Here is a 56717-nt window from a genome sequence, read left to right on the forward strand (position 1 = left end):
AGCGGAAGCCGTCCTGGATCCGTGTGAAGGCACCGACCTCCAAGGGCTATCAGGAAACGCGCCGCTTGATGCGGGAAAACAACCTTTCCACGGTTTGTGAGGAAGCGGCCTGTCCCAATATTGGTGAGTGCTGGTCCAAGAAGCATGCAACCATGATGATCATGGGCGAGATCTGTACGCGGGCCTGCACCTTCTGTAACGTCGCAACCGGCAAGCCGGATGCGCTGAACCCGTTTGAGCCCTATTCTGTTGCCGCGGCTGTCTCCAAGCTGGGGTTGAACCACGTTGTCATCACTTCCGTTGACCGCGATGATCTGGCAGATGGTGGTGCGGACCACATCGCCAAGGTGATCGAGGCAACCCGCAAGGATGCGCCCAACACAACCATTGAAGTCCTGACACCTGACTTCCGTCACAAGGATGGTGCCCTTGAGGTTGTTGTCGAGGCCCGCCCGGATGTTTTCAATCACAACCTCGAAACAGTGCCGCGTCTTTATCAGTCTGTACGCCCGGGTGCGCGTTACTATCACTCCCTGCGCCTGCTGGACCGGGTGAAGGAACTGAACCCGACAATGTTCACGAAGTCCGGCCTGATGGTTGGTCTTGGCGAGAGCAAGGAAGAGGTGCTGCAGGTCATGGACGACATGCGTTCTGCCAACATTGACTTCCTGACCATCGGGCAGTACCTGCAGCCGACACCAAAGCACCATGTTGTCGACCGTTTTGTCGAGCCTGAAGAATTCGAATACTATTCACGGATGGCCTACAACAAGGGGTTCCTGCTGGTTTCCTCCTCTCCGTTGACACGCTCTTCCTATCATGCCGATGATGATTTCAAAAAGCTGCGGGAAGCGCGCGAGAAGAAGCTTGCGCAGTCTGGTCGATAGGTTTTTCTGGCCGGTAGGTTTTTCGCCGCTTGAGGTTTTTGAACCATAAAAGCAAAATATTAAGATCCTCAGTGGTAAAGGTGAGTTATGCCAACCCACTCTGAACAGAAAGTTCTCCGTTTTACGCCCCAGGAGCTCTACAGCATGGTTGCCGATGTAGAGCGTTATCCTGAATTCCTGCCGTGGTGCGAAGGTGCGAGGATCAAGCGCCGGCAGGAAAAACGCCTGATTGCGGATCTCATTATTGGCTTCAAGCTGATCCGTGAGCGCTTTACCAGCAAGGTGGATCTGAACCCCGAAGACCTGCGCATAGATGTTGAATACGTCGATGGCCCTTTTCGCTACCTGAAAAATCACTGGATCTTTGTGCCTCACGATGAAGGCTGCATGATTGATTTCCACGTGGATTTCGAATTCCGTTCCAGATTGTTGCAAACGATTATGGAGCCATTGTTTCACGAAGCTGTGAGAAGAATGGTCGGCGCTTTTGAAGAACGGGCGCGTAGTCTTTATGAAGAACAAAGTCAAAAAACTGTCTCGCAAATTTCAACTTAATAGTTCTTCCTATGCTCAAATAATTCGTGTAGGGTTTTAATACCCAATGGTTATTTGATATTAAGCCTTGGTGCCTCGTCCATTTGGAGGCTCTCCCGGGTTACGATAATGACCTTTGGTTGACTAGGGTTACGATTATCGACTAAGGAGTCTGCTTTAATGGCGACTGGTACAGTAAAATGGTTCAATGAAACCAAAGGCTATGGCTTTATTGAGCCTGATGCAGGGGGCGCTGACGCTTTCGTTCATATTACTGCACTTCAGCGTGCGGGCATCCGTTCTCTTGCAGACGGACAGAAGGTGGAATATGAAATGGAAGAAGGCCGTAACGGCAAGATGGCCGTATCATCGATTTCCATCATTTCCTGATATCATTCCTGCTACGAACGACTGATTTTTCTCCTGTTTACCGGAGACCTTTGGTCGTGCATAAATGACAAAAGGCGCAAGCATCTGCTGCGCCTTTTCCTTTGCCCTGACGAAAGGAGCATTTCAGGCAGGGGCACTCAGGATCAGCAGAACCGAGAGGCCATTGAAAATGGCATGCAGCACAATGGCAGGCCAGAGTGATTTTGCCTTCTGTCTCGCAAAGCCAAACCCCATCCCGGCAACAAAAAGGGCCGGAACAAGCAGAGGGGCCCCGTGGACGAGGGCAAAGGCAAGGCTGCTGACCATGAGGGCTTTGAGCCGGGACATCTTGAGTTCCAGCCAGCCGAGAAGGAGGCCCCGGAAAATGATTTCCTCCAGAACGGGCGCAATGATCAGTGTTCCAGTGATCAGGACGACAAGGGACGAAGGAGTGTGCCCCAGGGTTTCCACCACAGTGCTTTGAGGATTGTTGAAACTGTCTCCGAGCAAAAGGCTGATTGTATAGTTGATCAGCAGTGTGGTGAGAATGATCGGTGCAGCCATCGGCAGGGCTGTCCGGAGCCACTGATTGCTCCAGGGGCCCAGCTCGATATCCTTGAGTTTGATTTGACGTCTGTAAAAAAAGATAAACCAGGTCGTGATCAGCGCAATCAGACTGTGAAGCATGAGGCCCAGTGCCAGACGCGCTGCATTGACCGCATCGTCGCTCCAGGGGAGGGAGAGGAAAAAGCCGTCAAAGACGGGAAGCAGCAGGCGGGTGCCTCCGATTGAAATGATCAGCAGCAGCAGGAAATCGGAAAGGTTGGTTCTGTTCAGGGCCGATCGTTGTGGCACAAAAGATGAAGAGGGCATGAAGTCCTGAAGGTCGGGTCCTTTTGATGACATTTTCGTCTCCTCAGGCTTTTTCTGCTGCTTGCTTCAAAAGGCAAAGTGCCTTGATGACAGTTGACTGTCTGACCTGTGAGCGGTTGCCGGCAAAGACCTCATGGCAGGAATGAACCGTGATGTCTCCGGTGGCGTCCCGTCTGGCGGTGGCAAGATGAACAAGTCCGACGGGCTTTTCCTCTGACCCGCCACCGGGGCCGGCAATGCCTGTGACAGCAACCGACAGACTGGCTCGGGAGTGCTGCAGGGCACCCCGGGCCATTTGTTCGGCGACTTCGGTGCTGACAGCGCCCCTGGCTTCAATCAGGGACAACGGGACTGAGAGCATCTCGTTCTTGGCTTCATTGGAATAGGTAATAAAAGCGCGATCAACAACAGCTGAAGAGCCTGAGACCTCTGTCAGGGCGGAGGAAATCAACCCTCCGGTACAGGACTCGGCTGTTGCGATGACAAGTCTTCTGTCCTTGCAGAGAACAAGGAGTTCTCCTGCTTTTTCAAAGAGATCGTATTGAAAGAAACAGGAATGATCCTGTTCGTTTTTTCCCGACATATCCAGGCTCTTTGCTCTTTTGGTTGTTTAGAGCAGCATCAACAGGGCACCCAGGCAGATTGCTCCGTAAAGGCCGGCAACCATGTCATCACTCATGATGCCCAGGCCGCCCTTGAGGTTGCTGTCCATCCAGTTTGCAGGCCAAACCTTGACAATGTCAAAGAGTCGAAAGAGTGCAAAGCCTGCGGCATATCCCCACAGATCGCTGCCAAAGAGCTTCTGGCTCGTGAAGCCGAGTGGAACAAGGGTCAGCCATTGGCCGGCAACCTCATCAATGACCACAGGCCCCGGATCCGGACGACCAAGGGAATTGGCATAAAGCTGGCTGACCCTGATGCCGACCAGATAGACAACAAGTGAAGCGGCAGGCAAAAGCCAGTTTGGACCAAAGGACAACATCGCCCAGGCAAAGGGCAGGGCTGCAAGAGAGCCCCATGTGCCGGGAGCCTTGGGGAGATCACCGGAACCGAACCAGGTTGCAATCAGGCGAACGGGGTGAAAGCGCGGAAGTGTCATCGAGAAAAAGAGCCTGTTTTAAAACTGTGCTGTGAAAGTCAGTCTGTTGTATCTGTATCGGGATCAGGGCGTTCCAGTGTTGCGAGTGCCATGGCTGCGATGCCTTCCTCGCGCCCTGTGAAACCCAGACGTTCTGAGGTTGTGGCCTTGACACTGATCCGGTGCAGCGGAAGCGCGGTGATTTCGGCAATGCGTTCACGCATCAGATCACGATGGGGACCGATTTTCGGACGTTCACAGACAAGCGTGACATCCAGATGCAGAATGCGGGATGACTGCTCCAGCACCCGCGCGCAGGCATATTTGAGGAAGACAGCAGAGTCAGCGCCGGACCATTGAGGGTCGGATGGAGGAAAATGGCTGCCAATGTCTCCGTCGGCAAGGGCACCGAAAATGGCATCTGTAATGGCGTGCAGGCCAACATCTGCATCGGAATGTCCTTTAAGCTTTTTCGGATGCGGAATTGTAATGCCACACAGAATGACAGCGTCGCCTTCATCAAAAGCGTGAACGTCGTAACCTTGTCCTGTGCGGATTTCCATTCGTGCTGACATGGATTAACTCTTCTTTTCCTGTGAAGTCTGCTGCCGCTGCAGAATGTATTCTGCAAGAGCCAGGTCTTCTGGTGTGGTGATTTTGATGTTGTTGCCTGATGAAGGCACGATGCCGACGCTCAGACCGGCGGCTTCAGCAACAGCAGCATCGTCGGTCAGGTTGTCTCTGTCCTGAAGCTGTTCGTGGGCGTTCAGGATTGTGTCCAGGGCAAAGGCCTGGGGGGTTTGTGCGCGCCAGAGTTCTTCCCTGTTCAGGGTTTCCTGAATCTCGCCTCTTTCGTTGGTCCGCTTGATGGTATCGAAGACCGGTGCTGCTGCGATGACACAGTTGTCCTTTTCGGCTTCTGTGATCAACTGCGCAAGTGTCTCATGGGACACAAAGGGTCTGGCCGCATCATGGATCAGAACGGGAACCCGGCCTGAAGTCACGGAGCTGTTGTTCTGCAGACTGCGCAATCCGTTGCGGACAGAGGCCTGTCTGCTGTTGCCGCCATGGCAGGACTGAAGGAGGGAATCTTGCTCAAGGGGAGCAATGGCGTCGTTGTAGAGTTTCCTGTCGTCCGGGTGGATAACGGTCATCAGGGCAGAAAAGAGATTGCTGTTCAGCAGATTGCGCAGGGTGTGGGTCAGAATGCATTCACCCAGCAGCTTCCGGTATTGCTTTGGCTGTTCGCCGCCCATGCGGGACCCTCGTCCGGCTGCAACGATTACGGCAATTGCTTTTTCTGACGGCAAGGAGGCCCCCTGAAGCTGAAGAGTCTGTTGTGCACACAGTGGTTTTCGCAAGAGCAATAGCATGTGCTTTGCGCAAGGCAAAGTCTTCAAATGACTATTGGGATTGATGAAAGGACAGGCTTTGTGGCAAAACAGCGGGAGTGCCGGAATATTTGTGAGCTTTGTCCCCTTGTTGCTGCACTGTTAAACCATGCGAAAGAATAAAGATGTCTCCAGCTCTTTTGTCATATGTTCTTCTGCCTCTTTTGAGCACTCTGATGTTCGTTGTGGCATTTGCTGTCAGCAGAAACAGGGACCCCGGGGCAGGAATGCTTGTGACACTGGCTGCGTTGACCCTGATTCCGCTCAGTGTTCTGGGCTTGCGTCTGGAAGGCGGATGGGACAGGGGGCTGGGCACAATTCTGTGGGCGGTTCTCAGTGCAACGCTTCTTCTGTTCGGTTTTATGGGGCGTTTGCAAAAGGTGTCGGCTCTTTCTGCTGTTCAGTATCTGGATCGTCTGGTTCTTGGATTTGCGGCTCTTTTTTCCCTTGCAGCATTTCTGTCGGACTGGGTTGCCTTTCACATGGTTCCGCTTGAGCTGGAGCAGTATGCCCTGGCCATGAACTGGGCGCTTGTTCTGCATATTGTGTCTTCAATGATTGCTTATGCATGTGCTGCGCTTGCTGCCATCGCGGCTGTTGCTGTCATTCTGCGCTCACGTTCCCTGAAAAACCTGTCCGATCAGAAAAGGGATCAGGTCTTTACCGGACGTTTGCCGTCCCTGTTCGAGGCGGATGAAATTCTTGTTCTGATGTTGAAGGCCACAGCAGTGGTTCTGCTGATGGGGATTGCAACGGGTATTTATGACAACTGGTTGCAAACCGGCGAGTTGCTGGACTTTGATCACAAGACCATTCTGTCCCTTTTGTCCTTTGCCGTGATCGGATTGATGCTGATCGTTCACAGCAAGGTTGGTATCTACGGCAAGCGGGCAGTGCAGGGCGGTCTTCTGATGTTTATGCTGATCTCACTCGGGGTTCCCGGGGTGAAATTGATTTCGTGGCTTCTGAATGAATGATGAATAGCATTTCCATTTTCCGGAAACTGGTGTACAACACGAAATCTGCCTAAAAAAAAGGCAATTTGTATCATTCATGAGAAGTGCCGATGACCATCCAGGTTGGTGATATCGCAATTGAGGATCCGGTTTTTCTGGCCCCCATGTCGGGGGTGTCGGACAAGCCGTTTCGTCGTCTGGTCAAGCGTTTCGGTGCCGGGCTGGTTTTTTCCGAAATGATTGCCAGCCGGGCCATGCTGCAGGAGACACGGGAGTCTCTGAAGATGAGCAGCAACTGCGGGGAAGAGTTCCCCATGGCTGTTCAGCTGGCGGGCTGTGATCCTGAAATCATGGCAGAAGCGGCCAGAATGAATGTTGATCGTGGTGCCGCGATTATTGATATCAATTTCGGATGCCCGGTTAAGAAAATTGTCAACAAGCTTGCCGGTTCTGCCCTGATGAAGGATGAAGATCTGGCCGCCCGGATTGTCGAGAAAACCGTTCAGGCTGTTTCTGTTCCCGTGACGGTCAAAATGCGTCTGGGGTGGGATGAGCACTCACTCAATGCGCCGTCCATTGCCAGAAGGGCACAGGATCTGGGGGCAAGGATGATCACTGTTCACGGCCGGACCAGAAACCAGATGTACAAGGGAACGGCCAACTGGGACGCTGTTGCAGCGGTTCGTGATGTTCTGGATGTTCCGCTGATCGTCAACGGAGACATTGGTTCTGCAGAGGATGCGCGCAAGGCTATGGAAGCGTCCGGTGCAGACGGGGTTATGGTGGGACGTGCCTGCTATGGCAAGCCGTGGTTGCCGGGACAGATCATCGCTGAACTGAAAGGCGAGAGCTTTGATGCACTTCCGGATTTGGCGGCACTGAAAGACCTGATCCTCGAACACTACGAGAGCCTGCTGGATTACTATGGCGAACGACAGGGTACTGTGATTGCCCGCAAGCACCTGTCCTGGTATTGCGCAAGTCTGCCCGGCGCCGCCGATTTTCGCAGGGAAATCAATACGATCCGTGACTGTAATGAGGTCAGGGCGAGGCTCGGGGAATTTTTTGATCACCATCTCTCACTGGCGGATGCTGCCTGATGACTGCTCACCTGCCTGTAGAAAAAAAACAGATGGCATCCGAAACAGAAGAGAGTGATGCGTTCCCGGACGGCTGGCAAATTCTCAATTCCATGGCGGATATTGTCATTGTTCTGGATCGGGACAACCGCATTGTCTTTTTGAACGTTGCGGCCCAGAGCTTCCTGCAAAGCTCCCTGCCGCTTTTAAGCGGTGTCTCCTTTTCGGACTTTATCCCGAGGGATCATCCGCTCTTTCTGCTGATTGAGCAGAGCCGGGCCATGTCAGTTGTGGCTTCAGAGCACGAAATGACCCTTTATTCTCCCCGTTTGGGACGCCATGAGGTTTCTGCCTCCCTGGCACCGATTGTGGATCAGCAGGACCCGGCCAAAAACGGGCAGATTATTGTAACGCTGCAGGATCGCAGTATCGCAAAGCGTATTCATCACCAGGCTTCCCGACGCAATGCTGTGCGCTCCATGACAGCAATGGGGGCCATGCTGGCCCATGAAATCAAGAACCCGCTTTCCGGCATTCGCGGGGCGGCACAGCTTCTGGATATGAATGCCAGCAGGGAAGACCGGCAGCTGACCCGTCTGATCTGTGACGAGGCGGACCGCATTGTCGGGCTGGTTGACCGGATGGAAATCTTTGCGGACAACAGGCCGATTGAACGCGAGGCTGTGAACATTCACGAGGTTCTGGCACATGTCCGTCTGCTGGCACAATCCGGTTTTGCCCGGCATGTGGAATTCGAGGAAAGTTATGATCCGTCCCTGCCGGATGTCTGGGGGAGCAAGGATCTGCTTATTCAGGTCTTTATCAATCTGTTGAAAAATGCCGCTGAAGCCCTGCCGGAAGAAGGCGGGGTGGTTGCGCTTCATACGCGCTATGAGCAAGGCGTTAAGCTGGTGACGTCCGGTTCGGCAGAGCGTGTGGATCTGCCTCTTAAAATCTCGGTGATCGACAACGGACCCGGCATTCCGCAGGATCTGCTGCGGGATCTGTTCGATCCCTTTGTAACCACAAAATCCGGCGGCACCGGTCTGGGCCTCTCCCTTGTTGCCAAGGCTGTTGAGGCGCACTCCGGTGTGATTGAGGTTTCCTCTGCAACAGGGCGAACTTCCTTTGACCTGAACCTGCCGCGTGTCCCTGCTTCCCGCCGTTGACGGTGTGAGCCAAGAACAAAGAGAGAATGATGAATTCTTCACAGAGTATCGCGTTGGACCCGACAGACTATACCATTCTGGTTGCAGATGATGATCTCGCGATCAGAACTGTTCTGGGGCAGGCTCTGGGGCGTATTGGCTACAATGTGAAGATGGCCAGCAATGCAACCGATCTCTGGAAATGGGTTGAAAAGGGAGACGGCGATCTGGTGATCACGGATGTTGTGATGCCGGACGAGAACGGTCTGGATCTCGTTCCACGGATCAAAAGATATCGACCGGATTTGCGTGTCATTGTGATGTCTGCGCAGAATACCCTGCTGACAGCTGTCAAGGCCACCGAGCGCGGGGCCTTCGAGTATCTGTCAAAGCCATTTGATCTCAATAATTTGTCGGAAGTTATTGTGAAGGCACTTGAGGATTGTCGAACCGCCAGGGGCCAGGCTGTTGAGGACCTTGCGCTCAATCTGGGCGGGGACAATGCAGGAGACAGTTCCGGCTTGCCGCTTATTGGCCGTTCACAGGCCATGCAGGATATTTATCGTGTCATGGCGCGCCTGATGCTGACAGACCTGACGGTTATGGTCAGTGGTGAATCCGGGACGGGCAAGGAGCTGATTTCCCGCGCGCTTCATGATTATGGCAAGCGGAACAAGGGGCCTTTTGTGGCTGTGAACATGGCGGCCATCCCACGTGAGCTGATTGAAAGTGAACTTTTCGGTCATGAAAAGGGGGCCTTTACCGGTGCAACGGCGCGCTATGCGGGCAGGTTCGAGCAAGCCAGGGGAGGAACGCTTTTTCTGGATGAAATTGGTGACATGCCTCTGGAAGCCCAGACCCGGTTGTTGCGTGTTTTGCAGGAAAACGAGTTTACAACTGTTGGCGGGCGCGTGCCGATCAAGGCGGATGTCCGGATTATCACGGCGTCCCACCGCGATCTGAAAGCCATGGTCGACAGGGGGGAGTTCCGGGAGGATCTTTTCTATCGCCTCAGTGTCGTGCCCTTGCGATTGCCGCCGTTAAGAGAGCGTTCGGAGGATATTCCGGAACTGGTATCCCACTTTATGCGTCTGTGTGTTGACGAGGGACTGCAGGCCAAGGCTGTCGGACCCGAAGCCATGCAGATCCTGCAGCGTTACCCCTGGCCCGGCAATGTCAGGGAGCTTGAAAATCTGGTGCGCCGTCTGACTGTGCTTTACAGTGAGGATGTGATCACCAGCGAGGTTGTAACAGCTGAACTGAAGTCTGTCTTTGCCAGAGCAAAACAGCAGTCTGAAGCAGAGAGCAATCCCGCAGAGGATGGAAACACTGACAATCAGGCCGCCCTTCTGCATTCAACGCTTTTCAATGCCGAAAGCCTGATCGGTGGTAACCTGTCAGAGACGGTCGAGCTGCATCTGCAAAGTTATTTTGAAGCGCACGAACCCGCCTTGCCGGCCTCCGGTCTCTATGATCGCGTTCTGTGCGAGATTGAAAGACCGCTTATCGAACTGTGCCTGAAGGCCACCGGAGGCAACCAGATCAAGGCTTCAGCGCTGCTGGGGTTGAACAGGAACACCCTCAGGAAGAAAATCAAGGAATTGGGAATCCAGATTGTAAAATGACGGATTGCCGGCTTTAACCATTTGAAGAGAGGCCTCTGTGTCGCCAACTCATTCGGAAGAAAAATTCAAGAGCGCCCAGGGAACACTGCCGGAGAGGCTGGCAGTCTGGTTCCATCGTTATGGCGTGGAAAAAAAGCTGGCCTATACTCTGATCCTTCTGGCCATGGTCGGCGGGGTGACAACCTTCCTGGCTTTGACAGGCGATCTGGGATTTGCTGCTGATCCGAGCGGTATTCAGTTGCTCCTGTTGATGGACTTCATTCTGTTGCTGGGGATCATTGCGCTGATTGCGCGCCGTCTTGTTTCCCTGTGGATTGAACGCAAACGCGGAACAACGGGGGCGAGACTTCACTCCAGACTTGTTGGTCTCTTTACGATCGTTGCGCTGACTCCGACGATTGTGGTGGCCCTCTTTGCCGTGATCTTTTTCGAGTTCGGGCTGCAGACCTGGTTCCATGACAAGGTCAAAACCTCGGTCGGTGAATCCCTGGCGGTTGCCGAAGCCTATCTCTTTGAGCACAGACAGAGTATTACAACGGATGCTCTGGCGGCTTCGCTGGTGATCAGCAGGGAGCTGAACACGCTGATACAAAACCCGGATGTTTTTGATCGTTTCCTGACAACCATTGCCAATGAGCGCAATCTGACAGAGGTTGTTGTTTTTGATCAGACCGGGCAGGTTCAGGGGAAGGCGGAGTTTAGTTTTCTTCTTAATTTTAGCCCTGAAATACCTGATTTTGCGATACAATCTGCTATTAGTGGAGAGATTGTCATTCTCTCTGCTGACACGGAGGACCGTGTTCGGGCCCTGGTTTATCTGGGGGGCTTCGACAACTCGTTTCTGCTGGTCAGCCGTGTGCTGGATCCGAACATCCTGCGGCACATTGACGAGGCGACAGAAGCCGTTGATCTCTACTCCGAACTGGAAGGACGGCGTTCCAGTCTTCTGATCACCTTTGCGCTGATTTTCACCATGGTTTCCCTGATGCTGCTGTCCGGGGCTGTCTGGGTGGGCCTGACCTATGCGAACACCCTGTCCGATCCTCTGGTCAAACTGATCCAGGCTGCTGAACGGGTGCGCGCGGGTGACTGGTCGGCGAAGGCGCCGGATCTGGAACGGGATGATGAAATCCACTCTCTGGCCCGGGCTTTCAACCGGATGACGGGGGAACTGCACAGTCAGAAAAAGGAACTGATTTCGGCCAACCAGCAGCTGGATGAACGCAGCAGGTTTATCGAGGCTGTTCTGGGGGGTGTCAGTGCCGGTGTGATCGGTGTCGATCCCCGGGGGCAGATTACCCTGATCAACCGTTCTGCTGCCGACTTCATGGAAAAGCCGGATTACCAGCTTCGGGGCAGGAGTGTTATCGATATCTTCCCGGAGCTTTCCGAGATTCTGGACAAGGCTATCAAACGTCCGGGGCGTACTGCGGAACAGCAGGTCCCTTACGTACCGCTGTCTGTTTCCGGTGAACTGGTACAGGACAGGGGACAGAGAACGCTGCTCCTGAGGGCTGTTGTCGAAGTGGATGAGGACAGCCAGATTATTGGCTACGTTATCACCTTTGATGATATTACCGAGCTGGTGTCAGCCCAGCGAAAGGCGGCCTGGTCCGATATTGCGCGCCGCATTGCGCACGAGATCAAAAACCCGCTCACTCCGATCCAGCTTTCTGCCGAGCGTCTGAAACGCAAGTATCTTAAGGAAATCCAGAGTGATCCGGAAACCTTTGAACTCTGTGCGGACACCATTGTGCGGCATGTCGGGGATATTGGCCGGATGGTCAACGAGTTTTCCTCCTTCGCGCGCATGCCTGCTCCGGAGATGAAGGACAACAATCTGTCGCGTCTTTTGAGAGAGGCTGTCGAGCTGCAGAAGGTCAGCCAGCACGACATCAGATTCGATACAGAGATACCGGATGAGGATGTTTCCCTGTCCTGCGATGGCGAGCAGATTAACAGGGCTCTGACAAATCTGCTCCTGAATGCGGCCGAGGCTATTGAAGGAAAGCGGGAGGATGCCAAAGTAAATGGTTCTGCTGCAGAAGAGCTGGAGGCCCGCATTTCTGTTTCCCTGGAATTGCAGAAGGACAGCCTTACCATTGCGATTTCCGATACAGGCCGGGGATTGCCGCAGAACGAGCGACATCGTTTGACGGAGCCTTATGTGACGACCCGTGTAAAGGGAACAGGTCTGGGGCTGGCAATCGTCAAGAAAATTATGGAAGATCACGGCGGCCGTTTGGTGCTGGGGGACAACTTTGACGAAAACGGCAAGGTGAACGGTGCGCAGGCGCGTCTGGTCTTTGAAAAACAGGTAAAAGCCTGAAAAGCATGTAAAGAAGAGAATTCTAATGGCTCGTGAAATACTGATTGTTGATGATGAGGCCGACATACGGTTCGCTGTCAGTGGCATCCTTGAAGACGAGGGGTATGACGTCAGGGAAGCCTCAAACAGTCAAACGGCTCTGGAAGAGGTGCGCTTGCGCCTGCCAAGCCTTGTGATCCTTGATATCTGGCTGGAAAACTCGGAGATGGACGGAGTTGGTATCCTGAAAACCATCAAGGAAACCAATCCGGATCTGCCTGTTGTCATGATGTCGGGGCACGGGACCATTGAAACAGCGGTCAGTGCCATTCGTGATGGCGCTTTTGACTTTGTTGAAAAACCGTTCAAGACAGACCGACTCCTGCACATTGTCAGGCGTGCGATTGAAGATTCCGAACTGCGCAAGGAAAACCAGACGCTCAAGGAAAAGGTTTCCCTGCAATCCCGGCTGATTGGGCGTTCCCAGGCCATCACAGCCCTGAAAGGTGCAATTGAAAAGGTGGCGCCCACCGGAAGCAGGGTTCTGATCACCGGGCCGGCTGGTGCGGGAAAGGAAGTGGTGGCCCGTCAGTTGCATCTGCTTTCCGCGCGCAGTGACAGCCCCCTGACTGTTCTGAATTGCGCGACCATGCATCCCGAGCGGATGGAGGTTGAACTTTTCGGTGAGGAAAGCAAGGACGAAGAGGGCAAGATCCGGTTCAAAACGGGTGTTCTGGAACAGTCCCACGGCGGCACACTGTTGCTGGATGAAGTGGCGGACATGCCCCTTGAAACGCAAGGCAAGATTGTCCGTGTCCTGCAGGAGCAGTCTTTCCAGCGCGTCGGCGGCACGGAACCGGTGAAGGTCGATGTGCGGGTGATCGCTTCGACCAACAGGGATTTGCTCTCTCTCATTCGCGAAGGTCTTTTCAGGGAAGATCTTTTCTATCGCCTGAATGTTGTGCCTTTGAGTTTGCCGCACCTCAGGGATCGCAAAGATGATTTGCCCGATCTGGTGGAAGCCTTTATGAAGCTCTCTGCGCAGAACAACGGCTTGCCGCCGCGTCCGCTGGCTGCTGATGCGATGGTTTCCCTGCAGGCCTATGACTGGCCGGGGAATGTGAGACAGTTGCGCAATGTGATCGAATGGCTGTTGATCATGGCTCCGGGGGAGCAGGGAAGCCCGATTTTGGCATCCATGCTGCCGCCGGATATCAGTTCGATTTCCAGCGGTATTGTCCAGTCGGATCAGGCAGGTGAAGATCTGATCTCCCTGCCGTTGCGTTCTGCAAGGGAGGCTTTTGAGCGTCAGTATCTTGAGGCTCAAATTCTCAGATTTGACGGCAATGTCTCCAAAACAGCCGAGTTTGTCGGGATGGAGCGTTCAGCCTTGCACAGAAAGCTGAAGGCTTTGGGTATTACACCCGAGAAAGGGTAAGGGGTTGGTTCATGAGAGTGGTTATCTGCGGAGCGGGGCAGGTTGGTTACAATATTGCCCGTTACCTTGCTGCCGAGGATGCTGATATCACGGTTGTTGATCGGGATCCTGCACTGGTTGAGAAGATCTCTGATGCTCTGGATGTCAAGGGGGTGATTGGTTTTGCCTCCCACCCGGATGTTCTCGAGAAGGCCGGCGTTGCGAATGCCGATATGCTGATCGCTGTCACGCATGCGGATGAAGTGAACATGGTGGCCTGCCAGATTGCACACTCCATTTTTGATGTGCCGACGAAGATTGCGCGCATCAGGGATCAGAGCTACCTGAATCCCATGTGGTCGGATCTGTTCAGCCGCGAGAACATGCCGATTGATGTGATCATTTCACCCGAGCTTGAGGTGGCCGAGGCCATTGAACGTCGCCTGAACATTCCCGGTGCCTTTGATGTGGTTCCGCTGGCCGAGGGCAAGATTTCCCTGATCGGCATTCACTGTAGCGATGATACCCCCATCATCAATACACCGCTCAGACAGCTGACCGAGCTTTTCCCTAAACTGCATGTCCGCGTTGTCGGGATCAGTCGCGAGGGACGCGGGTTCGTTCCCACAGCGGATGACGAATTGAGGGCTGGTGATGATATCTATGTCGTCGTTGATCAGGAACACCTGCAGCGGACGATGGAAGTCTTTGGGCACTCCGAGAAGGAAGCGCGCAAGGTTATCATTGTCGGCGGGGGCAACATTGGTTTCAATCTGGCCAGACGTATTGAGGAAAGTCATCCCCATGTGCACCTGAAGCTGATCGAGGTTGACAAGAAGCAGGCTGAACGGGTTGCCCGTGCACTGGAACGGACTGTCGTGATCCACGGAGATGCCCTGGAAACGGAAATCCTCGAGGAATGCAATATCGACAATGCGGAAACGATTGTTGCCGTGTCCAATGACGACGAAGTCAACATTCTCTCCAGTCTGCTTGCCAAAAGGCATGGCTGCAGGCGGGCGACGGCTCTGATCAATACCGGCTCCTACAGCTCGATCATCAGCACGCTGGGGATCGACACGGTTGTGAATCCCCGCTCCATTACGGTCTCCCGGATTTTGCAGCACGTCCGTCGCGGACGCATCCGTTCCGTACACACCGTTGCGGATGGTCTGGGGGAGATTATCGAGGCAGAGGCTCTGGAAACATCAGGGCTTGTCGGTGTTCCCATTCGTGAGGTCAAGCTGCCTCCCGGCGTGATTGTCGGGGCGATCCTGCGCGGTGAGGAGGTGATCATTCCGCGCGGCGGGACGGTAATCAGGGCACACGATCTCGTGGTGATTTTCTCCTCAACGGAAGCTGTGAAGAAGGTGGAGAAATTCTTTGCGGTCAAGCTTGAGTTCTTTTGATTGAGGGACAGGACAGAGAATGCCTGACAATGCCGCTTTTTTAAGCACGAAGCCCAAAGCAGTCCTGTTTGACTGGGACAACACCCTGGTTGACAGCTGGCTGCCTATACACAAGGCTCTGGAAGAGACCTTTCTGGTGATGGGCAGAACACCCTGGACACTTGAGGAGACAAAGGAAAGGGTTCGCACCTCTGCACGCGAAGCCTTTCCTGTTTTGTTCCCCGGGCGCTCGGATGAAGCCATGAGCGCATTTTATGATGCCTACGAACGCTCGCATATCGAGGTTGTGACACCGCTGTACGGGGCGAGGGAACTTCTTGATGTCTTGCATCAGGCGGGATGCCTCCTCGGACTGGTGAGCAACAAAAAGGGGGATTTGCTCCGAAAGGAGGTCGAGGCTCTGGGATGGGAAGGGTTCTTCCATTCTGTTGTCGGGGCCAATGATGCGGCAAAGGACAAGCCGGCCCGTGATGTGCTTGAGCTTGCCCTGCAGGGAACGGCTCTTGAACCCGGTCAGGATGTCTGGTTTGTCGGAGATACCGATATCGATATGCTTTGCGCTTCCCTGCATGGCTGCCCCTCTGTTCTGATCCGGGAGAACGAACCCCGGGAGGGTGAATTCGCAAATTGCTGGCCGGATCAGTGGTTTTCTGACTGCCTGAGCTTCTCAAAAGGCTTGAAATTCTGAAAGAAAACACCTTTTTATTGATTTGTGTTTGTCTTTCCTGATGAAAATGCTAAAAAAATTTGTTGCTGACTGTAAAAGACGGCACCCCAACCAAAAAGTGATCCAATAATAAGATAGGGGAACGAACGCGATGGCCGCGGATAAATCACAAAACGTCCAAGATGTTTTTCTGAACACTATTCGGAAGAGCAAAGTTCCAGTCACGGTTTTTCTTGTAAACGGTGTTAAACTTCAGGGCATTGTTTCCTGGTTTGATAATTTTTCCGTTTTGCTGCGCCGGGATGCTCACGCACAGCTGGTTTACAAGCATGCTATTTCCACAATCATGCCTGCTACACCGGTTCAGCTCTTTGATCCGAGCAAGGAAAACGACGCAGAGTAACTCTCTGTCTGTTGTTTTCTTTCCGTTAAGTTTAATACAGATTTTGAGCCGCTCGGAGAAAGGGGTTTTTCCGAGCGGTATGGTGTGCTGAATGGGTAGTGAAAAAGGCAAGTCTGCACAGGGTGGCGTTGACAGAAGTGAACCGCCGGTTCGCGCTCTGGTGCTGCATCCTGATCTGAAGAAAAAACAGCAGTCAAGGACGGCTGATGCCCGGCTTGATGAGGCTGTCGGGCTGTCGCAGGCCATTAACCTTGAGCTGATCCATTACGAAGTGGTTCCGGTTGCCAGACCAAAACCTGCAACGCTGTTTGGACAGGGGGTTGTCGAGCGTTTTCACGACTTTGCGGAAACGCATGAAATTGATCTGGTTGTTGTCGATACTGCTCTGACACCTGTTCAGCAGCGGAATCTGGAACGGGAGTGGCACTGTAAGGTTATTGACCGGACGGGACTTATTCTCGAAATCTTTGGTGAGCGTGCCCGAACCAAGGAAGGGAAGCTCCAGGTTGATCTGGCCCAGCTGAACTATCAGCGTTCCAGACTGGTCAGATCCTGGACGCACCTTGAGCGTCAGCGTGGTGGTGCAGGTTTCATGGGTGGACCGGGCGAACGCCAGATTGAACTTGATCGCCGGATGATCGATGACAGGATTGTGCGACTTAAGAGCGATCTTGAACAGGTCAAGCGGACGCGTGAACTGCACCGTTCGGCCCGCAAGAAGGTGCCTTTCCCGATTGTTGCCCTGGTTGGTTATACCAATGCCGGAAAATCGACACTTTTCAATCGCCTGACCCAATCCGATGTTTTTGCACAGGATTTGCTGTTTGCCACGCTTGATCCGACCTTGCGGCGTGTTGCCCTTCCGTCAGGACGCGAGATCATTCTCTCGGATACTGTTGGCTTTATTTCGGATTTGCCGACAGATCTGATTGCGGCCTTTCGTGCAACGCTCGAGGAGGTTCTGGAGGCCGATATTCTCATCCACGTTCGGGATGTTTCACACGAGGACACAGAGGCCCAGAAGGAAGATGTCAGGGCTGTGCTGAGGGATTTGAAACTGGATGAGCAGATCCAGCAGGAAATGCTCGAAGCCTGGAACAAGCTTGATCTGGTCGGCGATGAAGAGCGCCCTGTTCTGGAAAGCCTTGCCGCCCGTGATGAACAGGTCATGATGTGTTCTGCTGTGACCGGGGAGGGCACGGATGCACTACTGGATCGCATTGAAACCATTCTGGATTCAAAGAACTTTCATGTTGAATATCTGGTTCCCTATGCGCAGGGGGCGGCTTTGTCGTGGCTGTATGAAAACGGCACTGTTCTTGAGCAGGAGCACAGGGAAGAAGGGGTTCTCATTTCCCTGAGCCTTCCGCAATCGGCCATAGACCGGTGTGAAACACGTTTTGCCCTGAAGCCTGTTGAATAGGATGAATTCGGGGTTCTGAAATCAAAAAAGCCACTTCGCAGAGGAAGTGGCTTTTTCTTTTCCTGTCAGGGAGAAGAAATCAGAATCAGGCGTCTGCTGTTTCTTCTTCGTCTTCTTCCAGCTGTACGGAGATTTTGCTCAGCGTCTTGGCCATTTCCAGAAGACGCTTTCTGACGACATCGTCTTCGATTTTGTAATAGGCGCGAACAAGTTCCAGGGTTTCCCTGCGGGCCATCGGATCCTTCTCGTACTGGATTTCGATGCCTTCTTCGGCCTGGCCGCGAATTTGACCGGGAGACAGATGGGCTGTTTCGTCTGTCATGTTGTCAAAGAAATAGCCGATGTCTGTGTCCAGAACCCTGGAAAGATCGTACAGACGACTTGCACCAATTCTGTTTGTGCCGCGTTCGTACTTCTGAACCTGCTGGAATGTCAGGCCAAGTATGTCACCAAGTTTCTCCTGGGATAATCCAAGCAGCGTTCTACGCAGGCGAAGTCTCTGACCAACATGAATGTCGATTGCATTGGGTACGCCGGTAATTCGCTTGGGAAGAGGTTTTCTTTTTGTCATCTTTTTCCTTCAGCGCAAAGAAAGGCTTTTGCTCTCAATTCGTCAGATCGTCTGGTGAATTGAAAATGGGGAGCAAGAGGCTCTTCCTTTTCTCTCTCGAATAGCATTGCTGTTGCTTAATATAAAAATAAGACTCTGCGGGTTAAAATGCAAGCATACGTTTGTGTGTGGCCTTCTGAAAAACGCTTTTGAGTTGTCTATGCAAAAAGGTTGATGCTCTTTATGATTTTCAGTTGAAAAGCTTTTTCAACCCTTTAAGATTTTCATCAAATGGATGTGTTGCACAAGCAGGACGTAAGGATTCGATATACGAATCGGGGGTTTTTGAGTTTCTTGTATAGGTTTCCTTATGAAGAAGCGTTTTCTTATTTCTGATCAGGGTGAGGTTCAATCCTGGGATTATAAAAATCCAATCAAGGCAGTAGTCGGCTTTGAAGGGATCTTTTCCAGTGGATTTGACCGACAGAATCTCATTGAAAAACTGGGGTGGATCGCTGTCGAGCGCGGTCTGGATCAGAATTCCTCTGTCCCCCGGGAGGTGTTGAATTTTACCTTTCACTCCTGTTTGCTGACCGAAGAGTCAATTACAGCCATGACGTCTGTTGTCATGCTGGCGACAGGTGCGGTTCGCCTGACCTACTATGACGGTCTCAAGTGGCGAATGGAAAACTATCATGAGTCAATTGGCGCAGTTGCCAGAATTCTTCCGCTTTACCGTGAAAGCATGGAAGCAATGGGACGTGAGCATTACATTGCGCTGGACAAGAATGCCCAGGAACTTCTGACAGACAGGGGGCCCTTGTCACTGGTGATGCAGCTGTGGGCCAACACGTCCGGTCTGCTTTCTGAAAGTGTGCTGGAATCTTTCAGGCGCATTGGCGTTTTGAACAGATCGGTCTTTATTCAGCCTGATGCCGGATACAGTGAGCCGAAATTTGTGCACATTGGTTCCGAAATCGGTGTTTATGGTCCGGAATGGCCACACATTGCAGTGGGGCATCCGGTGCATGAACAGCCGGATCCCGAGTACGGGACCTGGGTTCGGGAGGCTTACCGGCAGGTGATGGAAACGCGTCGTCCGCAATATCTCCACGTTGATGCCTGTATGACCATGAAAGACGGAAACCGTTGTCACAACCGGTATCGCTGTCTTCGCCTGCCATGGAAATCGGAAACAGGGGATCTGATCCTGATGGGGACTTCAGTGATCACTCCGAATGTCGATATTCCCTTTGTGACGCCCAAGAATTTCAAACTTTAATTCCTGCTGTTCCGGCAAGGGCCGGTCTTTCGGGCAGGGAAAGGTTCCTGTCTTATCCTTTTGATATAAAACAGGAAAAAAAATTACCTCTAAAAATGTATTTTTCTTTTTTCTCCGTATGCTTGACACCTCCGGCAGCGCTTTTTATATGGTTGTTAGCACTCGTCGAACGAGAGTGCTAAATATCACCTGTTTGTGATAGCCGGGCGCTGTTACAGGCTCGGTAAACGCTTTATGAAAACGGAGCTAATTCTATGAACTTCAAACCGCTGCACGATCGCGTCGTGGTTGAGCCACTGGAGCAGGAAGAAAAAACTGTTGGTGGCATCATCATTCCGGATACTGCCAAGGAAAAGCCGATGCAGGGCAAGGTTATTGCTGCTGGTTCCGGCACACGTGCTGACAATGGTCAGGTTATTGCGCTGGACGTCAAGGAAGGCGACACAGTGATCTATGGCAAATGGTCCGGCACCGAAGTCAAGATCGATGGCAAGACTCTGCTGATCATGCGTGAGTCCGACATCATGGGTATTTTGAACTGAGATCGCTCTAGCGTAAGGAGTAGAAAAAATGGCTGCTAAAGACGTAAAATTTGGCACAGACGCCCGCGAAAAGATGCTGCGTGGCGTGGACCTGCTTGCAAATGCTGTAAAGGTTACTCTGGGTCCGAAGGGCCGCAACGTTGTTCTGGACAAGGCCTTTGGTGCTCCACGCATCACCAAGGACGGTGTTTCTGTTGCGAAGGAAATCGAACTGGCTGACAAGTTCGAGAACATGGGCGCACAGATGGTTCGCGAAGTTGCGTCCAAAACAAATGATCTGGCTGGTGACGGCACAACGACTGCGACTGTTCTGACACAGGCGCTGATCCGTGAAGGTGCGAAGGCTGTTGCTGCCGGCATGAACCCGATGGATGTCAAGCGCGGTATCGACATGGCTGTTGAAGCTGCTGTTGAGCACCTCAAGGGCTCTGCAAAAACAATCTCCACAACCGGCGAAGTTGCGCAGGTTGGTACAATTTCTGCCAACGGCGAAGCTGAAATCGGCAACATGATCGCTGAAGCGATGGAAAAAGTTGGCAAGGAAGGCGTGATCACTGTTGAGGAAGCCAAGTCCCTGGCGACCGAGCTCGATGTTGTCGAGGGGATGCAGTTTGACCGCGGTTACCTGTCTCCATACTTCGTGACCAACACAGAGAAAATGGTTGCAGAGCTGGAAAACCCGTACATCCTGCTGCACGAAAAGAAACTGACTTCCCTGCAGCCAATGCTGCCGCTTCTGGAAGCTGCTGTTCAGTCCAGCCGTCCGCTGCTGATCATTGCTGAAGATGTTGAAGGTGAAGCACTGGCAACCCTGGTTGTGAACAAGCTGCGTGGTGGTCTGAAAATTGCTGCTGTCAAGGCTCCTGGCTTCGGTGATCGCCGCAAGGCCATGCTGGAAGACATCGCAATCCTGACTGGTGGTACTGTTGTTTCCGAAGACGTTGGTATCAAACTGGAAAGCGTGACACTGGACATGCTGGGTACTGCGAAGCGTGTTGCAATCACCAAGGAAGAAACAACCATCGTTGATGGTGCCGGTGAAGCAGACATGATCGAAGCGCGTTGCAACCAGATCCGTGCGCAGGCTGAAGAGACATCTTCCGACTACGACCGTGAAAAGCTGCAGGAGCGTCTGGCCAAGCTGGCTGGTGGTGTTGCTGTTCTGCGTGTTGGCGGTGCAACCGAAGTTGAAGTGAAAGAGCGCAAGGATCGCGTTGAGGATGCCATGAACGCAACCCGTGCTGCGGTTGAAGAAGGTATCGTTTCCGGCGGTGGTACAGCTCTGCTCGGCGCTGTGAAAGCCCTGGACGGCCTGGAAGGCGCGAACTCTGACCAGAGTGTTGGTGTTGGTGTTGTTCGTCGTGCTCTGGAAGCTCCGATCCGCCAGATCTCCGAAAATGCCGGTTACGAAGGTTCCATCGTTGTTGGCAAGGTTCGTGAAAGCAGCGAAGCCGGTTTCGGTTTCAACGCACAAACCGGTGAATACCTGAACCTCTTCGAAGCGGGTATCATCGATCCGGTCAAGGTTGTTCGTACTGCGCTGCAGGACGCCGGTTCCGTATCCGGTCTGATGATCACAACCGAAGCAATGGTTGCTGATGCACCGGAAGACAAAGCTGCAGCTGCTCCTGCAATGCCTGACATGGGCGGCATGGGCGGTATGGGTGGCATGGGCTTCTAATCGGGCCTGTTACCTGTCAAGACTGGAAAAGGGGAGGCCTCGTGCCTCCCTTTTTTGCTTTGTCACTGATCTCGTTCATAGATATAGCGCTATGAATGACTCTTCTTTCAGACTTTTCTTTACCCTTTGCTCAAGGGAATGTGATCGGTTATAAGATATCAACTGAATACACATTCCAGTGAAAATAACCTGCTGTGAAAAGATCTTTGAGGGAACGCCAAGGGGGAATGAATTGAGGTTTGACGATAAATCGCTTGGTAAAACATTGACGCGTTTCTGGGATCGTGCCTTTACCCCGCGAGAAATTCACTTCTCCAGCGAAAACAAGGTTGTTTTCCTTCGCTTCAGTCGGCGTTTCCAGCAGTTGATGTCTGCGTCCGCTCTCTGCCTTCTGGCGGGTGTGGGCTATGCCGGTGTTGTCTATCAGGATTTGAACGAGACCATTGCTGCCAAACAACAGTCCATTGCCGAGGAACGTCTCAAGTATTTCGAATTGCTGCAGCTTGTTGGCGAGTATCATACCCAGTTTTCCAAAATCACCGAGGATCTGCAGTACAATCAGGGCGAACTGCTCTCGCTGCTTGAGGCCGGGGAGGGAGACAATGCCCTTTCGGCTGACGAGGCTCTCAAGACCCTGAGAAAGTCCGAGGCGGAAAAACATCGCGTTCTTGCTGCCAGACAGGAAGTTGAAGACAGGTTGCGCGCCTTTGAGGGCGAGCTGGATTCAATCCCTGCGCAGGGTGATGATCTGGTGCAGCGTATTTCCGGCCTGAGAGAGAATCTTGGTCTGGGACTGGGAGAGGGTGATCTTCTGGATGACGCCGAGATCTCTCTGGGGCAGCTGGTGGCCAAGCAGGAGCGTCAGCTGATCTCGCTGAACACCCGGTTGCGGGACCAGAAACAGCTGGAACAGCAGATTGAAAAGCTGACGGCTGAGCTGAAAAGTGAACAGGACAAGGTCAGTTCCACCGGGAAGAGCCTGGTGCGGGCACTGGATGAAAAACGCGTGGCAGAAGCCCAGTTGGCCCAGGCCTTTTTCGAGAAGGATGATCTGGAAGTCGAACTGACGAGCTATGTCGATCGCTCCGGTGATCTGGATGACGAGCTGGAACGTCTGAAAACCTCAACTCTCGAGGCGGCAAATGCACAGCGTGAACTGCTTGTCCGTCTGATGGAGCGCTCCAAGGGCTCGATTGACATGATTGAGACCACTGTGGAGATGACAGGGCTTGATATGGACAAGCTTATGGGGGTTCAGGGTGATGATGCCCGGGCACAGGGTGGACCTTTCATTCCCGAGGAAGGGTATGAAGAGGAAAGACTGTGGCATGCTTCCATTATGGAGCTGGGGTCGTATCTTGATCGCTGGGATGCCTTGCAGGAAGTGGTTTCAAAGCTTCCGCTTGCAGCACCAATGGATCAGTATCGCGTTACGAGTTCCTTCGGAAAGCGCCGGGACCCTGTAACGGGACGCACGGCCCGCCACAACGGTATGGATCTGGCTGCGCCCATGCGCTCTTCCGTTTATGCGCCGGCTCCGGGCAAGGTTGTTTACGCTGGCTGGCGCGGTCGTTACGGACGCTTTGTCGAAATTGACCATGGCAACGGTATTCGCACGCGCTATGCTCACCTGAATAAAATTATGGTCGAGCGTGGACAAACGGTATCGCATCGTGAGAAAATCGCGCTTCTGGGTAATTCTGGTCGCAGCACCGGACCGCATGTTCACTATGAGGTTCTGTTTAACGGCCAGCACGTTGATCCGCGTAACTTTGTAAAGGCTGGAAAGCATGTTTTCAAAACCCAATAAGAATGGCAGCATGACCTCCATTTTCAGCAATGATCTTGTGATCGAGGGCGATGTTCACACCAAGGGTGACCTGCAGCTTGACGGGACCGTGGTCGGTGATCTGTCCGGTGAGCGCATTATTGTCGGTCAGGACGGACGCGTTCAGGGCGGGATCAAGGCCAGAAGTGTCAGGGTTCTGGGTTCCGTTTCCGGAAATATCAATGCCGAGAACGTCTACATCGCTGAAACCGCGCGAATTGACGGAGATATTGTCCACGAGGTTCTGTCCATCGAATCAGGTGCGCATGTTCATGGCCGCATGATCCGTGCGCAGGATGCGGATGCCAAGGAAGGGCAGACGCCTCTGCAGATCGCTGCTGCGCAGGCTGAAAAGGAACTGGAAGATGATTCTGCTGTTGTGCATTCGGCGGGATGGACCGGAGAAAACAAGGAAGCGTCCTGACGATTTTCCGGATCGGTGGTTTTGTCGAAAGGCCTGCTTTGAGCGGGCCTTTTCTGTTTTCTGCCTTTGGATTTTTTCGGGAATTGCAGATAAAAAAAGCCCGCTCAACCGGAGGATGGAGCGGGCCAGTGGATGCCTTGGTTTAGGGAGACAAGGCTATCAGATAAGGCTGGAGTTTCCTGCGCCGAATTCGGGGTAGGCTTCCAGGCCGAGTTCGCTTTTGTCCAGGCCCAGAATTTGTTCTTCCTCGCTGGCGCGAACGCCAACTGTGAGCTTGAGGACATGCCAGAGGATCAGGCTTGCTGTGAAGGCAAAGATGCCGATTGCAACAATCCCTATGGCTTGTGTTGAGAAGCTGGCGTCTGCGTTGGAGAGCGGAACGGCCAGAGTGCCCCAGATGCCGCAAACGAGGTGGACGGGAACGGCGCCGACGACGTCGTCAAGTTTGAAGCGATCCAGAAGCGGAACGGCAAAGACAACCAGCACGCCTCCAACAGCACCGATTGCAAGGGCCAGCATTGGAGAAGGCGCAAGGGGTTCGGCTGTGATTGAAACCAGTCCGGCCAGCGCGCCGTTGAGGGCCATGGTCAGATCGGGTTTCTTGTAGACGAGCTGGGTCACAATCATGGAGGAAATTACGCCAGCCAGAGCAGCTGCATTGGTGTTGATGTAGATGGTGCCGATATCGGTGATGTCGCCGATGGTGCCCATGGCAAGCTGTGAGCCGCCATTGAAGCCGAGCCAGCCGAGCCACAGGATAAAGGTGCCCAGTGTTGCCAGCGGCAGGTTGGCGCCGGGCATGGGTCTCTGGGTGCCATCCTTGCCGTAACGGCCTGTGCGGGCGCCGATGACAATCATGCCGGCAAGGGCAGCCCATCCCCCCACGGAGTGGACGATGGAGGAGCCGGCGAAATCGCTGAAGCCAAGTTCGGACAGCCAGCCGCCACCCCAGGTCCAGGATCCCTGAACCGGATAGATCAGGCCGGTGAGCACAACGACAAAGCCAAGGAAAGGCCAGAGTTTTGCACGCTCTGCCACGGCGCCTGAGACGATCGAGGCTGTGGCTGCGACAAAGACCATCTGGAAGAACCAGTCTGATCCGGCGCTGTAGCTGCCAGCTTCTGCTTCTTCGACGGATGGCGCGGGTGCTGCGGACCAGATTTCAAGAGAGCCGATAAAACCGGAGACATCCAGATACATCAGATTGTAGCCGACCAGGTAGAACATCAGGCCGGAGATGGAGTAGAGGCCAATGTTTTTCAGGCATTGCGTGGCTGTGTTCTTGGCGCGGACCAGGCCTGCTTCCAGCATGGCGAAACCTGCAGCCATAAACATGACAAGGAAGCCGTGCATCAGAAACGAAAGGCTGTTCAGGATGTAAGCTGTTTCTGTCGGGGTGCTTTGCGCCAGTGCGGGGGTCGGCAGTGTCGCCATGGCTGCGATGCTGACAAGACCCAGTGCTTTGCGGGATCTTTTGTGAGAGCGCATACCACAAAGAAGGCTTTTGCTCGGTTTGAGGATCGAAATAGACATGTAACCAGTCGCTCCCTTAACTTGCGTTTTGTCTTCTTTTTGAAGACGTTGGTGTTCATTGCGGGGACGAACCGGTATTTACAAGAGTTGTGCCAAAAGGCAGAAAAATTAAATAATGTTTTGTTTTCAATATTTTAAAGTTATTTTCTTCTTTTTGAATTTTTGAAAAAATAAGGAAGTGATTAAAAAATAGGCTGAAAATGCAAGCCTATTTTTTGTGCAATTCATTTGAGCGGGGAGCGGGATGCCACTTTTGTAGGCTGATTGGCCAGCGCATAGATGGTTTGCCCTTCCAGAACGCGCTGAACGTAATTCCGGGTTTCGGAAAAGGGAATTTGCTCGATCCAGTCCAGAAGATGAAACTGCTCTGCAAGCTCTTTCTGGCTGGCTTCAAACCGGGCCGATTTTGTGAGCTGGCTGTGGATCGTGCTGACATTTTCCCTGTTGCTGTAGGGCGAGCCAATGGACTGTGTCCATCGGTTCACTCTGTGAGGGCCGGCGTTGTAGCCTGCCAGTGCCAGAGCCTGTGTGCCATCAAAGCGATTGATCAGGGTTTTCAGATAGGCGCTTCCCAGCCTGACATTGTAGTCAGGGTCTTCGGTCAGCCTGTTTTTGCTGTAGGGCAGGTTCTCGTTTCTTGCGACATTTCTGGCGGTTGTGGGAATCAGCTGCATCAGTCCGCGTGCCCCGGCATGGCTGACGGCTTCCGGGTTCATTTCGCTTTCCTGTCTGATCAGGGCATAAACAAGCGCCTTGTTGTCCGGTTCAAAGTTCAGGCCCGGATCGGGATAGAGGTAATAGGGCAGCAGCTGGCCCTTGTGGCGTGCGGCCTTTGCTGTTCTGAGAGCCAGATTGGGGTGACCGGCCCGATGGGCCAGTTCGGTTGCAAAGACCAGTTCGTCTCGGCTGCTGGCGTCCAGTCTGAGCCGCGTGAGGAAGAGGGACTGCAGGTTTCGCACTTTATCCCAGTTCAGGAGCATGATGATGCTGGTGATTTCCCGCGCATTGAGTTCTGCCTTGTTTTCTGCAGAGAGTTCGGGTTTGTCGAACGTGAGCGAGGGTTGTTTGGACCCCAGAAGAAATGCGGCTTTCTGACCATAGAATGTCGTTGGATACTGCGAGGCCAGTTCGAGCCATCGTATGGCCCACTCCGTGTTGTTCAGTTCAAGGGCTGCGCGGGCGGCCCAATAGGCTGCACGGGCTTTGCTGATATTGGAGCTTACGCCTTCGTGCAGGGCGAAGAAGTGCTGGTAGGCTCGTTTGGGCTGGGAGAGTTTTCTGAGGGCAATCCAGCCTGCGAGAAATTCCCCCTCGGCGAAACCGATACCGGATTCAAGGCCGTGGCTTGAGGCGAGTTTGTAGGCTGCTGTTGTTTTGCCCTGGGCCAGCTGATTTCTGGCGGCCCAGTGGCGCAGGCGCCAGACAGGGTCGCCGATGGTGTAGTCATAATTGCCTGAGCCGGGCAATGAGATGAGCAGTTCGATTGCGGCTTCCGGACGATTTTTGTCAAAGCGCCATCTTGCCCGGTCATAAACAAGACCGGGGTCGTTTTTCAACTCTTTGGGGACGGCATTGATCAATCTGTCGACGCCGTTGCTTTTGCGGATAAGGGCGAGGCGGGCTTTGGCGAGTTTGACGTATTGGGCGGGGACCTTGTCATAGAGACGTTCGGCGCCTCTGTAGCGCTGGCGCCAGATTGAACTGTCCAGTCTGGCGATGTGGTCCTCCGGGGTCAGGGTGTTGCTGTGCTTTCTGAGGAATTCGATCTCGTCATCCGCTCCGGCCCCGTCTCCCTTTCTCCAGCTCGAATGAAGAACCTCTGCGGCCTTGCTGTTTTCTCCGCGTGTGTTCAGGGCGGCGTGCAGGCGGCTGGCACCCACAAGGGTTTCAGGGGCCTGTCCGTCAAACCATGCAACAATCCTGTCCGCACTCCAGTTTTCAGGCAGGAGCGGTTCCGCCAACCTCCGGAAATGGGAAAGGCGTGGCCATGTTTGAGGGGATGCAATGAAGCTGTCGTAGGTTTCAAAGTCTGCAACAGGCTCGGGCGAGCGGGAGAGAACGGCCCAAAGGGCAATGCGCTTCAGATTGTCGTTGCGGATTTTCTTTTGCAGGGACAGGGCTTCTTCGAACTGTCTTGCGGCCAGTTTTTTCTCGATGGCATTGAACTGTTTCTGTTCACTTTCGCTGAGTTGCCAGTCCTGTGTCTGAGCCTGAGCTGTCGCAGGGGAAAAGCCGATGTCATGTCTTGGAGCCGAGAGTTCAAAGGGGGACAGCAATGCCAGTGTGATGGCTGTGCCGACAAGGCTCTGTTTTACGGAACGGGATGCTGTTGTTTTCTTTGTCAGATGAAGAGCGGGGCATCTTTTTTGAAACATCTTTGTGTCCGTGAAATCAGGTTCTGTCTGTAGACTTGATAGTATAGGGAGTGTTCCGGGTTTTTACAGGCCTGAACCTGCCTTGAGCTTATGACAATCCTGTGACGGGACTGGTTTCAAAAGTGTTGATGTCGTGAAAAACTTCAAAAAAAGGCGTTTTCAGGCTTTGCGTTCGGATTTTCAGGCGCTATTCTCCGCCGGACTCTGAAATGACGTTCATTTTTGATGTTTGATTTCTGTAAACTTGAAATGCTGAATGGCGATACCGTGCTGTTCGGTTGATGATGAAGGATGCAATAGATGGCTGGCCCTCTTTTCAAAGGTTCTTTTCCTGCGCTTGCAACGCCCATGACACAGGATGGTTCTGTTGATAAGAAGGCGTTCGAGAAGTTTGTTGACTGGCAGATAAAACAGGGAAGTCATGCTGTTTGTCCTGTGGGGACAACCGGTGAATCTCCCACGCTCAATTATGAAGAGCACAAGCTGGTGACCGAGCTTTGCGTTGAGGTTGCAGACAAGCGCGTACCTGTTATCGCAGGGACTGGTTCCAATGCAACGCACGAAGCCATCGAGTTTACGCAGCACGCACAGGACTCCGGTGCGGATGCTGCCCTCGTTGTGACGCCCTATTACAACAAGCCTTCCCAGGAAGGGATGTATCAGCACTTCAAGGCTATTCATGACAACTCGGACATTCCGATCATTCTTTACAATGTGCCCGGGCGCTCCATCGTCAATCTGTCCGTGGAAACTGTTGCGCGTCTGGCTGAACTGCCCCGCATTGCCGGTATCAAGGATGCGACTGCTGACCTGACGCTTCCTGCGCTGACCCGCCTTGCGACGGATGACAGCTTTACCCTTCTGAGTGGTGAAGATGCGACGATCGTGCCTTTCCTGTCCCTGGGAGGACACGGCTGTATTTCGGTGACGGCCAACGTAGCTCCTGCACTCTGTGCCCAGCTCCATGAAGCGTGGTGGGTGCGTGATTTTGACAGGGTCTCGGAGATCAATGACAAGCTGACACCTTTGCATGCGGCTCTGTTCGTCGAGAGCAGTCCTGCACCTGTGAAGTATGCCATGAGCCTGCTGGGGCTGGCTGAGGATGCCTTGCGTCTTCCGCTGTTGCCGGTTTCTGATGAGACAAAAAAGACTGTTCACGCTGCAATGGTGAATGCAGGTTTGATTGATTGAGGCCCGGGAACGAATGGCTGCTGCGAAGAAAAAGAAGGATGCCCTCGAGAGCGGCACAGTCGCTCTCAACCGCCGGGCGCGTCACGATTACGAAATCGAGGACACGATTGAAGCCGGTGTGATGCTTCTGGGGACCGAGGTGAAGTCTCTGAGGACGGGGCGGGCATCCATTGCGGAATCCTATGCCTCTCTCGAGGCTGATGGTGATTTCTATCTGGTGAACGCCAATATTCCCGAATATGGCCCTGCCAACCGTTTCAATCATGAGCCGAAGCGTTTGCGCAAGCTGTTGCTTCACAGGCGCGAGATCGGCAAGCTGGGCGATCTCGTGCGGCGATCAGGCTATACCATGATCCCTCTGAGCCTTTATTTCAACAATCGCGGAATTGCCAAGATCAAGCTTGGTATTGCACGAGGCAAGAAAAACGTTGATAAGCGTCACAGCGAGAAAGAGCGGGACTGGAAGCGTCAGCAAGCCCGGATCCTGCGGGACAAGGGTTGAGCCGTCTTTCGCCTGCCGGAATGAAAAAAGCGCTCCCGTCAGGAGCGCTTTTTTGTGTTCGGAGAAGTTGTTTCAGTCTTCGTCGTAATAGTCGTCTTCGTAGTAGTCATCTTCCTGATAGGCCTGTGCAGGCTGCTGATTGTTGCTCTTGTTGCTGGATGACTGGTTGCTGTTGAAGGCGCGCCCGATCTTGTCCTTGATGGTGTTCAGGTCGACGAAGACATCTGCCTGTCGGCGCAGTTCGTCGGCAATCATGGACGGCTGGGAACGCACTGTGGAAACGACGGTAACGCGAACCCCCTTGCGCTGGACAGCCTCGACGAGGCGTCTGAAATCCCCGTCTCCGGAAAAGAGGACAATGTGCTCGAGCTTTTCGGCCATCTCCATGACGTCAATCGCCAGTTCAATGTCCATGTTGCCCTTGATCTTGCGACGTCCGGAGGCGTCTGTGAACTCCTTGGTCGGTTTGGTGACCATGGTGTAGCCGTTGTAGTCCAGCCAGTCCACAAGCGGACGGATCGGAGAATAATCCTGGTCTTCGAGAAGGGCTGTATAGTAAAAGGCCCTGATGAGCTGGCACTGGTCGGAGAAATAGGTCAGAAGGCTTTTGTAGTCGATGTCAAAATCGAGGGCGCGTGCTGTTGCGTAAAGGTTCGAACCGTCAATAAAAAGAGCGACGCGCTCCTGGGCGTAAAATTTCAAGACAATATCCTTCCAAAAAAATACAATTCTGAGCGGTCAAAAACGTCAGACCTGAAAATGATTTCTTTCTGTAAAACGCAACCACAAAAAAGAATTGAAAAACAGATGAGTAAACTCCTATACATCCATTTAAAAATTTATAGATTTTTTACAGGAGTTCAAGCACAAAGCGTTTCATCATTGTTAACGAAGGTGTGAAATTCATGATTTTTATCGCTCTTGGCGCAAATCTCGAGAGCCCTGAGTTTGGCTCTCCTCGACAAACCTGTGAGGCGGCTCTGGCCGAACTTCAGAAGCGGGGCGTAAAGGTCGTTCGGGTCTCTCGCTGGATGAAAACGGCACCGGTACCGCTGTCTGATCAACCTTGGTACACCAATGCTGTTGCCGAGGTTCGGACCGATCTGCCGGCACAGGAGATGCTGGATCTTCTGCATGAAGTGGAAAATGACTTCGGGCGTGTCAGGAAGGAGCGCTGGGGGGCGCGGGTGATTGATCTCGATCTGCTGGCTTATGGCGATCAGATCAGCAGACCGGACGAGCACATGCAGATTCCGCATCCGCGCATGCACGAACGACGCTTTGTTCTGCAGCCTCTTGTCGATCTTGAAGAGGGGTGGGTCCATCCGGTTCTTCGGAAAACAGCGGCCTCCTTGCTGGATGCCATTCCGCTGGATGAGCAGGAAACAGTGGCTTTTGAAGACAGTGAGTAGCGTCTTTGCTCCAAAACAAACAAGAGGGGTTGATTCCTCCCGGCTGCTTTTCTATAGTGCAGCCGACCTGTTCCCCGTTTGAGGGAACCCTTTGACGTGGCTGAAGGCTCTTTGATAGCTGAAGAAACCACGGACATATTTTTGCTTTGGAGTAACAGAATGGCTCGGGTCACAGTCGAGGATTGTGTAGATAAAGTTGAAAACCGTTTTGAGCTGGTGATGCTTGCTTCACAGCGTGCGCGTGACATCACGTCCGGTGCATCCGAAACCGTTGAGCGTGACAATGACAAGAACCCGGTCATCGCGCTGCGTGAAATCGCTGATGAAACGATTGAGCTGGAAGCTGTCAAGTCCACTCTGATTCAGGGGCTGCAAAAACAGCAGGCCTTCTCTGAAGTTGATGAAGATGCACCAGAGTTCGATGCGATCGGTCCGGAAGCTGCTCTGATTGGTGTTGAGGCTGTCAACGAAGCCGAAGCCAACGAAGCAGGCATTGATATTCAGGATGCTGCAACCGAGCTTCCTGGCGACAACGACGAATAATTTCTGTCTTTGAAAAAGTCCGATGGCTACCTGTGCAGTCTGCCCTGTGGTCGTCGGACTTTTTGCGTTTTGAAACCGCGACAAGCTTGGCGTCACGATCAAGCGGGGTTATGCTGTCTTCAGGAGGCGGGATTGTGGATTTAAATGTCTGTTATCCTTTAAAATCCTCGAGCATGAGATGAGTCTGATATTTTAGAAGGTTGGTTCCGCGAATGATCCGCCAGTTTGAGTTGGTTGAACGAGTAAAAGCATATGATCCTCTTGCGGATGAGGATGCTATTAACCGCGCCTATGTTTTCGCAACCAAATATCATGGCTCCCAGAAAAGAGCATCCGGAGATCCCTACTTTTCGCATCCCGTGGAAGTTGCAGGTATCCTGACAGACCTCAAGCTTGATCACACGGCCATTATCACAGCCCTTCTGCACGATACTGTGGAGGATACAGAGGCCACGCTTGAGGATATCGAGCGTCTGTTCGGCAAGAAGATTGCGCGGCTGGTTGATGGTGTGACAAAGCTGACCCGCCTTGAGCTGCAGTCCGAACAGAGCAAGCATGCCGAGAACTTTCGCAAGCTGCTGCTGGCCATGTCGGATGATATCCGCGTGCTCATGGTCAAGCTGGCAGATCGCCTGCACAACATGCGGACCATTCACTTCATAAAGAAGGAAGAGAAACGCCAGCGGATCGCCCGCGAGACAATGGAAATCTATGCGCCTCTGTCCGAGCGTATCGGGATGCAGCATTTCAAGGATGAGCTTGAAGACCTTTCCTTCGCCCAGCTTCATCCGGAAGCACGGGAATCCATCCTGACCCGTCTGGATTATCTCAAGGAGTCCGATGACGACAATCTCGCTGACAGGATCATCTCCAAACTGCGGGAGGACTGTGCGGGTCATGATATCGAGGCAGAGGTGTCGGGGCGACTGAAAGCGCCTTATTCCATTTTCCGGAAGATGCAGACCAAGGATGTCACCTTTGAGCAGCTTTCGGACATCATGGCCTTTCGCATTATCACAGACGACCTCAAAAGCTGCTATCAGGCTCTCGGGATGATCCACAGTGAATACCCCGTTGTTCCGGGGCGCTTCAAGGATTATATCTCGACCCCGAAACCCAATGGATACCAGTCAATCCACACTGCGGTCATCGGTCCCCAGAACCACAAGATCGAGATGCAGATCCGCACACGGGAAATGCACGAGGTCAATGAATACGGTGTTGCGGCACACTGGGCTTACAAGCAGGGCGATCACCAGCCGGCAGGCAAGCTCTATCGCTGGCTCCAGCAACTGATTGACATTCTGGAACACACGCACAATCCCGAAGAGTTTCTGGAACACACCAAGATGGAAATGTTCCAGGATCAGGTTTTCTGCTTTACGCCAAAGGGTGAACTGATCTCCCTGCCGCACGGGGCGACGCCGATTGACTTTGCCTATGCGGTGCACACCGAGGTTGGCAACCGCTGCGTGGGCGCGAAGGTCAACGGCAGAATGGTTCAGTTTCGCACACCGCTGAACAACGGGGATCAGGTTCAGATCCTGACCTCCAAGAACCAGACGCCGTCACCGGACTGGGAAAAGCTGGCTGTATCCGGCAAGGCCAAGGCCTGTATCCGGCGCTTTATCCGTCTGCAGGAGCGGGAACAGTATCTGAGACTGGGCCAGCAGATGCTGGAAAAGGTCTTCCGTCAGGAGAATGAGTCCCTGACAGAAAAAGCGCTGGAAGGTGTTCTGGGGGTCTTTCATGCAGAGACAACCAAGGATCTGACGGTGCTGATCGGGCAGGGGCATCTGACAGCCCGTGATGTGCTGCATGCCGTCTATCCGGAAGTGCGGGAGCGTCACAGCAGGCCGAAACCTGAAAGTGCACGGCAAAAGGCCAAGAAGGCGACGGATCGCGCCATGCCGATCAAGGGCTTGATTCCGGGCATGGCTGTGCACTACGCGAAGTGTTGCCACCCGCTGCCCGGAGACAGGATTGTCGGTATCGTTACAACGGGCAAGGGCGTGACCATTCACACGATTGACTGTGATACGCTTTCTTCCTTTCAGGAAACGCCGGAACGCTGGATTGATGTCTCCTGGGATGATGACGAGGTGGATCGTCCGTTCCAGACAGGTCGCCTGAAACTGATTGTTGCGAATGAACCGGGAACCTTTGGTGATCTCTTTACGGTCATTGGACGCAACAGCGGCAACGTCAGCAACATGAAGATTGTCCACAGAACGCTCGATTTCTTCGAGATGCTGGTGGATGTCGAGGTTCAGGACGTTCGCCATCTGGCAAACATCCAGGCTGCGCTGCGTGCAATGTCTGTGATCACCTCTGTCGAACGGGCGCGGAACTGATGATACTGGGAATTGGCACAGATCTGGTGGATATCAGGCGGATTGCCAAATCGCTTGAGCGGACAGGAGAGCGTTTTGTCGGGCGCATTTTTACGGACGAGGAACAAGCCCGTGCGTACGAAAGCAGGGACCCGGCTGCAAGCTACGCGAAACGCTTTGCAGCCAAGGAGGCCTGCGCCAAGGCAATCGGCTGTGGTCTCTGGCGGGATGGTGTGGCCTTTACGGACTTTTCCGTTGGCAATCACGCGAATGGTCAGCCCTATCTCTCCATTGACGGGCAGGGCTTGAACAAGCTCCGGGAGAAAACACCGGCCGGTATGAAACCGGTGGTGCATCTGTCACTTTCTGATGATTACCCCTTGGCACAGGCCTTTGTCGTAATATCTCTTGAACCGGAAGGTGCAGTGGTGCGATAAAGCCCCAAGTTTGTTGCCTGACTTTCAAGAAACGCCTTATTGAACCGGATGATTACACGATGACCGAAGATCAAACACCGACCGTTCAGGAAAAAAGCGGTTGGGTTGCCAGCCTGATTAGCAACGCGAAAACAATTGGCTGGGCGCTTGTTTTTGCTTTTGTCATTCGGACTCTGGTCTTTGAGCCCTTTAACATTCCATCCGGTTCCATGAAACCGACCCTGCTTGTGGGGGATTACCTTTTCGTCTCCAAAATGTCCTATGGTCTGGGAAAGTATTCCTTCCCGCTGCTGACCGGAACACTTGATTACGATGGCCGCATTCTCGGGGAAGAGCCTGAGCGTGGTGATGTCGTTGTCTTCCGCCTGCCGAGTGATCCGACTGTGGACTATATCAAACGGGTTGTTGCCTTGCCGGGTGAAACCGTTCAGGTTCGCGCCGGCGTGCTCTATATCAACGGCGAGCCGGTCAAGCGTGAAAGCCGGGGAGAACGACTGGTTGAAGACAGTCGCGGTTTCCCGCTGCGTGTTACAGAGTACCTGGAGACCCTTCCGGGGGGACGTGAGCATCTGATCTGGGAGGTGACGGACAGTGGTCCTCTGGACAACACTCCTGTCTTTACTGTTCCGGAGGGGCATTACTTCTTTATGGGCGACAACCGTGACAACTCACAGGACAGCCGCGTGACACGGAGTGTTGGACCGGTACCCTATGAAAACCTGATTGGTCGCGCGGATCGCCTTTTCTTCTCCGTTGGGGACGGAATGGATATTCGCTTCAGCCGAATTGGACAGGCCATTGAGTAAGCTGACGCTGAAAAAGGGAACGCAAGAGGTCGCGGGCAAGGGGCAGGGAACTGAACTGTCTCTTGAGGCGCGTCTCGATTATCGCTTTCACAATAGGGATTTGCTGAAACAGGCCCTGACACACCCGGGATTGACAGCCAACCGCAAGGGTGAAAATGGCGAGAGCTACGAACGCCTGGAGTTTCTGGGGGATCGCGTTCTCGGACTTGTGGTGTCTGCCATGCTCTTCAAGGTCTTTCCAAAGGAGAACGAAGGGGCACTGGCCAAGCGTTTCACGGCTCTGGTGCGTATGGAAACGCTGGCGATGGTGGCGTCCTCCCTTCAGATTGAAAAGGACATTCTGCTGTCCAGGGGGGATGAAGAAAGTGGCGAAAGGGCCAATCCCTCACTCCATGCCGATGTCTGCGAGGCCATTATTGCAGCGCTTTATCTGGATGGCGGTTTTGAAGCGGCTGAACGTTTCATCAAAAACAACTGGAAAAATCTGCTGACCCTTGATCTGAAACCGCCACAGGATGCAAAGAGTGCCTTGCAGGAATGGGCGCAGGCGCGTTCTCTGCCCTTGCCATCCTATCGTGAAGTCGAGCGCAAGGGGCCGGCTCACGCACCGGAATTCGTCATCGAGGTTTCCGTTCAAAACCATGGTGCCTGTCAGGCAGAGGGTGCTTCAAAACGCAAGGCGGAACAGCAGGCTGCAACCCTGTTGCTTGAGACGCTGAAACAGAACAAAAACGGATAGGACCGCTTGTTGGGCGGCGACTGGCAAGGATGGACTGTCATGAATGACACCCCGGATATGACACATGAAACGGATGCGCAGACCCGCTGTGGTTTTGTGGCTTTGATCGGCGCGCCGAATGCAGGCAAGTCAACCCTGATGAACCGGATGGTTGGCAGCAAGATTTCCATTGTAACGCACAAGGCCCAGACCACGCGTGCCCGTATTCGCGGAATTGCCCTCAGCGAGGACAGTCAGCTGATTTTTGTGGATACCCCGGGCATTTTCGAGCCTTCAAACCGGCTTGAGCGGGCCATGGTGGCCGCAGCCTGGCAGGGCGTTGCAGAGGCCGATGCCGTGGCTGTCATCTATGATGCAGCGCGCAAGAAAATCGACGGCAGTACGAAGCGCATTATCGAAGGCCTGAAAGAACAGAAAATCAAGGCGACGCTTGTGCTGAACAAGATCGACTGCATCAAGCGTGAAAAGCTGCTTGAAATGGCGGTCGAGTTTCAGGCCACAGGTGTTTTTGACGACATCTTCATGATTTCTGCCACAGAAGGTGATGGCGTTGATGACCTGTTGCGCCACCTCGGACAGCAACTGCCTAAGTCTGTCTGGCTCTACCCGGAGGACCAGCTGTCCGATCTCTCCATGCGGATGCTCGCGGCCGAGATCACCCGGGAAAAGCTGTTTTTGAACCTGCATGAAGAGTTGCCGTACAACCTGACAGTCGAGACAGATCGCTGGGAAGAGTTCAAGGACGGCTCTGTCAAGATTTCCCAGACAATCTATGTGCAGCGTGAGGCGCACAAGGCGATGTGTCTGGGTAAGGGCGGGCGGACCATCAAGCTGATCCGTTCCCAGGCGCAGGAGGAACTGCAGGCGGAACAGCAGCGTCAGGTTCACCTGTTCCTGTTTGTGAAGGTGCGCGAGAAGTGGGCGGATGATCCTGCGCGCTATCGCGAAATGGGGCTGGAGTTCGGGTCCTAGGCAAGAGGCTGCACAGGAATATCAGGGGTACATTCATGATTGTCTGGGAAGATCAGGCTATTGTCCTTTCTGTTCGCCCCTTTGGCGAAGACGGCCTGATCGCTTCTGTTCTGACGGCAGAACAGGGCAAGCGCGCAGGATTGATCCGCGCGGGACAAAGCCAGAAGCGCCGGGCGATTTTTGAGCCCGGAAACCGCCTGGATCTGCGCTGGTCCGGACGGCTGGACGAGCATCTGGGACATTTCGAAGGCGAAGTCAACCGGTCCTATCCGGCACTGGTCATGGATGAACCGGCACGTTTGTCTGCCTTGCTTTCTGCCCTTTCCATTTCCGATTTTGTGGTGCCGGACCGCGAGGGTCTGCCCGCTTTCTTTCAGGGGCTGGATGCCTTGCTGGAAGCCCTGAACGGTGATTTCTGGGCTGCAGTTTATGTCCGCTGGGAGCTTTCCCTGCTGGCGGCACTGGGCTTTGCACTTGATCTGGACAGTTGTGCCGGTGGTGGGGATGCAGACAAGCTGGCTTATGTCAGCCCCAAATCCGGCCGGGCAGTGTCAGAGGAGGCCGGTGAGCCCTACAGGGACAAGCTGCTTCCCCTGCCGGGATTCCTTGTTGGACGTCCGGAGCTGGACGATGAAGCGATTGGGCGGGGGCTGGATTTGAGCGCCCATTTTCTCAGAAAGCATCTTTTCCATCCACAGAACCGTGATTTGCCTGCTGTGCGGGACCGTCTGATGGAAAACTTTGTTACAGAGTTGTAACCTCCTGATTTTATAAAAGATAACCTGTTCGGGATTTGCGGCTGGAAAAGCACAGAAAGCTTGTTTTCATGCGGTTTGTCGCTACACTGTTCCCCGAATTCTGAACGGGGGACGTATGACGACCACAATTGATACTCCTGCATCTGGTGATGGTTCCGGCGGAGGCGATATTCGCAACATCCGTCTGGTGGATGCGTTGTCGGATCGCTATCTGAGCTACGCACTTTCGACCATTATGTCACGGTCCCTGCCGGATGTCCGGGATGGTCTGAAGCCTGTTCACCGCCGCCTGCTTTTTGCCATGCGCCAACTCCGCCTTGATCCGGGCAGCGGTTTCAAGAAGTCGGCCCGGGTTGTTGGTGATGTGATCGGTAAGTATCACCCGCACGGGGACCAGTCGATCTATGATGCCCTCGTGCGTCTGGCGCAGGACTTTTCCCTGCGCTATCCCCTGATTGATGGTCAGGGAAATTTCGGGAACGTCGATGGCGATAACGCAGCGGCAATGCGTTACACCGAGGCCCGCCTGACAGAGCTTGCCGGTGCCTTGCTGGATGGCATTGACGAAGACACCGTGGACATGCGTCCGACCTATGACGGAGAGGCCGAGGAGCCAACTGTTCTTCCGGCTGCCTTTCCGAACCTGCTGGCCAACGGGGCGCAGGGGATCGCGGTCGGTATGGCAACATCCATTCCGCCTCACAACGTGGGTGAACTCTGTGATGCCCTGCTTTATCTGATCAAGACGCCGAACGTCGGACTTGAAAAGCTTGTCGATCTCGTGCCGGGACCGGACTTCCCGACGGGGGGCGTTCTTGTCGAGGGCAAGGATGCCATCATGCAGGCCTACGACACCGGACGCGGTTCCTTCCGCATTCGGGCCAGGTGGGAAAAGGAAGAGCTGAAAGGCGGACAGTATCAGATCATTGTCACGGAAATTCCGTTCCAGGTTCAGAAATCCCGCCTGATCGAGAAAACAGCCGACCTGATGCTGGCGCGCAAGCTCTTCATGCTGGGCGATATTCGCGATGAGTCTGCCGAGGATGTCCGTATTGTTCTTGAACCGAAGAGCCGGAATGTCGATCCCGAACTCCTGATGGAATCGCTTTTCAAGCAGACCGATATGGAAGTGCGCTTCTCCCTGAACATGAACGTGCTGGATCGTGACCAGACACCACGTGTCATGTCCCTGAAGGAGGTGCTGCAGGCCTATCTGGATCACCGTCACGAAATTCTGGTTCGTGCCAGCAAGAACCGTCTGGGCAAGATTGCCAACAGGCTGGAAGTGCTTGAAGGCTATCTGGTGGCCTTTCTCAATCTGGATGAGGTTATCCGCATTATCCGAGAGGAAGATCATCCCAAGGCAGAGCTGATCAAGGCCTTCACGCTGAGCGAGGTTCAGGCGGATGCGATTTTGAACATGCGTTTGCGCTCCCTGCGCAAGCTCGAGGAAATGTCCATTCGTGACGAACATGCCAGGCTGACAGCCGAAAAAGCGGATCTGGAAGATATTCTGGCCAATGAAGACCGGCGCTGGTCCATTGTGGCCGATCAGATCAAGACCCTGAAAAAGAACTTCGGTCCCCGGACGGAACTGGGGCGCCGCCGGACAGAGGTCGGGGAGGAACCGGCCGAGATCGAGGTGCCTCTGGAGGCTGTGATCGAACGCGAGCCTGTCACCATTCTCTGCTCGGAGAAGGGCTGGGTGCGCGCGATGAAAGGTCATCACGAAGACACCAGCGATGCCAAGTTCAAGGAAGGGGATCAGGGACGGTTCTCTGTGATGTCTCATACCACGGATCGCCTGATCGTCTTTGCCAGCAATGGCCGGTGTTATACCCTTGGTGTTGACAAGCTGCCGGGCGGGCGCGGATTTGGCGAGCCACTTCGTCTGATGGTCGACATGCCAAACGAGGTCGATGTTGTTTGCCTGCATATCTACAGGCCGGGCCAGCGCATTCTGGTGGCGGCCAGTGACGGACGGGGTTTCCTTGTTGCCGAGGATGATGTTGTTGCCCAGACCCGAAGCGGAAAGCAGGTCCTCAATCTGGGAGACGGGGCAACGGCCCACAGTTTCCACCCTGTTGCGAAAGAGCACACCATGGTTGCCGTCATTGGTGAAAACCGCCGCCTGCTGGTCTTTGCCCTTGAGGAATTGCCGGAGATGGGACGTGGCCGCGGTGTCATGCTGCAGAAGTACAAGGATGGCGGTCTTTCTGATCTCAAGACCTTCAAACTCGGAGAGGAAAAGGGCGATGGTCTGACCTGGAAGGACAGCTCCGGACGGATTTGGACCCGTCAGGAAGTGATCGAATGGCAGGGGCGCCGCGCCAGCACAGGCAAGCTTCCGCCGCCGGGTTTCCCGCGCAGCAACAGATTTGAAGACAGCTAGTCAAAAGCCCCGCATCAGCAGTGCGGGGCTTTTTCTAGTGTGTTTCGTTAGATGCGATGGGCAGGCATTCGTTGCTGCTCTTTGACGTGCATTGACGCGTGCTGCAGCCGTTGCCCTGAAAGTTCCAGTCCGAGATCGCGCCTCTGGTTACCGTGAAGTTGGTCGAACAGCTGAACTCTGTCACTCTGGACTGCCCGGAGTGAACGCCATGGAAACCGTAGCGACGATAGGAGCCGTAGGTATAGCCAAAAGCCGGAGAAAAGCTGGTCGTTTCAACCACTTTTTTTGTGGTGTAGGTCAGGATTTTCTCATCTTCTGAAACTTCGTAGACACTTTGTGGAGGACCCCAGATCGCAATCAGTTCATCCTCGCTGTGTCCTTCCCAGGAGGAGACCGTTTTTCCATATTGTTCTCTGCTTGCACAGCCTGTCAGAGCCAGGGCGATCAGCAGGCCTGAGATTAACTTCATGAATTGACCTCAATTTGCTTGTGGGTGCTTCTCCTACATGCTTTTAGGATATGGTGATTTTTGTCGAATTTTGAAGGGTCTGTCCGATCTGGCGGAGAAAACATGGAAAAGCTTTTGATCAGGGCCTTGCGAAAAGAGGACAGTCGCTCTGCGGCAGTGGTCTTTTTCGAGGCTGTTCATCGCGGAGCTGCCGGGCATTATTCCCGGGAGCAACGGCTTGCCTGGGCTGGTCCCGAGCCTGATCCTGAACGGTGGGACAGGGTTTTTGACGGGCTTGAGGGCTTCGCAGCAGAAGTGGATGGAGAGTTCGCCGGATTTCTCTCTCTGGACGGTGAAGGCTATATCGACTTTGCCTTTGTTCATCCTGACCATGCCGGAACAGGTGTCGCCTGGCAGATCTATCAGAAGATTGAACAGGACGCCCGGGAGAGAGGCATTGGTAAACTGACGACAAATGCAAGCAGGGTCGCCAGGCCCTTCTTCGAGCGTCAGGGGTGGTCTGTCGAGCGGGAACAGCAGGTTGAGAGAAACGGAGCAACGCTGACAAACTTCAGGATGTCCAGACTGCTTTCCTGATCAGTGTGCAGTGTCGTTTAATGCCCGGTGGAAAAGGACAAGAACATCCCTGCCATATTCCCCCCAGCCTTCGGCACTGAACGCTATGGGCCTGACCCTGAAGACTTCATCCATGCTTCATCAGGGGTAAGGTCTTCCAGCTTCATGAGAGCGGCTGCCATGACCAGCCCCGTGCGGTCCTTTCCCGAACGGCAGTGAATGATCACAGGTCCGATTGGTATGTTCGCTTCTATGAACTGCAGGGCCAGAGGCAGGTTGCGCAGACAGATTTCATGATCATCGGGCAGGGGCGGGGCATTGGATGACATGGGAATATTGGCGTGCTTTAACCCTGCAGCCCTGATTGCAGCGGGGTCAACCATGTCGGCATGATTGACGCTGAGAATGGCGGAGAAACCGGCAGCTTTGAAGTCAGCAGGATTCCATGAATCCCTGTTGGGGCCGGTTCGGCCTGCAATCCTGTTTTCCCGAAGCCAGAAGATCTGTTCCATGATCACTATTCCACGAAGTTATAATGTCACTTCGTTTGATAGTCTGGAGTTATGCTGTGTCGCTTTCATGGCAGGGGTATGAGAAAGCCCCGCAGAGCAGATCTGCGGGGCTTTCTTGATCGCCGGACAGCAGAGCGGGATTACTCTTCGTCGTACTGATAAACATCGCGGTAGGCACCACGGTCTGCGGACGTTGTAAAGTGGGCATAGGCTTTCAGGGCTGCGCTGACCTTGCGCGGACGCTCCTTTGTCGGCTTCCATGCCGCCTTGCCCCTTGCTTCCATTGCCGCGCGGCGCATGGCCAGCTCTTCATCGGAAACCAGGACATTGATGCTGCGGTTCGGAATATCGATCTCCACGGCATCACCGGGCTCAACAAGGGCAATTGCACCGCCTTCGGCTGCTTCCGGAGAGGCGTGGCCAATAGAAAGTCCGGAGGTGCCGCCAGAGAAGCGGCCATCTGTCAGGAGGGCACATTCCTTGCCGAGACCCATGGATTTCAGGTAGCTGGTCGGATAGAGCATTTCCTGCATACCCGGTCCGCCACGAGGGCCTTCGTAACGGATGATCACAACATCACCTGAAACGACCTCGCCCCCGAGAATGCCGGCAACAGCGGCGTCCTGACTTTCGAAGATGCGGGCTGTGCCCTTGAAGGTGAAGATGCTTTCATCAACACCGGCTGTTTTGACGATGCAGCCCTTTTCGGCAATGTTGCCGTAAAGAACGGCGAGACCGCCCTCGGTGTTGAAACAGTTGTCCAGACTGCGTACGCAACCACCGGCGCGATCGTTGTCGACCTCCGTATAGTGGCGTTCCTGTGAAAAGGCCTGTGTTGTGCGCACGCCGCCGGGAGCGGCGCGGTAGAACTCGTCAACCTTCGGATCGTTCGTGCGCATGATATCCCACTTGTCCAGAGCCTCACCCATTGTGCGTTCGTGGACAGTGGAACAGTTTTTGTGGATCAGCCCGGCGCGATCCAGTTCACCGAGAATACCCATCACACCACCGGCGCGGTGGACGTCTTCCATGTGGTACTTGTTTGTGGACGGAGCAACCTTGCAAAGCTGCGGGACCTTGCGGGAAAGGCGATCAATGTCATCCAGTGTGAAATTGATCTTGCCTTCGGCTGCAATGGCCAGCAGGTGAAGAATGGTGTTGGTGGAGCCGCCCATGGCGATGTCGAGAGCCATGGCATTTTCAAAGGCTTCGAAGGAGCCAATGTTGCGTGGCAGGACGCTTTCATCCTCCTCGACATAGTAACGGCGTGTCAGCTCGACAATCTGTCGGCCAGCCTGGCGGAAAAGCTCTTCACGCTTGGCGTGGGTTGCCAGCAGGGAGCCGTTGCCCGGAAGAGCAAAGCCGAGGGCTTCGCCCAGACAGTTCATGGAGTTGGCAGTGAACATGCCGGAGCAGGACCCGCAGGTCGGGCAGGCCGAGCGTTCGACAGCCGCAACCTCTTCGTCGGAAATGTTCGGGTTGGCGGCATCGACCATGGCATCGACAAGGTCGAGCTTGCGCTCTTCGCCGTCTTTCATGATGATCTTGCCGGCTTCCATCGGGCCGCCGGAAACAAAAATGGCCGGGATGTTCAGACGCATTGCTGCCATCTGCATGCCCGGTGTGATCTTGTCACAGTTGGAGATACAGACCAGTGCATCGGCACAGTGGGCGTTACACATGTACTCGATGGCATCGGCAATGACTTCACGGGACGGCAGGCTGTAGAGCATGCCGTCGTGTCCCATGGCAATGCCGTCATCAACAGCAATTGTGTTGAATTCCTTGGAAACGCCGCCAGCCTGCTCGATTTCCTCTGCAACCAGCTTGCCAAGATCCCGCAGGTGAACGTGTCCGGGGACGAACTGGGTGAAGGAGTTGGCAATTGCAATGATGGGCTTGCCAAAATCGTCGTCCTTCATTCCGGTCGCGCGCCAAAGGCCACGCGCACCAGCCATGTTGCGTCCGTGAGTGGAGGTTCTGGAACGATACTCGGGCACTGATCTCTTTCCTTACGTTTTGTCTTTTGGACGAGTTGTCATTTGAATCCGGTAAAGGCGATGTATTTCAGGCCAAAGGGATTCATTTGTAAATTTATGTAGAGAGTTTTTTGCTCTCCCGCAAGAAGCGAAAAGAATTTATGGCAAAAATAGACCAAAAATTACTCTTGCTCTGCCGGGTCAACAGAAAGCTCGCACCAGACAGGTGTATGATCAGAAGGGCTTTCCTCGCCGCGGGGCGCCTTGTCGATTTCACACTTCACCAGAAGATCGGCGGCCTGGGGAGACAGAAGCAGATGATCAATACGGATGCCGTTGTCATGCTCATAGGCGCGCTTGGTGTAGTCCCAATAGCTGTAGACGTGGCTTTCCCGGTGCAGACTGCGCCAGGCTTCCGTATAACCCAGATTGAGCAGGGTGCGGAAACGTGCGCGTGATTCCGGTTGGGTCAGGGCGTCTTTCTCGAAGAGCTTCGGGTTATAGACGTCATCGTCTGTCGGAATGAGGTTGTAGTCCCCCCCCAGAAGAACCGGTTGTTCTGTTTTCAGAAGCGCGCGGGCGTGGCTGATCAGGTGATCCATCCATTCCAGTTTGTAGGGGAACTTTTCCGTTCCAAGCGGGTTGCCGTTCGGAAGATAGAGACCTCCGACACGGATACCGAAGGTGGTTGCCTCGATGTAGCGCGCCTGTTCGTCGGATTCATATCCGGGCAGGCCCTTGATCACATTCTCAAGCGGGGCCTTCGAAAGCAGGGCAACACCGTTGTAGCTCTTCTGTCCCAGTACCTCGACGTGATAGCCCCGTTCCTGGATTTCCAGAAAAGGGAACTTTTCCTCAACAGTCTTCAGTTCCTGAAGCATCAGTACATCAGGGGAAAAGCTGTCCAGCCAGGCCAGAAGATTGGGAAGACGCTTGTTGACGGAATTCACATTCCAGGTGGCAAAGGTAACCATCAGGCCGGACTTTCATGAAAGGGGTAAGCTGTTATCTGGATCAGATCGAAAAGGAATTCCCGCAGCCGCATGCAGAACTGGCATTCGGATTTGTAATGCGGAACGATGCCCCCATCAGATCCTCGACAAAGTCAATTTCCGATCCCTGCAGAAGTTCAAGGGAAACCTCGTCCACAACCAGCCTGGTGCCATCGCGTTCAAAGATGCTGTCATCGTCCTGAACTTCACTGTCGAAGGAAAACCCGTACTGAAAGCCGGAGCAGCCTCCGCCGGAAACACTCACACGCAGCATCAGCGAAGGGTTGCCTTCCATTTCAGCCAGTTTGGCAACGCGTTTTGCCGCCGAGGCAGAAAGCGCTACGGTTGGTGTGTCTGTTGCTGTTTGTTCTGTTGTCATGGTGTCTTCCGCTTTCCGTTTGGAAATCTGTCCATAGGAGATGATATGCAATCAAGATTGGCCTTCTGTCAATTGATCGTCATACATTCGCCTTATGTAGAGAGATAATGAAAGTCGGTACAGCATACAACAGTCATAAATGACTTTCAGCATAACAAGACAAAAGCTAATGTGGGCGCATGAAAAAAGAATTCCAGAATAACGATTCCAGAGCGCCCTATTCAGCAAGTGCCATTCCCAGCCGGGGACGCCTGTATGATGAGGGGGGCTGTCGCATGCGCAGTCCCTATCAGCGTGATCGCGACAGGATTATCCATTCTGTTGCCTTTCGGCGCCTTCAGTACAAGACACAGGTCTTTGTCTATCACGAAGGGGATCATTTCCGGACCCGTCTGACGCACTCGCTTGAGGTGTCGCAAATCGCCCGCTCGATTGCCCGTGCCCTGCAGGTTGACGAGGACCTCGCAGAAGCCATTGCACTCGCGCATGATCTGGGCCACACGCCCTTCGGCCACGCAGGCGAATTTGCCATGCAGGACATGCTGGAACCCTATGGCGGTTTCGATCACAACGAACAGACATTCCGGGTGGTGACATTTCTGGAAAACCGCTATGCGGATTTTGATGGCCTGAACCTGTCGTGGGAAACTCTGGAAGGTGTGGTCAAGCACAACGGACCTCTTGCGGGTCCCTTCTCGCGGGAGGAAGGACCCGTGCCGGAAAGCATGGCTGTCTATTCCCGTCGGCATCAGAACCTTGATCTGGAAGGCTTCTCTTCGGTCGAAGCCCAGATTGCAGCGATTGCTGATGACATTGCCTACAACAATCACGATATGGACGACGGGATCAGGTCGGGCCTGATTACAGTTGATGCCCTGAGGGAGCTGCCCCTGATCGGTGATTTCATCAGGGAAATCGAAGTCAGTCATCCCGGTATCAGGACGTCTTCGCTTGTGCATGAGCTGGTGCGTCGTTCCATCACCTACATGGTGGCGGATGTGATTGCTGAATCGAAAAAGCGTCTGGCGTCCATTCGCTCACCCGGGGAGGTGAGAACAGCAGGGCATGCCGTTGTTGCCTTTTCAGACAGCTTCAAGGCTGCGGAAAAGCCCTTGCGGGAATTCCTTTTCAGGGAGCTTTACAGACACGAAGAGGTCAATCGGACCATGGATCGTGTAAAGCTTGTTGTGAAAAAGCTTTTTAAGCATTATGCAGAGAACCCGAATGCATTGCCGGACAAGTGGCGCGCGGTCCACGATCCTTTCTGTGATCAGATCAATGATCCTGAAAGTGAGACGGACAGACAGCACGCGCGACGGGTGGCGGATTATATCGCGGGCATGACGGATCGTTATGCCTTTGAACAGTACAGACATATCTTCAACGAAGACCTTGAGATCAAATGAACATTTTCAAAGCGCTTAGAGCAACCATTCTTGAAGACCTGAACAGTCTTGTCGCCGAGGGAAAACTGGCAGACGGACTGGACTTCAGCCGTATCAATGCGGAACCGCCACGCGATGCCTCCCACGGGGATATTGCCACCAACGCCGCGATGGTCATTGCCAAGGCAGCAGGCCAGAAACCACGTGATCTGGCGGGATTGCTTGCCGGGAAACTGGAACAGCGTTCGGAAATCCGGACAGTTGAAATCGCCGGACCCGGTTTTATCAACCTGCGTCTGGATACGGCCTTCTGGTATCAGCAGCTGTCCCTGATCCTCGAAAGCAGGGAAGCCTATGGAGAGTCCGATCTGGGAGCAGGCAGGACAATCAATCTGGAGTATGTCTCTGCGAACCCGACAGGACCTTTGACCGTTGGGCATGCGCGCGGAGCCGTTATTGGTGATGCCCTTGCGGCGATCCTCAAAAAGACCGGTTTTGCGGTGACAAAGGAATACTACATCAATGATGCCGGTGCCCAGGTCGATGTTCTGGCAAACTCGGCCTATCTGCGTTATCGCGAGGCGCTGGGTGAGGATATCGGCGAAATTCCGTCAGGTCTTTATCCCGGAGATTATCTCGTCAAGGTCGGGCAGGATCTGGCTGCGCGTGACGGGGATCGCTGGATGAAGGCGGAGCAGGACGAGTGGCTGCCTGTTGTCAGGACCTTTGCCATTGACGCCATGATGGATCTGATCCGGGCTGACCTCGGGGAGCTGGGCGTGGAAATGGATCTCTTCTCTTCTGAACGCGCCTTGCACGAAGCCGGTGGTGTGGATGAGGTTTTCAAGTTTCTGGAAGAGCGCGACCTGCTTTATGTTGGCGTGCTTGAGCCTCCAAAGGGCAAGGCCCCGGAAGACTGGGAACCGCGTCCGCAAACGCTTTTCAAGGCAACCCTGTTTGGGGATGACGTCGACCGTCCCCTGAAAAAGTCCGATGGAAGCTGGACCTACTTTGCGGGTGATATGGCCTATCACCTCGACAAGTATCGCCGTGGTTTCAAGGACATGATCGATGTCTTCGGGGTTGATCACGGGGGCTATGTCAAGCGGATGAAGGCTGCGGTCAAGGCTTTGACCGACAATGAAGGCGAACTTGACGTCAAGCTTTGTGCGCTGGTCAATCTCATGCGTGGTGGAGAAATGGTCCGCATGTCAAAACGCGCGGGTAATTTTGTAACCCTGCGCGACATGACAGATGAAGTGGGCAAGGATGTTATCCGCTTCATGATGCTGACACGCAAGAACGACATGCCGCTGGACTTCGATCTTGAGAAGGTTCTGGAGCAAAGCCGGGACAACCCGGTCTTCTATGTGCAGTATGCCCATGCAAGAACCTGTTCTGTGCTCAAACACGCCCGTGAGGAATGCGCTGATCTGGATCTGTCTGACGACGGTCTTAAAGCGGCTGATCTGACGCTCCTGAAGGACGAGGGAGAAATCGCCCTGATCCGTCAACTGGCAGAATGGCCCCGTTTGCTGGAAGGTGCTGCTGAAGCGCACGAACCGCACCGTATCGCCTTTTACCTCTACGATCTGGCTGCAGCTCTTCACGGGCTGTGGACCAAGGGCAAGGACAATGCCCAGCTGCGCTTTATCCTGCCGGATCAACCGGAACTCACACAGGCCCGCATGGCGCTTGTCCGTGCGACAGGTCTTGTGATCGCATCCGGTCTGTCGGCCTACAGTATTACACCGGCACAGGAAATGCGTTGATCCCGTGTTGTCTTCTCTGAAAAATAAGTAAAAGAGGGGGAAAAGCATGTCGCACTCAGATGACAATCACGAGCAGGGGCTTGAAGCCTTTGAGCGTGTCCGTGGTGGTTCCCGCCGTGTTGAACCGGAATTCGAAGCCCGGGACTGGGATGACGAGGATCCGGATGGTGAGGAACTGGATGATGATGACCTCTGGGATGATGAGGATGACGGGCTTTTCAGAAAGATCCTGCCGATCGGTATCGGGCTGGTGCTGGTCGCGATTGTTGGCGGTGGTATTCTGGTTGCGCTGAACGACGGTGAAACGGTGACTGATCCGAATACAGTGCCGCTGGTTCAGGCCCTGCCGGATCCGGAAAAGGTAAAACCCGACAATCCCGGCGGCCTGAATGTTGAACACCAGGACAAGCTGATCCTCAACGAGGTCCCGACAGGGCAGGCAACAGATGAAGCTGTTGAACGCCTTTTGCCTCCTCCCGAGGTTCCCCTGGATCGTCCCCAGCCGGAGCAAAGTGATGTTGCAGAAGCTCCCGAGGCTCCTGAAAATGAAACGCCTGCTGAAGACAGGCAGGCTGAAGCCGTCAAGGACGAGGTTGCTGCTGCGCCTGAAGCGGCTCTGAAGCCTGAAGACAAGGATCCGTCCGGTGATCTGGAATCTGTTTTGCAGCCACCTCCTGCTGTCGGGAAGGATGAAGGGAAACAGGTGCCTGCTGAAGCAGCAGCGACGGCCGGAGAAACCACAAAATCAAGTGAAGCTCCCCAAGCTGCGGCCTCTGTGCCAACTCCGGCAGAGGTGGCAAAGGTGGTCCAGCCTTCTTCCGGCCAGTATGTTGTCCAGCTGGCCTCATTGCGAACCGAGTCTGATGCCCGGACAGAGTGGGGGAACCTGCAGAAAAAGCTGCCAAAGCTTCTGGGCAGGGAGTCGATGGTTCTGGAAAAGGCGGACATTCCGAATGTCGGAGTTCGTTTCCGCCTGCAGACGGGACCCTTTCCGGCGAAGGCCGCCGCAACCGAAATGTGTCAAAAGCTCAAGGCAGCCGGACGGGATTGCCTGGTGAAAAAGGTCAAGTAGATGGATCAGGCTTCCACGCGCGCTCCTGTCGTTTTCGGATTTGAGGGAACGAGGCTGAACGACTGGGAAAAGGGGTTCTTCCGGGACGTGGCTCCGGAAGGGTATATTCTCTTTGCCAGAAACATTGAAACTCCGGATCAGGTTCGTGCCCTGAGCGCAGAGCTTAAAGAGCTGGATGGGCGGGATCAGCTTCCCATCCTGATCGATCAGGAAGGTGGACGTGTCGCGCGTTTGAGGCCTCCTCACTGGAGAGCCTATCCTCCAGCGGGGGATTTCCTGTCGCTGTATGAAACCGGTCGCCGGGATGAGGCCCGGCGTGCGGTCTGGATCGCCAGTCGCCTGATTGCCGAAGAGCTTTACCAGCTGGGGCTGACAGTTGACTGTGCGCCTGTGACCGATCTTCGGATCGATGGAGCCCATGACATCGTTGGCGACAGGGCTTTTGGCCGGACGCCGGAGGTTGTTGCAACCCTTGCAGGGTCAGCCTGTGACGGCTTTCTTGCCGGAGGTATCCAGCCGATCCTCAAACACATTCCGGGGCATGGCCGGGCGTTGGCCGACAGCCATCTGGAGCTGCCGGATGTCGAAACGGCCGAAGAAGAACTCGAACAGACCGACTTTGAAGCCTTCCGCCTTCTGAAGGATGCTGCTCCCTGGGCGATGACGGCTCATGTTCTTTACAGATCGATCGATGCTGAAAATATCGCCACGACCTCGAAGGATCTGATCGGGCGTATTATCCGCAAATCCATCGGTTTCAGAGGAATCCTGATCAGCGATGATCTGTCCATGAAGGCAATGGACGGGAGCTTTGCCGAAAAGACATCCCGTGCGCTGGAGGCCGGATGCGATCTGGCGCTGCATTGCAACGGGGTGCGCGAGGAGATGGAAGGCGTGGCACAGGGGCTGCATCCCATGTCGGGACATGCCGCCAAGCGTCTGGAACGCGCCTGGACTGCAGTGAAGCGTGAAGAGCAGGACATTGACGGGCTGGCTGCCGAACTGGAGCAGCTTCTTTCAAACCGGGACTAGCGTGATCTGACAAACGCCGGAAAAACAGCGGTTGATCGGGTTTTGACCGGAAGTTTCAGGATCAAAGCTTCCGGATCATCGATTTCGAGGCATTGGGTTAAGGGATTGCAGGAATGGATTTCAGCGCGATTTTACATGGTGTTTCAGTTTGGGCGCTGCCGGTTTTGCTGGCAATTACCCTGCACGAGGCCGCGCATGCCTATGCGGCCTGGAAGCTCGGTGATGGAACGGCCAAGGCTCTCGGTCGCGTGACCCTGAACCCGATCAAGCACGTTGACCCTGTCGGCACAGTTCTGCTTCCCGGATTGCTTGTTGTTTTCGGATCTCCCTTTCTTTTTGGCTGGGCAAAACCGGTTCCTGTTGTCTTCTCCCGCCTGAACAATCCGCGCAGGGATATGGCACTGGTTGCGCTGGCCGGGCCGGTGACCAATATTTTCCTCGCTGTTGTTGCAGCTCTGCTGCTCGGACTGTCTGACGCCTTTCCACCATCCTTCCAGTCCTGGCTTTCGCAAAACGCTGAAAATGCTGTAATCATCAATCTGATTCTGGCCTTTTTCAACATGATGCCGATTTTACCCCTGGATGGTGGTCGCGTCCTGACATCACTGCTTCCGACGCCTCTGGCCATCAAGTATGCCAAAACAGAGCGTTTCGGGATGCTGATTGTCCTGCTGCTGGTTGTGGTCCTGCCCAGACTGGGGGATGAGCTGGGGATGAACCTCGGTGTTTTCCCTTATCTGGTGATCGAACCTGTGCGTTTTGTTTGGCCCTTTTTTGAATTTCTCGCAAATTTGTGAGCTGGATCAGGGACTGGAAGTGAACACTGTGGCTTGAATGCTTTGATGTTGATTTCCATTTGCAATGCGATTAGTTTGCAAAAAATTGGTAGTTGAGTAGGCAAATGTCGCTGTTTTCCAAACGTCCGTCCCAGAAGAACGATAGCGGTGCCGCCCTTTGTCTTGAAGGTGTGACGCATCGCTTCGGGCACCGTGCCGCATTGAACGGTCTGTCCCTGGAAATTGCAGCAGGGGAATTCGTCAGCCTTCTCGGGCCGTCAGGCTGTGGCAAGACAACAGCTCTGCGTATTGCAGCAGGACTGGAACAGGTACAATCGGGTCGGGTCTTCATGCAGGGGCAGGAGGTTGCCAATGTGCATCTGTCACTGCCGCCGGAAGAGCGTTCCGTCGGTCTGGTCTTTCAGGATTTTGCACTTTTCCCGCATCTGAGCGTTGCGAACAATGTTGCGTTCGGTTTGCGCAAACTGTCCAGAAAAGAGCAGAAATCCAGAATTGAGGAAACGCTGGCACAGGTGGGTATGTCCGATTATCAGGACGCCTATCCCCACATGCTTTCCGGAGGGCAGCAACAGCGCATTGCCCTTGCCAGAGCCATTGCGCCGCGGCCGAAGATTGTTCTGCTGGACGAACCCTTTTCCGGTCTGGACAGTGGTCTGCGAAACCAGGTCCGCGAGGAGACACTTCGTATCCTGAAGACCACCAACACCGCAACACTGATGGTGACACACGATCCCGAGGAAGCGATGTTCATGTCGGATCGTATTGCGGTCATGCGAGAGGGCAATATCGTCCAGTTCGGCTCACCGGCGGAACTCTACAACTATCCTTCCGATCCCTTTGTGGCCGGTTTCTTCGGAGACCTGAACAGAATGCGGTTCGACTGCGTCAACGGTGTTGCCGAGACCCCGTTTGGGCCTTTCTATGCCAATACGGCTCTGGCGGAATGTGGCGACTGCGCGCCGGAAGATTTCACAGGTGAAATTGATATCTACATCAGGCATGAAGCTGTAAATCTGGCGATGACAGAAAACAGGGGCACGCAGGCTCGTGTGGTGAAATCCCGCATGATCGGACAATCAGCTCTGGTGGACCTTTCACTGGACGGTCTGAACGGGCACAGCCCGGTTATTCGCGCGCGGCTGTCCGGGATTGCTCTGCCCTCTGAAGGCAGTTCGCTCTATGTGACGTGTGACCGCTCACAGGCCTTTGTTTTTCCGGTTGTATAGCTGTAGTCATTTTCCCTTTCGTCATTTTTCATGCATTTGATCTGCAAGAGTGTTTTTTCTTGCGATGAATCATTGCGACCCCCTTGGGTTTTTGCGATAGTCCATGCATGTGAATTTCTTTTTGAATGAATAATCAGGAGTATACCGCACATGGGCGCTTTCAGTATTTGGCACTGGGTGATTGTTTTGGTCGTCGTACTGGTGCTTTTCGGCGGCGGTGGCAAACTCAGCAAACTCATGGGTGATGCAGGCTCTGGCATCAATGCTTTCAAAAAAGGCCTGAAAGGCGACAAGAAAGACGAAGATGCTGCCCAGGTTGCCAGCGAGGCACAGGACGGTGAATCTGCAGAGAAAGTCATCACTGAAGAGAAAAAAGACAAGGTTTGATGCATCTTGCGGATGAGCGGAGACGTTTGTCTGAAGTGGTTTCGGAAAACCTGTTTTTTGCAATGGAACAGTGCCTGCGAAAGCCGGCACTGTGCTTTTGGGCTGTGAGGACTTTTCATGTTTGACATCGGTTGGTCGGAAATGATGGTGATCGCGGTTCTGGTGCTCCTGATCATGGGGCCAAAGGAACTGCCGCAAACCCTGCGAACCATTACGGCATTTGTCCGCAAGGGCAAGGAGCTGGCCGGAGAGTTTCGCTCCGGTGTTGACGAGCTTGTTCGCGAAGCTGATCTCGACGATGCGCGGGACATGATGAACAAGGCCAATCCCCATTCCATTCGTGAATCAATCGAATCTGTTGTCGACCCCGAGCAGAGCCTCAAGAAATCGGCAATGGAGCTGAACGAGGCTGCGAACCGTTCCGACGGACCCGTTCCCGGTTTTTCGAGTTCGACAGAGCAGGGAGAGACCACACCGGAAACCCCTGAAACAGATGTGATTGAGCCAACGGATGCCAAAACTGTTGCAGAGACAACGCCTGCTCAGAATGCATCAGCGGATAACGCAGGACAAAAAGCGTGAGTACAGATACACAAAGCAATCAGGATGACAGCAAGATGCCTTTGATGGAGCATCTTATCGAGTTGAGAAAACGACTGATGTGGTCGGTTCTGACACTCTTTATTATGTTCCTGCTTTGCTTCGCGGTCGCTGAACAGCTGTTTGAATTTCTCTCTGTTCCCCTGCGTGATGCTTTGCTTGAAAATGCAATCAGTGAACGTCAGCAGCGGCTGATCTTTACGGATCTGACCGAGGTTTTCTTCACCTATATCAAGGTTGCCTTTTTCTTTGCAGCCTTTATCAGCTGTCCGGTTTTCCTGACGCAGATCTGGCTGTTCATTGCTCCGGGCCTTTACAAGAACGAAAAGACGGCTTTTGCGCCTTTTCTTGTCGCGTCTCCGATCCTGTTCTTTATCGGGGCAGCCCTGGTTTATTTTGTAATCTTCCCGCTGGCTGCAGAATTCTTCCTCGGTTTTCAGGTACAGGGTGGTGAAGACAATCTGGCCATTGAGCTGGAAGCCAAGGTCAATGAATATCTGGGCCTGATCATGAAGCTGATCTTTGCCTTTGGTATCTGTTTCCAGCTTCCGGTCCTGATGACCCTGATGGCACGGGTGGGTATGGCCACGTCAAAGGGTATGGCCGAGAAACGCAAATATGCGATCGTGGGTGTCTTCATCGTTGCCGCGATCTTTACGCCACCGGATCCCCTGAGCCAGTTGGCTTTGGCTATTCCGATTGTCCTGCTTTACGAGTTTTCCATTCTGATGGCCAAGATGGTCGAGAAAAAGAAAGCCGACGAGGAAAGCAAGGAACTGGTTTCCGGCGAGTAACAGGCCGGAAATTCTCCGTCTCCGTTTCAGGAGACACCATTTGAAGAGATGAACTCTTTAACTCTGAACAAAAGAAAGACTGAATTCGATGTACGACCTGAAATGGATCCGTGAAAATCCTGAAGAACTGGACGAAGGCCTGAAAAAACGCGGAGCACAGCCTCTGTCTCAGTCCGTGCTTTCGCTGGACAAGGAGCACAGATCGGTTCAGGCCGAACTGCAGGAACTGCAGGCGCGTCGAAACGAGGTCTCCAAACAGGTCGGAGTTGCCAAGCGCAATGGTGAGGATGCCGAGGCCCTGATGCAGGAAGTGTCCGATATCAAGGCCAACATGGGCAATCTGGAACATCGGGAAAGTGCGCTCTCGCAGGAGCTGCAAGGCTTGCTGGCCGGTATTCCGAACCTGCCAAAGGATGATGTTCCGGTGGGCACCGATGAGGAAGACAATCTCTGTGTCCGGACTGTCGGTGAGGTTCCCTCCTTTGATTTTGAAGCCAAAGAGCATTTCGAAATCGGTGACATCAGCGAGGAGATGGACTTTGAACTGGCGGCAGAGCTTTCCGGCTCCCGTTTTGTGGTCCTGAAAGGCGAAGTGGCCCGTTTGCACCGTGCCCTGGCCCAGTTCATGCTGGATCTTCACACGGAAGAGCACGGATACCGGGAGGTGATCACGCCTGTTTTGGTGCGTGACAATGCCATGTACGGCACGGGGCAGCTCCCCAAGTTTACAGAGGATTCCTACCGCACAGGTGAGGGATACTGGCTGATTCCTACCTCGGAAGTCACGCTGACAAACTTTGCCAATGACAAGATCCTTCCGGAAGCTTCCCTGCCCATGCGCATGACTGCGCACAGCAACTGCTTCCGTTCCGAAGCTGGATCTGCCGGGCGCGACACACGCGGCATGCTGCGTCAGCACCAGTTTGAAAAGGTCGAGATGGTCTCCATCGTTCATCCGGAAAAGTCCGATGAGGAACTGGAGCGCATGACAGGCTGTGCCGAAGAGGTACTGAAACGTCTCAAGCTGCCTTATCGTGTGATGATGCTCTGTACAGGTGACATGGGCTTTGGTTCCAGAAAAACCTATGATCTGGAAGTCTGGCTGCCCGGACAGAACAGCTATCGCGAGATCTCCAGCTGTTCGACCTGTGGTGATTTCCAGGCGCGCCGGATGAAGGGACGTTTCCGTCCGGACGGGGCAAAGAAAACCGAATTTGTCCACACGCTGAATGGGTCCGGTGTGGCCGTTGGTCGCTGTCTGATTGCAGTTCTCGAGAACTACCAGCAGGCTGACGGTTCCATTGTTGTTCCCGAGGTTCTGCGTCCGTACATGAAGGGCAAAGACGTTATTCGTCTGGCTCGGTAATCCTGTAGAGAAGGTCTGATCGTGACGCCCTGTTTCCCGGAATTGCGCATTCTGATTTCCAATGATGACGGTATCCATTCCGGCGGTATTGCCCTTCTGGAGGAACTGGCGCGTCAGATCACAGATGATGTGTGGGTGGTGGCGCCCGATGTTGAACAGAGTGCTGCCAGCCATGCGCTGACGCTGCGCAAGCCCTTGCGTTTCAAGTCCCATGGCAATCAGCGCTATTCAGTGGATGGAACGCCAACGGATTCTGTTCTGATGGGGGTCAAGCATCTTCTCAGGGATCGCAAGCCGGATCTGATACTGTCCGGTATCAATCACGGCATGAACCTCGGTGAGGACGTGATCTATTCGGGAACGGTTGCCGCTGCGATGGAAGGCGCCATTCTCGGTATTCCTTCCATCGCCTTCAGCCTGCGCATGCGCGAGAGTGACGAGGCCTATTTCTGGGATACTCCGAGAGCCTACCTTGTCGATGTTGTCAGAAAACTCTGGCAGGGCGTCTTGTCACCGGACTGCGCAACAAAGCCGGAAAGCCTGCTTTACAATGTCAACTTTCCCTCGGTTCCTGCCAGTGAGGTTGCGGGCATCAAGGCCTGTTGCCAGGGGCATCGGGTCTCGGGTACAGCGCTTGTTGATGCCGAGGATCCGCACGGCCGCCCCCTGCACTGGATTGGCCAGTATATTTCCCATGACTGTGCAATTGACGGATCTGATCTGAATGCAATTGCGGATCGCTTTGTGACAGTTTCTCCCCTACAGTTTGATCTGACGCAGTATCGCGCGCTGGAGCAGCTGGAAGGGCTTTTCTAGTTCCGGTAAAGGACAGGGGCCGCCTGTTCGGGGCAAGCGGTTTTCAGGATGACAGATGTTGGATGAGCAGAAATCCGGACTGATTGAAGAGCTGAAGGACACCGGCATCACCGATGAAGCTGTTCTGCAGGCTCTGCTTGCTATCCCGAGGGAGAGCTTTGTCCCGGACTTTTTCAAAAGCCGATCCTACGAGAACACAGCCCTGCCCATTGCAAATGGTCAAACCCTGAGCCAGCCCTACATCGTTGCCCTGATGACCCAGGCGCTTGAAACCCACAAGAGAGCAAAGGTGCTGGAAGTGGGAACCGGTTCGGGCTATCAGGCTGCGATTTTATCCCGTCTTTGTCGTCGTGTTTATACAATTGAACGACACAGCGAGCTTTTGAAACTTGCTGAAAAGCGCTTCATGGAGTTGCGCCTTCACAATGTGACCACATTGTACGGTGATGGTTACAGGGGATGGAAGGAACAGGCTCCCTTTGACAGGATCATTGTGACAGCCGCACCGCCTGAAAAGCCGGAACGCCTGTTCGATCAACTGGCCATTGACGGGGTGATGGTCCTGCCGATGGGCGCGCAGAAATCAACCCAGGAGCTCTATCAGATCAGAAGGACGCAGCGCCGGTTTGAAGAGAAATGTCTGGGAGGTGTCAGATTTGTCCCGATGGTACAGGGTGTACCGGATGAAGATGACGGCGGTGTGTTTGGTCTGTTCTA

The 56717-nt window shown here is 53.9% G+C and carries 56 protein-coding genes (2 of these 56 cut by a window edge); 42 read left to right on the plus strand and 14 right to left on the minus strand.

From position 1 onward, the window contains the following. The 3 genes from lipA to AAAH10_RS14235 form a co-directional block, all read left to right on the plus strand. Positions 1-887 carry the 3' portion of a lipoyl synthase gene (lipA, locus tag AAAH10_RS14225; protein WP_343564730.1) on the plus strand. It extends 151 nt beyond the left edge of the window, so 887 of the gene's 1038 nt are visible here — the last part of the coding sequence; its start codon lies beyond the left edge, outside the window; the stop codon is at positions 885-887. An 87-nt stretch (positions 888-974) separates the two neighbouring features. After that, positions 975-1442: a type II toxin-antitoxin system RatA family toxin gene (locus tag AAAH10_RS14230; RefSeq protein WP_343564732.1), complete on the plus strand. Its 468-nt coding sequence runs from the start codon at positions 975-977 to the stop codon at positions 1440-1442. Positions 1443-1601: 159 nt separating this feature from the next. Beyond that, positions 1602-1811, plus strand: a complete 210-nt coding sequence (locus AAAH10_RS14235; RefSeq protein ID WP_343564734.1) for a cold-shock protein — start codon at positions 1602-1604, stop codon at positions 1809-1811. Positions 1812-1934: 123 nt separating this feature from the next. Here AAAH10_RS14235 and AAAH10_RS14240 read toward each other — a convergent pair whose 3' ends face one another. Genes AAAH10_RS14240 through ispD form a run of 5 tightly spaced genes read right to left on the minus strand, consistent with a single transcriptional unit; the run spans position 1935 to position 5051 of the window. Further along, entirely contained in the window at positions 1935-2696 is a 762-nt protein-coding gene (locus AAAH10_RS14240) for a CPBP family intramembrane glutamic endopeptidase (RefSeq protein ID WP_343564736.1), read from the minus strand. Between the two features lie 10 nt (positions 2697-2706). Then, entirely contained in the window at positions 2707-3246 is a 540-nt protein-coding gene (locus AAAH10_RS14245; RefSeq protein WP_343564738.1) for a CinA family protein, read from the minus strand. A gap of 27 nt (positions 3247-3273) precedes the next feature. Then, entirely contained in the window at positions 3274-3762 is a 489-nt protein-coding gene (locus AAAH10_RS14250; protein ID WP_343564740.1) for a phosphatidylglycerophosphatase A family protein, read from the minus strand. A gap of 38 nt (positions 3763-3800) precedes the next feature. Continuing rightward, positions 3801-4316, minus strand: coding sequence for a 2-C-methyl-D-erythritol 2,4-cyclodiphosphate synthase (ispF, locus tag AAAH10_RS14255; RefSeq protein WP_343564742.1), 516 nt, complete (start codon positions 4314-4316; stop codon positions 3801-3803). A gap of 3 nt (positions 4317-4319) precedes the next feature. Then, on the minus strand, positions 4320-5051 hold the full coding sequence (ispD, locus tag AAAH10_RS14260) for a 2-C-methyl-D-erythritol 4-phosphate cytidylyltransferase (RefSeq protein ID WP_343564744.1): 732 nt from the start codon (positions 5049-5051) through the stop codon (positions 4320-4322). 206 nt (positions 5052-5257) lie between these two features. Here ispD and ccsA point away from each other — a divergent pair, with 206 nt between their 5' ends. From ccsA to hflX, 10 genes are all read left to right on the plus strand, one after another. Beyond that, on the plus strand, positions 5258-6109 hold the full coding sequence (gene ccsA / locus AAAH10_RS14265) for a cytochrome c biogenesis protein CcsA (RefSeq protein WP_343564746.1): 852 nt from the start codon (positions 5258-5260) through the stop codon (positions 6107-6109). An 89-nt stretch (positions 6110-6198) separates the two neighbouring features. Beyond that, positions 6199-7188, plus strand: coding sequence for a tRNA dihydrouridine synthase DusB (gene dusB, locus AAAH10_RS14270; protein ID WP_343564748.1), 990 nt, complete (start codon positions 6199-6201; stop codon positions 7186-7188). 32 nt (positions 7189-7220) lie between these two features. Beyond that, positions 7221-8336 carry a two-component system sensor histidine kinase NtrB gene (locus AAAH10_RS14275; RefSeq protein WP_343564750.1) on the plus strand — a complete coding sequence of 372 codons (1116 nt, stop codon included), beginning with the start codon at positions 7221-7223 and terminating at the stop codon, positions 8334-8336. 29 nt (positions 8337-8365) lie between these two features. Continuing rightward, complete coding sequence (gene ntrC, locus AAAH10_RS14280; protein WP_343564752.1) at positions 8366-9940, plus strand: nitrogen regulation protein NR(I); 1575 nt, start codon at positions 8366-8368, stop codon at positions 9938-9940. A 37-nt stretch (positions 9941-9977) separates the two neighbouring features. After that, positions 9978-12269, plus strand: a complete 2292-nt coding sequence (locus AAAH10_RS14285) for a sensor histidine kinase NtrY-like (protein WP_343564754.1) — start codon at positions 9978-9980, stop codon at positions 12267-12269. A 25-nt stretch (positions 12270-12294) separates the two neighbouring features. Further along, positions 12295-13686: a nitrogen assimilation response regulator NtrX gene (ntrX, locus tag AAAH10_RS14290; protein WP_343564756.1), complete on the plus strand. Its 1392-nt coding sequence runs from the start codon at positions 12295-12297 to the stop codon at positions 13684-13686. Between the two features lie 11 nt (positions 13687-13697). Further along, positions 13698-15074 (plus strand): Trk system potassium transporter TrkA, encoded by a 1377-nt coding sequence (gene trkA, locus AAAH10_RS14295; protein ID WP_343564758.1) that lies wholly within the window; start codon positions 13698-13700, stop codon positions 15072-15074. Between the two features lie 19 nt (positions 15075-15093). Beyond that, on the plus strand, positions 15094-15762 hold the full coding sequence (locus AAAH10_RS14300) for an HAD family hydrolase (RefSeq protein ID WP_343564760.1): 669 nt from the start codon (positions 15094-15096) through the stop codon (positions 15760-15762). A 130-nt stretch (positions 15763-15892) separates the two neighbouring features. Further along, a complete protein-coding gene (gene hfq / locus AAAH10_RS14305) occupies positions 15893-16144 on the plus strand; it encodes an RNA chaperone Hfq (protein WP_343564762.1) in 252 nt (83 codons plus the stop codon). Between the two features lie 91 nt (positions 16145-16235). Then, positions 16236-17567, plus strand: a complete 1332-nt coding sequence (hflX, locus tag AAAH10_RS14310; RefSeq protein ID WP_343564764.1) for a GTPase HflX — start codon at positions 16236-16238, stop codon at positions 17565-17567. An 85-nt stretch (positions 17568-17652) separates the two neighbouring features. Here hflX and AAAH10_RS14315 read toward each other — a convergent pair whose 3' ends face one another. Continuing rightward, complete coding sequence (locus AAAH10_RS14315; RefSeq protein WP_343564766.1) at positions 17653-18138, minus strand: helix-turn-helix domain-containing protein; 486 nt, start codon at positions 18136-18138, stop codon at positions 17653-17655. A 349-nt stretch (positions 18139-18487) separates the two neighbouring features. Between AAAH10_RS14315 and AAAH10_RS14320 the strand changes: the two genes are divergently transcribed. From AAAH10_RS14320 to AAAH10_RS14340, 5 genes are all read left to right on the plus strand, one after another. Continuing rightward, on the plus strand, positions 18488-19399 hold the full coding sequence (locus AAAH10_RS14320; protein ID WP_343564768.1) for a hypothetical protein: 912 nt from the start codon (positions 18488-18490) through the stop codon (positions 19397-19399). 254 nt (positions 19400-19653) lie between these two features. Next, entirely contained in the window at positions 19654-19941 is a 288-nt protein-coding gene (gene groES / locus AAAH10_RS14325; RefSeq protein WP_343564770.1) for a co-chaperone GroES, read from the plus strand. Positions 19942-19969: 28 nt separating this feature from the next. After that, positions 19970-21622 carry a chaperonin GroEL gene (gene groL, locus AAAH10_RS14330; protein ID WP_343564772.1) on the plus strand — a complete coding sequence of 551 codons (1653 nt, stop codon included), beginning with the start codon at positions 19970-19972 and terminating at the stop codon, positions 21620-21622. Positions 21623-21854: 232 nt separating this feature from the next. Next, complete coding sequence (locus AAAH10_RS14335; RefSeq protein ID WP_343564774.1) at positions 21855-23432, plus strand: peptidoglycan DD-metalloendopeptidase family protein; 1578 nt, start codon at positions 21855-21857, stop codon at positions 23430-23432. Positions 23433-23442: 10 nt separating this feature from the next. Beyond that, positions 23443-23874: a bactofilin family protein gene (locus AAAH10_RS14340; protein ID WP_343564776.1), complete on the plus strand. Its 432-nt coding sequence runs from the start codon at positions 23443-23445 to the stop codon at positions 23872-23874. A gap of 159 nt (positions 23875-24033) precedes the next feature. Here AAAH10_RS14340 and AAAH10_RS14345 read toward each other — a convergent pair whose 3' ends face one another. Beyond that, complete coding sequence (locus AAAH10_RS14345; protein ID WP_343564778.1) at positions 24034-25407, minus strand: ammonium transporter AmtB; 1374 nt, start codon at positions 25405-25407, stop codon at positions 24034-24036. Positions 25408-25631: 224 nt separating this feature from the next. After that, the gene (locus AAAH10_RS14350) at positions 25632-27782 is read right to left on the minus strand and encodes a lytic transglycosylase domain-containing protein (RefSeq protein ID WP_343564780.1); all 2151 of its coding nucleotides are present in this window, start codon (positions 27780-27782) and stop codon (positions 25632-25634) included. Positions 27783-28082: 300 nt separating this feature from the next. On the opposite strand from AAAH10_RS14350, the gene dapA reads away from it, so the two are divergent. Beyond that, the gene (dapA, locus tag AAAH10_RS14355; RefSeq protein WP_343564782.1) at positions 28083-28973 is read left to right on the plus strand and encodes a 4-hydroxy-tetrahydrodipicolinate synthase; all 891 of its coding nucleotides are present in this window, start codon (positions 28083-28085) and stop codon (positions 28971-28973) included. Positions 28974-28986: 13 nt separating this feature from the next. Next, positions 28987-29475, plus strand: coding sequence for an SsrA-binding protein SmpB (gene smpB / locus AAAH10_RS14360; protein ID WP_343564784.1), 489 nt, complete (start codon positions 28987-28989; stop codon positions 29473-29475). 72 nt (positions 29476-29547) lie between these two features. On the opposite strand, the gene AAAH10_RS14365 is transcribed toward smpB, so the two are convergent. Beyond that, entirely contained in the window at positions 29548-30177 is a 630-nt protein-coding gene (locus AAAH10_RS14365; RefSeq protein ID WP_343564786.1) for a LabA-like NYN domain-containing protein, read from the minus strand. Positions 30178-30380: 203 nt separating this feature from the next. Between AAAH10_RS14365 and folK the strand changes: the two genes are divergently transcribed. The 9 genes from folK (at position 30381) to parC (ending at position 39867) form a co-directional block, all read left to right on the plus strand. After that, positions 30381-30887, plus strand: a complete 507-nt coding sequence (gene folK, locus AAAH10_RS14370) for a 2-amino-4-hydroxy-6-hydroxymethyldihydropteridine diphosphokinase (RefSeq protein ID WP_343564788.1) — start codon at positions 30381-30383, stop codon at positions 30885-30887. A 159-nt stretch (positions 30888-31046) separates the two neighbouring features. Then, positions 31047-31430, plus strand: a complete 384-nt coding sequence (gene rpoZ, locus AAAH10_RS14375; protein WP_343564791.1) for a DNA-directed RNA polymerase subunit omega — start codon at positions 31047-31049, stop codon at positions 31428-31430. A 212-nt stretch (positions 31431-31642) separates the two neighbouring features. Next, the gene (locus AAAH10_RS14380) at positions 31643-33784 is read left to right on the plus strand and encodes a RelA/SpoT family protein (RefSeq protein ID WP_343564793.1); all 2142 of its coding nucleotides are present in this window, start codon (positions 31643-31645) and stop codon (positions 33782-33784) included. Then, positions 33784-34200 (plus strand): holo-ACP synthase, encoded by a 417-nt coding sequence (gene acpS, locus AAAH10_RS14385; RefSeq protein ID WP_343564795.1) that lies wholly within the window; start codon positions 33784-33786, stop codon positions 34198-34200. The genes AAAH10_RS14380 and acpS overlap by 1 nt, the downstream gene beginning before the upstream one ends. Positions 34201-34259: 59 nt before the next feature. Further along, positions 34260-35006, plus strand: coding sequence for a signal peptidase I (gene lepB / locus AAAH10_RS14390; protein WP_343564798.1), 747 nt, complete (start codon positions 34260-34262; stop codon positions 35004-35006). Continuing rightward, on the plus strand, positions 34999-35745 hold the full coding sequence (gene rnc / locus AAAH10_RS14395) for a ribonuclease III (RefSeq protein ID WP_343564800.1): 747 nt from the start codon (positions 34999-35001) through the stop codon (positions 35743-35745). The genes lepB and rnc overlap by 8 nt, the downstream gene beginning before the upstream one ends. A gap of 39 nt (positions 35746-35784) precedes the next feature. Further along, positions 35785-36717 carry a GTPase Era gene (gene era / locus AAAH10_RS14400; RefSeq protein ID WP_343564802.1) on the plus strand — a complete coding sequence of 311 codons (933 nt, stop codon included), beginning with the start codon at positions 35785-35787 and terminating at the stop codon, positions 36715-36717. 35 nt (positions 36718-36752) lie between these two features. Then, positions 36753-37475 (plus strand): DNA repair protein RecO, encoded by a 723-nt coding sequence (gene recO / locus AAAH10_RS14405; RefSeq protein WP_343564803.1) that lies wholly within the window; start codon positions 36753-36755, stop codon positions 37473-37475. 115 nt (positions 37476-37590) lie between these two features. Continuing rightward, positions 37591-39867 (plus strand): DNA topoisomerase IV subunit A, encoded by a 2277-nt coding sequence (gene parC / locus AAAH10_RS14410; RefSeq protein ID WP_343564805.1) that lies wholly within the window; start codon positions 37591-37593, stop codon positions 39865-39867. 34 nt (positions 39868-39901) lie between these two features. On the opposite strand, the gene AAAH10_RS14415 is transcribed toward parC, so the two are convergent. Continuing rightward, positions 39902-40336 (minus strand): hypothetical protein, encoded by a 435-nt coding sequence (locus AAAH10_RS14415; RefSeq protein WP_343564807.1) that lies wholly within the window; start codon positions 40334-40336, stop codon positions 39902-39904. A 102-nt stretch (positions 40337-40438) separates the two neighbouring features. Here AAAH10_RS14415 and AAAH10_RS14420 point away from each other — a divergent pair, with 102 nt between their 5' ends. After that, positions 40439-40912, plus strand: coding sequence for a GNAT family N-acetyltransferase (locus tag AAAH10_RS14420; RefSeq protein ID WP_343564809.1), 474 nt, complete (start codon positions 40439-40441; stop codon positions 40910-40912). 83 nt (positions 40913-40995) lie between these two features. On the opposite strand, the gene AAAH10_RS14425 is transcribed toward AAAH10_RS14420, so the two are convergent. The 4 genes from AAAH10_RS14425 to erpA all read right to left on the minus strand — a co-directional run bounded on the left by AAAH10_RS14425 (position 40996) and on the right by erpA (position 44753). Beyond that, positions 40996-41403, minus strand: a complete 408-nt coding sequence (locus AAAH10_RS14425) for a protein-tyrosine phosphatase family protein (RefSeq protein WP_343564811.1) — start codon at positions 41401-41403, stop codon at positions 40996-40998. Positions 41404-41543: 140 nt separating this feature from the next. After that, complete coding sequence (ilvD, locus tag AAAH10_RS14430) at positions 41544-43403, minus strand: dihydroxy-acid dehydratase (protein ID WP_343564813.1); 1860 nt, start codon at positions 43401-43403, stop codon at positions 41544-41546. A gap of 161 nt (positions 43404-43564) precedes the next feature. Continuing rightward, entirely contained in the window at positions 43565-44356 is a 792-nt protein-coding gene (gene xth, locus AAAH10_RS14435) for an exodeoxyribonuclease III (RefSeq protein ID WP_343564815.1), read from the minus strand. 40 nt (positions 44357-44396) lie between these two features. Then, positions 44397-44753, minus strand: a complete 357-nt coding sequence (gene erpA / locus AAAH10_RS14440; protein WP_343564817.1) for an iron-sulfur cluster insertion protein ErpA — start codon at positions 44751-44753, stop codon at positions 44397-44399. Positions 44754-44932: 179 nt separating this feature from the next. On the opposite strand from erpA, the gene AAAH10_RS14445 reads away from it, so the two are divergent. The 12 genes from AAAH10_RS14445 to AAAH10_RS14500 all read left to right on the plus strand — a co-directional run. Further along, entirely contained in the window at positions 44933-46159 is a 1227-nt protein-coding gene (locus AAAH10_RS14445; protein WP_343564819.1) for a deoxyguanosinetriphosphate triphosphohydrolase, read from the plus strand. After that, positions 46156-47910, plus strand: coding sequence for an arginine--tRNA ligase (argS, locus tag AAAH10_RS14450; RefSeq protein ID WP_343564821.1), 1755 nt, complete (start codon positions 46156-46158; stop codon positions 47908-47910). The genes AAAH10_RS14445 and argS overlap by 4 nt, the downstream gene beginning before the upstream one ends. Before the next feature lie 46 nt (positions 47911-47956). Further along, positions 47957-48982, plus strand: coding sequence for an SPOR domain-containing protein (locus tag AAAH10_RS14455; protein ID WP_343564823.1), 1026 nt, complete (start codon positions 47957-47959; stop codon positions 48980-48982). After that, a complete protein-coding gene (gene nagZ / locus AAAH10_RS14460) occupies positions 48983-50014 on the plus strand; it encodes a beta-N-acetylhexosaminidase (protein ID WP_343564825.1) in 1032 nt (343 codons plus the stop codon). A 113-nt stretch (positions 50015-50127) separates the two neighbouring features. Continuing rightward, the gene (locus AAAH10_RS14465) at positions 50128-50811 is read left to right on the plus strand and encodes a site-2 protease family protein (protein ID WP_343564827.1); all 684 of its coding nucleotides are present in this window, start codon (positions 50128-50130) and stop codon (positions 50809-50811) included. 104 nt (positions 50812-50915) lie between these two features. Further along, the gene (locus AAAH10_RS14470) at positions 50916-52037 is read left to right on the plus strand and encodes an ABC transporter ATP-binding protein (protein WP_343564829.1); all 1122 of its coding nucleotides are present in this window, start codon (positions 50916-50918) and stop codon (positions 52035-52037) included. A 150-nt stretch (positions 52038-52187) separates the two neighbouring features. After that, complete coding sequence (gene tatA / locus AAAH10_RS14475; RefSeq protein WP_343564831.1) at positions 52188-52424, plus strand: twin-arginine translocase TatA/TatE family subunit; 237 nt, start codon at positions 52188-52190, stop codon at positions 52422-52424. A 117-nt stretch (positions 52425-52541) separates the two neighbouring features. Then, positions 52542-53006 carry a Sec-independent protein translocase protein TatB gene (gene tatB, locus AAAH10_RS14480; protein WP_343564833.1) on the plus strand — a complete coding sequence of 155 codons (465 nt, stop codon included), beginning with the start codon at positions 52542-52544 and terminating at the stop codon, positions 53004-53006. Continuing rightward, on the plus strand, positions 53003-53818 hold the full coding sequence (tatC, locus tag AAAH10_RS14485) for a twin-arginine translocase subunit TatC (RefSeq protein WP_343564835.1): 816 nt from the start codon (positions 53003-53005) through the stop codon (positions 53816-53818). The genes tatB and tatC overlap by 4 nt, the downstream gene beginning before the upstream one ends. A gap of 88 nt (positions 53819-53906) precedes the next feature. Further along, a complete protein-coding gene (serS, locus tag AAAH10_RS14490; RefSeq protein ID WP_343564837.1) occupies positions 53907-55184 on the plus strand; it encodes a serine--tRNA ligase in 1278 nt (425 codons plus the stop codon). 21 nt (positions 55185-55205) lie between these two features. Then, positions 55206-56000 (plus strand): 5'/3'-nucleotidase SurE, encoded by a 795-nt coding sequence (surE, locus tag AAAH10_RS14495; RefSeq protein WP_343564839.1) that lies wholly within the window; start codon positions 55206-55208, stop codon positions 55998-56000. Positions 56001-56055: 55 nt separating this feature from the next. Continuing rightward, positions 56056-56717 carry the 5' portion of a protein-L-isoaspartate(D-aspartate) O-methyltransferase gene (locus AAAH10_RS14500; protein ID WP_343564841.1) on the plus strand. The gene runs 1 nt beyond the window's last position, so only the first 662 of its 663 coding nucleotides appear in the window; it begins with the start codon at positions 56056-56058; its stop codon straddles the right edge of the window (only 2 of its three bases are visible, at positions 56716-56717).

This window comes from Carbonatibacter coralli, from assembly GCF_039592655.1.
Lineage (GTDB): Bacteria > Pseudomonadota > Alphaproteobacteria > Kiloniellales > Kiloniellaceae > Carbonatibacter > Carbonatibacter coralli.

Excerpts from the sequence above, each read along its gene's own strand:
- AAAH10_RS14230 (WP_343564732.1), top strand. The coding sequence starts at position 975 with ATGCCAACCCACTCTGAACAGAAAGTTCTCCGTTTTACGCCCCAGGAG.
- AAAH10_RS14235 (WP_343564734.1), top strand. The coding sequence starts at position 1,602 with ATGGCGACTGGTACAGTAAAATGGTTCAATGAAACCAAAGGCTATGGC.
- AAAH10_RS14240 (WP_343564736.1), bottom strand. The coding sequence starts at position 2,696 with ATGTCATCAAAAGGACCCGACCTTCAGGACTTCATGCCCTCTTCATCT.
- AAAH10_RS14245 (WP_343564738.1), bottom strand. The coding sequence starts at position 3,246 with ATGTCGGGAAAAAACGAACAGGATCATTCCTGTTTCTTTCAATACGAT.
- AAAH10_RS14250 (WP_343564740.1), bottom strand. The coding sequence starts at position 3,762 with ATGACACTTCCGCGCTTTCACCCCGTTCGCCTGATTGCAACCTGGTTC.
- ispF (WP_343564742.1), bottom strand. The coding sequence starts at position 4,316 with ATGTCAGCACGAATGGAAATCCGCACAGGACAAGGTTACGACGTTCAC.
- ccsA (WP_343564746.1), top strand. The coding sequence starts at position 5,258 with ATGTCTCCAGCTCTTTTGTCATATGTTCTTCTGCCTCTTTTGAGCACT.
- dusB (WP_343564748.1), top strand. The coding sequence starts at position 6,199 with ATGACCATCCAGGTTGGTGATATCGCAATTGAGGATCCGGTTTTTCTG.
- AAAH10_RS14275 (WP_343564750.1), top strand. The coding sequence starts at position 7,221 with ATGGCATCCGAAACAGAAGAGAGTGATGCGTTCCCGGACGGCTGGCAA.
- ntrC (WP_343564752.1), top strand. The coding sequence starts at position 8,366 with ATGAATTCTTCACAGAGTATCGCGTTGGACCCGACAGACTATACCATT.
- ntrX (WP_343564756.1), top strand. The coding sequence starts at position 12,295 with ATGGCTCGTGAAATACTGATTGTTGATGATGAGGCCGACATACGGTTC.
- trkA (WP_343564758.1), top strand. The coding sequence starts at position 13,698 with ATGAGAGTGGTTATCTGCGGAGCGGGGCAGGTTGGTTACAATATTGCC.
- AAAH10_RS14300 (WP_343564760.1), top strand. The coding sequence starts at position 15,094 with ATGCCTGACAATGCCGCTTTTTTAAGCACGAAGCCCAAAGCAGTCCTG.
- hfq (WP_343564762.1), top strand. The coding sequence starts at position 15,893 with ATGGCCGCGGATAAATCACAAAACGTCCAAGATGTTTTTCTGAACACT.
- hflX (WP_343564764.1), top strand. The coding sequence starts at position 16,236 with ATGGGTAGTGAAAAAGGCAAGTCTGCACAGGGTGGCGTTGACAGAAGT.
- AAAH10_RS14315 (WP_343564766.1), bottom strand. The coding sequence starts at position 18,138 with ATGACAAAAAGAAAACCTCTTCCCAAGCGAATTACCGGCGTACCCAAT.
- AAAH10_RS14320 (WP_343564768.1), top strand. The coding sequence starts at position 18,488 with ATGAAGAAGCGTTTTCTTATTTCTGATCAGGGTGAGGTTCAATCCTGG.
- groES (WP_343564770.1), top strand. The coding sequence starts at position 19,654 with ATGAACTTCAAACCGCTGCACGATCGCGTCGTGGTTGAGCCACTGGAG.
- groL (WP_343564772.1), top strand. The coding sequence starts at position 19,970 with ATGGCTGCTAAAGACGTAAAATTTGGCACAGACGCCCGCGAAAAGATG.
- AAAH10_RS14340 (WP_343564776.1), top strand. The coding sequence starts at position 23,443 with ATGACCTCCATTTTCAGCAATGATCTTGTGATCGAGGGCGATGTTCAC.
- AAAH10_RS14345 (WP_343564778.1), bottom strand. The coding sequence starts at position 25,407 with ATGTCTATTTCGATCCTCAAACCGAGCAAAAGCCTTCTTTGTGGTATG.
- AAAH10_RS14350 (WP_343564780.1), bottom strand. The coding sequence starts at position 27,782 with ATGTTTCAAAAAAGATGCCCCGCTCTTCATCTGACAAAGAAAACAACA.
- dapA (WP_343564782.1), top strand. The coding sequence starts at position 28,083 with ATGGCTGGCCCTCTTTTCAAAGGTTCTTTTCCTGCGCTTGCAACGCCC.
- smpB (WP_343564784.1), top strand. The coding sequence starts at position 28,987 with ATGGCTGCTGCGAAGAAAAAGAAGGATGCCCTCGAGAGCGGCACAGTC.
- folK (WP_343564788.1), top strand. The coding sequence starts at position 30,381 with ATGATTTTTATCGCTCTTGGCGCAAATCTCGAGAGCCCTGAGTTTGGC.
- rpoZ (WP_343564791.1), top strand. The coding sequence starts at position 31,047 with ATGGCTCGGGTCACAGTCGAGGATTGTGTAGATAAAGTTGAAAACCGT.
- AAAH10_RS14380 (WP_343564793.1), top strand. The coding sequence starts at position 31,643 with ATGATCCGCCAGTTTGAGTTGGTTGAACGAGTAAAAGCATATGATCCT.
- acpS (WP_343564795.1), top strand. The coding sequence starts at position 33,784 with ATGATACTGGGAATTGGCACAGATCTGGTGGATATCAGGCGGATTGCC.
- lepB (WP_343564798.1), top strand. The coding sequence starts at position 34,260 with ATGACCGAAGATCAAACACCGACCGTTCAGGAAAAAAGCGGTTGGGTT.
- era (WP_343564802.1), top strand. The coding sequence starts at position 35,785 with ATGAATGACACCCCGGATATGACACATGAAACGGATGCGCAGACCCGC.
- recO (WP_343564803.1), top strand. The coding sequence starts at position 36,753 with ATGATTGTCTGGGAAGATCAGGCTATTGTCCTTTCTGTTCGCCCCTTT.
- parC (WP_343564805.1), top strand. The coding sequence starts at position 37,591 with ATGACGACCACAATTGATACTCCTGCATCTGGTGATGGTTCCGGCGGA.
- AAAH10_RS14415 (WP_343564807.1), bottom strand. The coding sequence starts at position 40,336 with ATGAAGTTAATCTCAGGCCTGCTGATCGCCCTGGCTCTGACAGGCTGT.
- AAAH10_RS14420 (WP_343564809.1), top strand. The coding sequence starts at position 40,439 with ATGGAAAAGCTTTTGATCAGGGCCTTGCGAAAAGAGGACAGTCGCTCT.
- AAAH10_RS14425 (WP_343564811.1), bottom strand. The coding sequence starts at position 41,403 with ATGGAACAGATCTTCTGGCTTCGGGAAAACAGGATTGCAGGCCGAACC.
- xth (WP_343564815.1), bottom strand. The coding sequence starts at position 44,356 with ATGGTTACCTTTGCCACCTGGAATGTGAATTCCGTCAACAAGCGTCTT.
- erpA (WP_343564817.1), bottom strand. The coding sequence starts at position 44,753 with ATGACAACAGAACAAACAGCAACAGACACACCAACCGTAGCGCTTTCT.
- AAAH10_RS14445 (WP_343564819.1), top strand. The coding sequence starts at position 44,933 with ATGAAAAAAGAATTCCAGAATAACGATTCCAGAGCGCCCTATTCAGCA.
- argS (WP_343564821.1), top strand. The coding sequence starts at position 46,156 with ATGAACATTTTCAAAGCGCTTAGAGCAACCATTCTTGAAGACCTGAAC.
- AAAH10_RS14455 (WP_343564823.1), top strand. The coding sequence starts at position 47,957 with ATGTCGCACTCAGATGACAATCACGAGCAGGGGCTTGAAGCCTTTGAG.
- nagZ (WP_343564825.1), top strand. The coding sequence starts at position 48,983 with ATGGATCAGGCTTCCACGCGCGCTCCTGTCGTTTTCGGATTTGAGGGA.
- AAAH10_RS14465 (WP_343564827.1), top strand. The coding sequence starts at position 50,128 with ATGGATTTCAGCGCGATTTTACATGGTGTTTCAGTTTGGGCGCTGCCG.
- AAAH10_RS14470 (WP_343564829.1), top strand. The coding sequence starts at position 50,916 with ATGTCGCTGTTTTCCAAACGTCCGTCCCAGAAGAACGATAGCGGTGCC.
- tatA (WP_343564831.1), top strand. The coding sequence starts at position 52,188 with ATGGGCGCTTTCAGTATTTGGCACTGGGTGATTGTTTTGGTCGTCGTA.
- tatB (WP_343564833.1), top strand. The coding sequence starts at position 52,542 with ATGTTTGACATCGGTTGGTCGGAAATGATGGTGATCGCGGTTCTGGTG.
- serS (WP_343564837.1), top strand. The coding sequence starts at position 53,907 with ATGTACGACCTGAAATGGATCCGTGAAAATCCTGAAGAACTGGACGAA.